Here is a 54,995-nt window from a genome sequence, read left to right on the forward strand (position 1 = left end):
AGCAATCACGCTCTGGCTTCCCAAATCGACGAGCTGCGCGACCTTCACGCAATAGAAGACCGTACCCAGCCAAGCGAGGCCGCGCGATGAGCTTCTGGACCGCCATTTTCATGATCGTCGTGGTCTGCGCCATCGCCGAGGTCTTCAAGGCGAAGTACCGCTCCGAAAAAGGCATCACTCGCGATTACCTCGGCAACGAAACCGTGGTCGGCTCCAAGGTCGATCCCGACGCCCAGCGTGAGCTCGAAGACCTGCGCGAACGCATCAAGGTACTGGAGCGCATCGCCACAGACGGCAATTCGCTCGACGCAAGTGAAACGCAGCGGATCGCCGCTGAAATCGAGGCCCTGCGCGACAAGCAGGTCGAAAAGGACAACTGAGGACCATCCGGGTTCAAGGAGGACATGGGGAAATGTTCGAACCGACACTCATAATCGCAGGCGCTGCGCTGATCGGCCTAGTAATTGTCGCCGGCACCTTGCTGAGGGCATGGCACGACTGGATCGAATTCAAACGTCGCCAGCTGGAACACGATGCGCCCGTACCCGAAGACACCGGCAGCGCGATGGGCGCGGCCCGTATCGAACTTGCCGACCTGCGCGAGCGGATCAAGAAGCTCGAAGCGATTGCCAGCGGAGTGGACCTATGAGCGCGACCAATAATGCAGCACAAGCCGGTATAGGCCTTGGAAGCGCAATCGCCGTCGCCATCAGCTGGAGCCAGCACCAATCGATCCTCTGGGCAATAATCCAGGGATTTTTCGGCTGGTTCTACGTCATCTACTATGCATTCACCCGCCCTGGAGGGCTGGCCGGCTGAGCGCGATGGACGCCGCCTCATTAGCTGGCTAGATGCCGCCGCCATGCGCAAACTCGACGACATTGCCGAAGAATACGACTTCCTCGAAGGCGACGAGCGGTATCGCCTGCTGATCGAGCTGGGTCGGGATCTCGAACCCATGCCCGATCCACTGAAAACCGACGCCACCCTTGTGCGCGGATGTTCGGCGGCGGTCTGGGTCTATCCGACAGGCGATGCCGACCAGCTGCATTTCCTGGCCGACAGCAATGCGGCGATTACCAAGGGTATTGTGGCCCTTGTGATCTCGGCCGTTCAGGACAAGCCGGCCAGCGAGGTGGCGCAGATGGACATTGCCGCCGCGCTCGATCCATTCGACCTGAAAAACCAGCTTTCCAGCAACCGGACGCAAGGTGTGCCCAACATGATTGCGCTGGTTAAGGAGCATGCCGCGCGGATCGCAGCCGGTTAGCATGCGACGCCACATCTATCGCGCATGCGGTTTCCTGTTCGTCGGGCTGGGGGCCATCGGGGCTTTTCTCCCCATCATGCCGACAGTGCCTTTCCTGTTGCTGGCGGTCTATTTCTTCGCCCGCTCCAGCCCGGAACTGGAGCAGAAGATCCTCGATCATCCGACCTGGGGCCCGCAAGTTCGCGACTGGCGCGAACGCCGCGCGATCAGCCGCAGGGCAAAGACCATGGCGATCGGTGCCATGGCGACCGGTGCCGTCTTTACCTGGTACACGCTTGGTGCGCCCTGGTACTACATCTCCATCGCCATCCTCGTGATCGCCGGGACCTGGATCGCCACGCGAAACGAATAGGCGCTTTCAGGAACGCGCTGCGATTCAGTCCGTTAGGGTAACATACGGATGGGAGGGTCGACCGAAAGGAACACTCTCAAATGGCAATTCTCATTCTCATCGCCACGATCCTGCTTCCCCCGCTCGGCGTCGCTGCCAAGCATGGGCTCGGCGGCACCACGTTGCTAAATGTCGTGCTGACCCTGCTGGGCTTTATCCCGGGACTGATCCACGGCCTGTATGTGAACTACGCCCGCTAAGCGGCACAGACCGACTAGAACACGAAGCGCCGGGGCCTCAGGCTCCGGCGCTTTCGCGTACGGTGGCGATCCCCGCTTCCTTCTGGCGCTTGAGTTCCGCCTTCAGCTTGGCCGGATCGCGCGCGAGCACGAAACCGAAGCTTACCCCGCCTTCCTTGCCGATGGTCGCATGGTGCAGTTTGTGCGCCTGGACCAGCCGCTTGGCGTAGCCTTTCTTGGGCACCCAGCGGAAATAGCGCTGATGCACCAGCCCGTCGTGAACGAACGTGTAGATCAGGCCGTAGCAGGTGATCCCGAAGGCGATCCACCATAAGAGGTCCGACCAGACATAACCGACGGCAAACATGGCGAAGACGATGGTGCCGAACGTCACCGCGTAGAGGTCATTCTTTTCCAGTACATTATCGTGCGGTTCGTGATGGTCGCGGTGCCAGCCCCAGCCCCATCCGTGCATGATGTATTTGTGCGCCCACCAGGCGAATAGTTCCATCCCTGCGATCGACAGGAACACGGTGAGAAGGATGGCGGGAATGCTCACTTGGAAATCTCTGGCAGCGACATGGTCTTTCGGGCGCGGGGCAGGCCCCACCATGGGACGTGCGGCGCGAGGTGATGCTCGTGATGATAGCCGAAATGGAAACAGCTGGCGAGCGATGCAAGGCTTGAGAAGCCGTCGCTGCGTGCATTGTGCCGGTCGGTAAAGCCGACATCGTCGTGTCGATGCGGGCGATAGGTGCCGAAGTAGAACAGCTGCAACGAGGAAGCGATCGCGGGTGCCCCGTAGAGCAGCACTATTTTGAGCGCCGATATGGAGAATACGGCCCAGTATATCGTCACGACGCTGCTGACGAACAGCACCGACTGCCAGCCGAAATAGCGTTTCAGGAAGGTGCCGTACCACGGCCAGAACCGCGTCGGGTGGTCGGCGCTGAAATCGGGATCGTCGGCCGTGCCGGGAGCCTTGTGGTGCGCGAAGTGAGCATCGCGCATCTTGCGCCAGCCGAAGCCCGCGTAGAGAAACAGCAGCGCTCCACCGATCAGCCCGTTAAGCCGCCCGCCGCCCGGCGCGAGCGATCCGTGCATCGCATCATGGCTGACGATGAAAAGGCCGACCGAAAGCCAGCATTGCACGACCGCCATCGCCAGAGCGACCGGAAGCGTCTGCCAGGTGAGTTCGAACACGAACATGGCGAAGAGGTGCAGCGCCAGCCAGCTTGCGAAAATGGCGAAAGCCAGTGCAAGGCCGATCGCGGCCTGTCGCGCGTTGCCGGTTGTGATGTTCGGGGATGCGCCCATGCAGCGGTTGTACCCTGCCCGGACCGCCTAGGACAAGCGGTTCGCGACAGGCAGGATCAGTCCTTGAAGAAGAACTTGGTCACTTCTTCGCGCAGGCGAGCGGGACGCAGCGTTTCGGAATCGATGCAGCACCAGGCGCTTTTCACTTCGGCGAGCACTTCTTCCCCGCGCTGGATCACGGTCGAGTAGAACGCCCGCGCACCCTGTACCTTTTCCAGTACGGTGCTGGCGATCACCTCGTCATCGAGGAATGCCGGTTTGCGATAGGTAATCTCGTGCTTGAGCGCGACCCACGCCTTGCTCGCCACCTCTTCGGCAGGCGCGATCTTGTTCCAGTGGGCGAGGACCGCGTCCTGCACCCAATTGAGATAGCGGGCATTGTTCACGTGACCCATGAAATCGATATCGGAGGGAATCACGCGGATCGGAAAGGCGAAGGGCTTTGCTGACATGAGTGTAAGTAAAGCACGGAAAGGTTAACTTTGGAAGACTCTGGATTTGCCTTTTTGCGCGCGTGACATTCCTGCCGCAAACCTGTGCGCGACATGGCAAGCAAACCGCGCACACTCTACGAAAAGATCTGGGACGCCCACGTCGTCGAACGGCAGGACGATGGCACTTGCCTCGTCTATATCGATCGGCACCTGGTCCACGAAGTCACCAGCCCTCAGGCCTTCGAGGCTTTGCGGGTTGCAGGTCGAAAAGTTCGCCGTCCCGACCTGACCCTCGCGGTCCCCGACCACAACGTGCCCACCACCGCGCGCCTTGCCGCCGATGGTTCACGAATCCCGATTGCCGATCCGCAAAGTGCGGCGCAATTGGCTGCGCTCGAGAAGAACGCGCCCGAATTCGGTATCCGATACATCGATGCGGTCGCGCGCGAACAGGGCATCGTCCACGTCGTCGGACCCGAACAGGGCTTCTCCCTCCCAGGCGCCACAATAGTGTGCGGCGACAGCCACACGGCGGCTCACGGCGGGATTGGCGCGCTGGCCTTCGGTATCGGTACAAGCGAAGTGGAACACGTACTGGCCACCCAGACGCTTCTGCTGCGCCAGTCGAAAAGCATGGAAGTGCGTGTCGAAGGCGCTCTCTCCGCCGGCGTCACGCCCAAGGACCTTATCCTGCATATCATCGGCGTGATCGGGACCGCAGGCGGCACCGGCCACGTTATCGAATATCGCGGCAAGGTCTTCGAGAAAATGAGCGTCGAAGGCCGTCTCACCGTATGCAATATGAGCATCGAAGGCGGCGCACGCGCTGGCATCATAGCGCCGGACGACACGGTGTTTCGCTATCTCGAAGGTCGACCCTACTCACCCAAGGGTGGGGATTGGGACCGCGCGGTCGAATGGTGGCGCTCGCTCGCCACCGACGAAGGCGCGGTCTTCGACAAGAGCGTTGTCATCGACGCTGCCGATATCGAACCCACGGTAAGCTGGGGCACCAGCCCCGAAGACGTGGTGGCGATTGGCGACACGGTCCCCTCGCCCGATTCCTTCACGGATCCTTCCAAGCAGGACGCTGCGCGCAAGAGCCTCGACTACATGGGCCTCGAACCGGGAACGCCGCTGGAAGATGTCGCGATCGAGAACGTTTTCATCGGCTCATGCACCAACAGCCGGATCGAGGATTTGCGCGCTGCCGCAGCGGTCCTGAAGGGCCGCACCAAAGCCGCCAATGTGCGCTGGGCCATCGCCGTGCCAGGATCCGGCCTCGTCAAGCAACAGGCCGAAGACGAAGGGCTGGACCGCATTTTCACCGATGCCGGTTTTGAATGGCGCGAGCCGGGCTGTTCCGCCTGCCTTGCCATGAACCCAGACAAGGTGCCGCCGGGCGAACGCTGCGCGTCGACCAGCAACCGCAATTTCGTAGGCCGCCAGGGTCCGGGCGCCCGCACCCATTTGATGAGCCCCGCGATGGCTGCTGCCGCCGCCGTCGCCGGTCACCTCGTCGACGTGAGGAAGCTATCGGGCGGGTAGGGTCTTGCCCTTCCATGCTCTGCAATCCATGAGACCATCATGACCAAACTCCCCAAAGGCAAGGCCGCCATCGCAGGTGCGATCGGATCGGCCGCTATCGCCGCCGCGCTGCTCTATGCGAACAAGCGCCGCGAAAAGAAAAACCAGCCGAACCAGCCTGGCCCGATTCCTTCGGGGGAAAACCCCGAAACGGACTGATCGCCAAAGCGCAAGGAGCCCGCATGACAAAGACCAGAACCACCTTGGCGGCCGCAGCTCTCGTCTTGGGCCTCGCCGCCCCGGCCAGCGCGCGGGACGCAGCCGATGTGGAACTGTGGCGTCTGGATTGCGGCACCATCGAATTGAGCGATGCGGGCCCCTTTTCCGACACGCACCTCTACGACGGCGAACCGCGCACGCTGACCGACAGTTGCTACCTCGTCCGCAATGGCGAGAATTACCTGCTGTGGGATGCCGGCCTGCCTTCCGCGCTGAAGGGCACCAGCGTGACGCAAATGGTCTTCACGCTCAGCGTCGAAAAGACCATCGCTGAACAGTTGGCCGAAATCGGCCTCGCCCCTGACGACGTCGATTTCGTGGGCGTGAGCCACTATCACGATGACCATATCGGCCAGGCGTCGGAGTATGCGGGCGCAAGGCTGCTGATCGGGCGCGGTGACGCAGAAGCAGTCACCTCGGGCGCGATGGAAGCCACCCGCGCACAGCTGGCACCCTGGCTAGCCGAAGGAGCCGAGGGCGAAGTTACGCGGATCGCGTCGGACCATGACGTGTTCGGTGACGGTTCGGTCGTGATCAAGGGAATGCCCGGGCACACGCCGGGCCACTCGGTCCTGCTGGTCCGCCTTCGCGAGACCGGCAACGTCATGCTGACCGGCGATCTCTATCACTTCGAAGAGCAGGTGACTAACCGCGGTGTGCCAGCGTTCAATACCAACCGCGCCGACACTCTCGCCTCATTCCACCGGTTCGACCAGATGGCAGAAAACCTCGAAGCGACGGTCGTGATCCAGCACGATCCGCCTCACGTAAACCGCCTCCCCGCATTTCCCGGATCGGCAAAGTAATGGACAAGGTCACCGTTATTATCGGCCGGGCCATTCCGCTCGGCCTCAAGAACGTCGATACCGACGTCATCATCCCTGCCCACTGGCTCAAGACCGTCAGCCGCGAGGGGCTTGGCAAGGGCGCCTTCGAGACGATCAGGCAGGCTCCCGGCAACCCTTTCGATGTCGAAGATTTCGCCGGTGCGCCGATCCTGATCGCGGGCGACAATTTCGGTTGCGGCTCCAGCCGCGAACACGCTGCCTGGGCAATGCTCGACATGGGCCTTCGCGCCGTGATCGCGCCGAGTTTTTCGGACATTTTTGCCGGAAACGCATTCAAGAACGGCATTCTCGCCGTCGAATTGCCGCAGGAACAGGTCGACCGCCTGCTGGAAGTGGCGAAGACCGATACCATCACCCTCGACCTGGAAAATCAGGTCGTGACAACACCCTACCAGGATCGCTTCGCATTCGAGATCGACCCGTTCCGCAAGCATTGCATGCTGGAAGGACTGGACGAAATCGGCCTCACGCTGAAGCGCGACGAGGCCATCGAGACACACGAACAATCGCGCGCTGGCAGCCTCCCCTGGCTCGATGCGCCACAATCATACCGGAGAGACGCAGCATGAAAGCAGTACTGTCGAAGGAAACGGGCGGTCCCGAAACCCTCGTAGTCGAGGATATCGAAGCCCCCACGCCCGGCAAGGGAGAGGTCCTCATCGACGTTGCCGCCTGCGCGATCAACTTCCCCGACACGCTGATCATCCGCGACATGTACCAGTTCAAGCCGCCGCGCCCTTTCGCGCCGGGCGGCGAGATCTCCGGCACAATCGAAGCGCTGGGCGAAGGCGTCGAAGGCTTTGCCGTAGGCGACAAGGTCATCTGCGGGGTCGGTAACGGAGGCCTGCAGGAAAAGGTCGCCGTTGCAGCTGCGCGCCTCTTCAAGGTACCCGAAGGCATCGACCTGGTGCAGGCAAGCGCACTTCTGATGACCTATGGCACGACCATCCACGGCCTGAAGGATCGCGGCGACATCAAGGAGGGCGAAACCGTGCTCGTGCTCGGCGCAGCAGGCGGTGTGGGCCTTTCGGCTGTCGAACTGGCGAAGGCCTATGGCTGCCGAGTCGTCGCCGCCGTCTCGACCGAAGAAAAGGGCGAAGTTGCCAAGAAAGCTGGCGCCGACGAGGTGGTGATCTATCCGCGCGCGCCGTTCGACAAGGACCAGTCCAAGGCACTTGCACAAGCGTTCAAGGACGCTGTCGGCCCCAACGGCGCGGACATCGTCTACGACATTGTCGGCGGCGATTATTCCGAACCGGCCCTGCGCTCGATCGCCTGGGAAGGCCGCTTCCTGGTGATCGGTTTTCCGGCAGGTATCGCGAAAATGCCGCTCAACCTGACGCTGCTGAAAAGCTGCGACATCCGCGGCGTTTTCTGGGGCGCTTTCACCGCCCGCGAGCCGGAACGCAACAACGCCAATATCGCGGAGCTGTTCGACCTCTGGAAGGCAGGAAAGATCAACCCGCTGGTTAGCGAAACCTATCCGATCGAGCGCGCGCACGAAGCCATCGCCAAGCTGGAAAATCGCGGCGCGATCGGCAAACTCGTCGTGACAATGGACTGATCGGGCGTTCTCGCCCTTGCCCCTTTGCCTCCCGATACCTATTCGGGAGGCAACTTCTTCCAAGGGGATAGACATGACCGACTTCAAGGATCGCGAACGCGGCGAAGAATCCAAGTTCGCCTTCGACCAGGAAACCGAATTCAAGATTGCCGCTCGTCGCAACCGGCTGCTGGGCGAATGGGCTGCCGGGCTGATGGGCCTCACCGAAGAAGAGACCGATGCCTACAAGAAAGCCGTCGTCCAGGCCGATTTCGAAGAAGCCGGTGACGAAGACGTCGTCCGCAAGCTGCTGGGCGACCTGACGGCTGCCGATTGCGATGTCAGCGAGGCCGATATTCGCTCCAAGCTGGAAGAATGCTCGGTCGAGGCTCGCCGCCAGTTCATGAGCGACCAGAAGTAATCCGATGCCGATGAAGGCAGATGACATCGTCGCGCTGATCGAGGAGGCGCTTCCGGGCGCGGTCGTCGAGATGCGCGATCTTGCAGGGGATAACGACCACTGGGCGGCGAAGGTCACTGCCCCGCAATTTGCAGGCAAGACGCGCGTCGCCCAGCACAAGCTGGTTTACGACGCGCTTGGTGGCCGGATGGGCGGCGAACTCCACGCCTTGCAACTGACTACCCAAGCCCCCACCTGAATCCTCACCAGATTCACGTCAAAGACAAAGGCAGGGCACATTATGTCCGATGTAAATTCACGCATCTCCGATCTCGTCGGCGGTAACGACGTCGTCCTCTTCATGAAGGGCACGCCGCTGTTTCCGCAGTGCGGCTTCTCCAATCGCGCGGTCGCTATCCTCGACCATTGCGGCGTCGCATATGAAAGCGTCGACGTCCTGCAGGACATGGAAATCCGCCAGGGCATCAAGTCCTTTTCCGACTGGCCGACCATTCCCCAGCTTTATGTGAAGGGCGAATTCGTCGGCGGCAGCGATATCATGATGGAAATGTTCGAAGCCGGTGAGCTTCAGCAGATGATGGACGAAAAGCAGGTCGCCAAGGCCGAAAGCTGAGTTTTTACGAGCTCTGAAACGGGTAAGGCCCGCCTGGGGGACGTCCAGGCGGGCCTTTTTATTTGGTGTGAGGCGGATCGGAAACCAGGGAAGATCCGCCTCTCGAAGACCAAACAGTATGCGAACAGGTATGCAGGCCCCGTGCCAAAACCACGCATGCGAGGGTTGGTGGGGAGAGCGATGGTTAACAAGGGCTCGCTGTCTATCAACTATGTAAAAAACTCCGACACGGAGCCCGTAATCGCTTGGCAACCGGCAGGACTGGCTGCAAACTTCAGACGATGAGCGCGAACGCAGATACCCCCGATCCCATACCCGCAGCGACGCTGGTGGTTTTCCGCAAGGGCCGCGAGGGACCGGAACCGGAAATCCTGATGACGATTCGTTCGCGCACCATGTCCTTTGCGGGAGGCATGGCAGTGTTTCCGGGCGGAAGGGTCGATCCGGAAGATTATGAGCTCGCCGCCGAGGCCTCGGCTTCTGCGGGCGATCCGGACGAAGTCGCGCACCGCATTGCGGCAATCCGCGAAACGCTGGAAGAGACCGGCCTCGCACTCGGTCTGAAAGGTGCAATGGACGCGCAGCGCGCCGCCGAAGCTCGCGCGTTACTGCTCGAAAAGCGTGCGCTGGCCCCGGTTCTGGAATCGTTCGACCTCGCGCTCGACCTCGATGCGCTGACCCCATTCGCCCGCTGGCTCCCGTTCGGCCTCGCGCACAATCGTATCTTCGACACCATGTTCTACCTGGCCGATCTCGGCACGGGCGCAGTAGATATCGAAGTCGATGCGACCGAAAATACGCACCTATTCTGGGTCAGCGCCGCCGAAGCGTTGCGCATGGCTGAGCGCGGCGACATCTCGCTGATCTTTCCCACGCGCCGCAATCTCGAACGCCTGGCGCAGTTCGCGACCTTCGACGAGGCCCGCGACCACGCGCGGCAAACCCCGGTCCGCGTGATTACCCCGGAGGTGGTCGAGGAGGCGGACGGATCCTACCTCGCGATCCCGGATGATCTGGGATATCCGATCACCCGCGAGGAGCTGACCAGCGCAAATCGGAGCTGAAAATTGGCGCACCCGACATGAAGTGATGGGCACTGCAATCGTTGGGAAATTCTAGTTTCCCTATCCTGATAACGGCAAATTTGGCCCTCATTCCAGGCATCCAAGGTCGGATTTATCATTTCCCATAGCTGACCGTCCGCTTTTTCCCGCTTCGGACTCTCAGCTTATGTCCGATTTTGGGTGGGTAGCGGACATTTGATCACAAATGCGTTGGTAGTGTATGTGCCTCCCAAATTTGGGAGGATTTTAATATGAAGGTATTACTTTCTTCAGTCGCACTTTGCGCGATCACCCTAACGGGATGTTCGAATAATGTAGCGGATACGTCCAGCCAAGTTGCCGATGAAAACATGCTAGAGCGAAACAAGCGCCTGGCCGCGGAATTTTACGAGAAGCTTTGGTTTTCGAACAACACGGACGCTTACGCCGACTACGTTGCAGACGAATACGTAGTCCACGATATTGGTGATAGGAAGAACGTTACGGAACCCGCTATTGCGCAGAAGGAAGTGGCTGATCTTTTCCATGGGTTCGGGACCTTGAGCGGCGAGATCGATTATCAGATCGCCGAAGGAGATAAAGTTGCGACGCGATGGTTCATTTCGCTGGATCCGAATGATCAAGGTCGGACGAAGGGAATGACCAAGGTGGAGCGCGTGCCAATCATCAATGTCTTCAGGTTCAATGAAGAAGGCAAAATAATCGAAATCTGGAACCACAGACACGACATTGATTTGCCTCAGCCGCCCGGTGGCGGAAAGCCGACAATAGAAGGTTAGCCACGAGACACGTTCAGGGACGACCTTCGGATCTCAGTTCGAACGTCCGCAAGCGGGTCGTTAGCCGCCGGTCCGCTCCTGGCACACCGCTAGCTCGTTGAAAGCGTCGCCAGATGGGTGGAGAGCGGAACCTAGGCGGACCCTGCTTCGCTGGCTTTCCTCAATCGTTCAGCTTGCAACTTGGCATTATCGACAGCGTCCTCTGAACATTCTGCCTCCGCCAGTTGATCGATCTCTTCGGCGGCGCGCTTGACCATTTTCCTGAGCACGATCTTTTCCTGCTCAGTGTTCTTAAGCTTATGACGGAGCGCGCGCTTTTCTTCATCCATCCACACAGACTAGAAAAATCATCGGCTGATGCAAGTATGTCCGCAATCGGGTCATTTGCTGTCCGTCCGCTCCTTGCACATCGCTTGCTCAGTGAAACTGTCGTCAGATGGGTGGAAAGCGGTCCTTGGTTGGACTCGAAGACGAATGGCATTATCGGCGCCACATGGCAGATTGCGGATGCGGCCCTACTGAAATCGAGACGAAAGCCCAGCAGCGGGCTCTATGGCTGGCGCTTGTCCTGAATGCCGTAATGTTCTTCGTGGAAGTTGCTTCTGGGCTCTACGCGGATTCGACCAGCCTTGTAGCGGACGGTCTGGATATGCTCACGGACGCGTCGGTCTATGCGGTCGCTTTGATGGCCATAGGACGAAGCAATGCCTTTAAGGCCCGCGCCGCAACTTTGAGCGGAGCTTTGCTACTGATTGTAGGCATAGGGGTCGTTCTCGAAGCCGTAAGGCGCGCCTTCGTTGGAGCAGAACCTGTCGGTGTCTTGATGATTATGGTCGCCCTAGTGGCACTCGCCGTGAACACCTACGTGCTCAGACTACTGCAAAGGCAGCGCAGCGACGAAGTCCACATGCGCGCGGCTTGGATTTTCACTCGTGCCGACGTGGTCGCCAATGTTGCAGTGATTGTGTCGGGTGCGGCGGTCTTACTTACCGGCGTGATCTACTTTGATCTTCTGGTCGGTGCAGCCATTGGCCTCTTTGTCATGAGGGAAGCAATGGAAATACTGCGGGAAGCAAGACAAGCTGGCCGTTAGGGCAGCTAACTTAACGTCCGCAATCGGGTCGTTAGCGGCTGGTCCGCTCCTGGCACATCGCTTTCTCGGTGAGACAGGCGCGAAGTTGGGTGGAAAGCGGACTTTTAAGAAAGCGAGCCAGATCAGCGCGACAGGAGGATTTGCCTTGTTGCGACCTGCAACATTAAGTCCTGGCTTTCACCAACATGAGTGGGCGCGATGAGAAAGTTAGGAACCACGCCTCTTGTCTCTTCTGACCCGGATGGACGCACCATGTAAGCCTTTGGATAGATAATGGTCGAACCTGAATGGGGTAGGTCGAAGGTTTCGACCGCTCCATAGGTGGTCGGCAGATCAGCCGTTTCTTCTCCAAAGATTGTCGCGATGCCCAGGTCCTGCATCAGCGCAGCAATAACGGCCGCATTCGAATAGCTATGCCGATTTACGAGCACCCACACTCGGCCTCCGAATGCATTGTCGGCAATGGGTTGCGTTTCAGGGAGTTCGATGGATACCACCTCACCGTCTTCCGCATCCGCCACCGCCGCCGCTATTCGGCCAGCGAGTGTCTCGCGATCACGAGGTCGATCAAACCACACGGCCTTGGTATTTGGGCCTGCCCTCACCTCGTAGCGTGACGCAAAGCGATAAGGGTTGTCGATCAGCCGGGCAATTATGAGATCCGAAAAGCTGGCATCACCACCGCCGTTGTCGCGCAGGTCGATGATTAGGTCTTGCGCTTCGCTTTCGGCCATTGCTGCAAAGGCTTCGCTGATAAAGGCGCGGAACGGTTCAATCAGGTAGGCATCGCCGTCTTCGCCCCGCTCGGCCTTGGTGGCCGAGAACGGACCGGGCTGAAGGTAGAAGATGCCTTCTCCAAGATCGCGATGGATGCGGGCACCCGGCTTCCGGGTGGGTCGTGGCAATGCGCGGGCATCCTGCAGCGAGTACATTTCACCGAAGGTCACGGCCTTGATGCGATGCGAGCCTGCTTCACCATTGGGTGCAATGTAATCGACGAGGAGATTATCGACCGGCCCGAACTTCAAATAGAGGTAGGCAGGCATTCCCATTTCGACTTGGGTGCGCAGCAGACGCAAGGTATCGGCAGAGACGATTTTTCTCACACCGTTTTCGAACTCTTCAACCGGGACGCCCGCAAGCGCTGTGATCCGCGATCCGGGTGGCAGTGCATCGCTGGTGCCAGTCCAATTGTCGGTGATCATCCTGTCACCACGATAGACGATCGAGAGTGGAATGATTTTGCCGCCGTTCCCGATATGACCAAACACATCGGCCAAGGCTGCTTCGGTTTTAGAGTGTCCAATGTTCCCGAATGCCATCGCCTCATGCAGCATGAGATGGAATTCTGACTTCTTGATGGGGCCATCTATACGCGACAGCAACTCCTGCAGACGGGCTTCATATTCAGCCTTGCTGCGCCGGGCGAAAAGATTGACGTGTTCCTTCTGGAGCCTGGTGAAAAGAACCTGCAGATCTTCTCTGGCTTCCTGCGCTGTGTAGCAGTTGCTGCAGCCATCGGCAGTCTGTGCAGAGACCGGCACAATAATCCCGAAAAGCAACAACGGAAAAAACGAGCGGATCAAACCATGAAGCATCGTTTACGCCTATCAAGGCCCGCATATAGGTCAACGTGAAGATGAGGCACACTCCACGACAAGGAGTTCTGTGTCTCCTTTCGGGTCGTTAGCGGCTGGTCCGCTTTTGGCACATCGCTAGCTCGGTAAATCAGTCGCGAAGTGGGTGGAAAGCGGACGATCCAAATCTGGTTGTTAAAGGGTGTGCTCAGACATTGTCAGCCGCGAGCCAGGATCCCTATTCGTTTCCCTTCACGACGAGAGTGTCGATCGGCAGGCTTCCGAGCAGCTCGTTGGCGGTGCTGCCGATCGTCGCATGCCGCAGGGCGGATTCGCCATGCGTCCCTAGCACCAGCAACTCGGCCTCGCTCTCGCGCAGGTCCTTGCGCAGTGCGCCCCCCGTGCTGCCGTAGACAAGATGCGATGTGACCCGCTTACGCGTTTCACCATCGAGCTCATCCAAGAACTCGCTGAACACCTTGCGCTCGGCCTTCTCAACATCCTTCCGTACGTAATCGGCGTTCTGCCAGCCTTCGAATGGTACGTGATAGGCATGGATCAATTGGATACCGGCTTTCGGAAACATTTCCGCGGCTTTCTTCAGTGCGACGCGTGACGGCGGATAGAAGTCAGTCGCACAGGCGATGCTGTCGTAGGGATATCGGGGCCGGTTCTTGACTACGAGCACCGGAACCGGCGAGTGGCGTATGACATAGTCGACCGCCGTTCCCAGCAGGTAATCCTTCATGCTGTTGAAACGAGCCACCCCGATCACGATCAGGCTCGCTTCCACTTCTTCCGCCACGCTCGCAATGGCGTAGTCCGCACGCTCGATCGGGTAACGGAAAGTAATTTTTGTATCTGTTTCTGGGAGAACCGAGCGCATCCTGCGATCCAGCTCGCTCCGTGATGGTGGCTCGCCCAAGGCGGGATCGAGAGCATGCACCAGCACGACTTCGGCATCCCATTGCTCTGCCAGTTTCAGCGCGCGGTCAATCGCGCGGTCCGCTTCGGCGCGAAAATCGGTGCCGACAACAATTCTGCCTACCATAATAAACCCAGTCTCCTCTACGCCTCCTCGTGCACAGACGACCCTATCGATACCAGCATGGGCCCTCAAGGAATTCTGGTCTTCGGCTATCGACAATAGGGTCGATTTTGCCGAGTGTCGAAGCGATGGAATCGCAACTTCACATTCCTTACCTTCGCGAAGTGATCGTGTTCTTGGCGGTGGCCGGTTTCGCGGTTCCTTTGCTTCAGCGCAAATTTAGTCCGGTTCTCGGCTACCTTCTGATCGGCGGGCTGATCGGACCGTATGGGCTCGGCCTGTTCGCCAATGACTATCCTATAGCGTCTTACGTTGTGATCGACGATCTCGATGGGGTTCGTGCTCTTGCTGAGATCGGCGTCATCTTCCTCCTGTTCGCGATTGGGCTCGAGCTGTCGCTGGACAGATTGTGGTCGATGCGCCGCTTCGTCTTCGGTCTCGGGACCGCGCAGATCGTCCTGACCGGCATGCTGATCGGCAGCATCGCTTATGCATGGGGAAATTCGGGGTCGGCGGCGCTCGTCCTGGGCGCATGTCTGGCGTTGTCCTCGACAGCCATCGTCATGCAATTGCTGATCGAGAAGGGCAGGCTCACCACACCGGTCGGGCGCTCGGTGTTCTCGGTGCTCCTGATGCAGGATCTGGCGGTCGTCCCCATCCTCTTTATTGTCGGCGTCCTCGGGACGGTTTCCGCAGGAGAGAGCATCGCCTGGGATCTGGCCTTGGCGCTCGGAGAGGCGGCGGTCACGGTCGTCGTCATATACGCCGTCGGTCGTCTTCTCGTGCGGCCGATCTTCCGCCTGATTGCCCAGACCGGCAGTCGCGAAGCGTTCATGGCCATGATCGTCTTAGTGGCGCTTGGCACGGCGGCGGTGACGGGGGTCGTCGGTTTATCGATGGCGCTCGGCGCGTTTCTCGCTGGCCTGCTGATTGCCGAGACCGAGTACCGGCACCAGGTCGAAGTCGACATCGAACCGTTCAAGGGCCTGATGCTCGGGCTGTTTTTCATGTCGGTCGGAATGGGGATCGACTGGCGCGTGTTGGGAGAGTCGCCATTCTGGATAGCGGCGTCCGTAGTCGGTCTCATCGCGCTGAAGGCGGTCGTAAACATCGGCCTCTTTCTGCTCTGGAAGTTGCCCCGTCACCGTGCGGTGGAGGCCGGCTTGCTACTCTCGCAGGCAGGAGAGTTCGCCTTCATCGTAGTCGGACTTGCGATGTCGCTGGGGCTCGTGCCAGGACCGACAGGCCAGTTCATGCTCATCGTCGCGAGCCTGACGATGATGCTTACCCCCGTCCTCGAGCTCATGGCGCGCAAATCTGGGGCTTTGATCGAGGAGCAAACGGCCCGAGGTGCTACCGAGCAAGCGGAGGCAACCGAAGCGCTTGAGGGCCATGTCGTCATCGGCGGGTTCGGGCGCGTGGGTCGGTTGATTGCCTCTATCCTTGATCGCGAAGGTCTCTCCTACATCGCCATCGACAAAGATCCGGCGGTCGCTGCGCAGGCGCGATCGATGGGCCTGCCTGTCAGGTTCGGTGACGCATCGCGGCTTGAAGTCCTACAAGCCGCGCGCGTCAGGCACGCGACCGCGCTGGTAGTCACTCTCGGGGATGAAATACCTACCGAGAGGCTGACCGCGAGAATGCGAGAGGCGGCACCGCATGTTCCGCTGTTCGTCAGAGCGCGCGACGGTGATCAAGCCGAGCGGCTAACTAATGCGGGAGCGACCGCCGCGGTCCCCGAGACCATTGAGGCAAGCCTTCAACTAGCAGCGAGAGTGCTCGAAGGGTGCGGGTTCGACGATGATGTCGTCCAGCGACGCATTCAGTTGGAACGGTAGTCTCCCTTCGTGCTGGTAATACCATCGGAATGTCTGCATTCGGGTCGTTAGCTGCCGGTCCGCTTTTGGCACACGCCTAACTCGGCAAATCAGTCACGAACTGGGTGGAAAGCGGCCGTCGCTCCGACCTCATTTCTGTGTGATTGGGGGGAGGCGGCTTCGACCGCCCCTCTCGACCTCGGAGAGTGAAGAATGTGCTATCGGTCGTTACGATCTGGTCTGTTAGAATTACGCAACGAACTCGCAGGTCGAAAGGGTGGCACATGCCCATATCCCGAGATCATCTAGTAACTCGTCGCATTGCTCCCGTCGCAATGCTCTTACTGTGTAGCTTGACCCTGGTGTCATGCAGCGCTGGGCAACAGCGCATGGTGCAAGACACCCAAGAGAGGCCGATGGAGTTACGCTATGGGCAACATTCGCGCCAGGTAGTCGATTATTACTCTCCAGAGCCCGCCACCGGAACTGATACACCGCCGCCACTCATCGTATACGCACACGGAGGCGGATGGATCGAAGGTGATCGCAAAGTGCAGGCCTATTCCAAGCCCGCGCACTTCACAAAATCGGGATACGCTTTCGCGTCCACGGGTTATCGGGTTCTGCCGGACGCACCGGTAGAAGATCAGGCTCGTGATTTGGCAGCCGCAATCGCTGCCTTGCGCGGTAATTCAGAAAATCTCGGCTTCGATGGCGATCGAATAGTTCTGATGGGCCACAGCGCCGGTGGCCACCTTGCAGCGTTGTTGGGAACGAACGAAGAGTTTCTAAAGCAGGATTTCCAAGCAATCAGAGCGATAATTCTCTTGGATGTCGGAGCGCTAGACGTTCCTTATGCATTGGCTCGGCATGACAATCCGGCTTCGCAACGCATCTATGGGCGAGTATTCGGAGGCGATCCGAAACGTCACGATCTTCTTTCCCCACTGTATCATGTCGGTGGTGCGGACGTCCCGGCTTGGCTAGTCCTCTACGTTGAAGGGAGAAGGTTCACGCAGGACCAAGCTACTGCCTTGGCGGAGGCGCTTAAACGTGAGGGGACTGTCGCAGATTTGATACCGATCGGCGAAACTAACCACAGTCGACTAAACCGGGATCTTGGAAGACCGGATGACCGGGCAACAGGCGTGGTTGACGAATTTCTAATCAAACGTCTGCAACCGGGTGGGTAGCGGACCAGCCGCTTTCGGCTGGCATCCAACGATAGCTGCCTGCCCGTTCTCAGGATTGCATCCTCGTCTTCTACAGGGCCGCTTCTGGGTGGCTAGCTGACGTAAGGTTTTGGTGGCGAGCCGACCAACGCAATTGTATCTACGTTAAATGTATCAATCAGTTCTGAACGAGTTGCGGGTTCGGTGGCGTGAGGCCCATCATCACATCGGCCAAGATGACATCAGACGCTGGTCGACTGAAGCCAAGCTGCCACCAACCAAGCTCTTCGACGAGTTGGCGGTGGAATTGGCGAGTGACTTCTTCGTAGGGTTTCTAGGCTGGGAGTTTTGCGACGGAGTAGCGAATGCCCTCTTTGGCGCCCTACTAGAGTTCGGCGAGGGTTGCGAATGGCCTGACACATTCTTCGAGTTCTATTGTGCTTTCGACCATAGCGAGATGGAAGGCCCAAGAGACCGTGAATTGATCCGCAGCTTTCTTAAGCAACACAAAACGCTGACAGGCTGAATGTCCGCATTCGGGTCGTCACAGGACTGAGCGCTCCTAGCGCGGTGCGAGTGACGTCAGATGGGTGGTTAGAAGACACTAGCGAATATAACTCAGAGGCCTCACAGAAGTGCTTGAGCCAAACTCACTTCAATCGCTATCGGCTTGTTCAGGCAAACCTTCGCGCTCAGTCTCCGCGAAATCTTCGAGTTCTTCCTCCGACATGGAAGCGTACATCTCTTTGGACGCGCCCTGCAGTTGGGATTTGTCCGTTTCTCCACGTTTGGCAGCGAGCGCAGCTCCAGCTGCTTTCTGTTGTGCTTTGGACTTTGCAGGCATCATATTATCTCCTCTGCCAAATCGGATGTGGCTCAATAAATCCGATACTCACCACTGAGGCGTTAGGCGCATTTCACGAAAACAATTCCGTCGCCCTCGATTGTTGCACTTCCTATCGAGATGGGATCGTAGGCTGCGTCCGTTGCTGGGCGCAGCACCGCCAAGCCATCGGGCCCACGCGCCTCGATTGGGAGGTCATCCATCGGCTCATCTAGATCGATCCGCGGGTATGCGTCCAAAATCACGAGTGCGCTGTTGTCATGCCGGCTTATATCGCCGTTCAAGATCGTGCCCGCGGCGCTAGTTTTAATGCGAAAATCAGGATCGCTGCAGTTCGCATTCAGGCCCTTCGCGACCCACGTCCCAGAGACATACTCGCGATCCAACGCAATCCCGCCGGAGCGTGCCGGGTCGCGGTCGGCTGCGGGAGGAGCCACGGCATCTATTCGATCAGGGACTATCGTTCCTCGACCTTGCATACAGAAACTAGCATCGGCGATCTTACCGGAAATTCGGATATAATCGCCTGGGCCAAAATCGGCCTCGCCGAAGTTAACGGACCAGACCACTCCGTCGGGTGTACGGACAACAAGACACTCAGCACCAGTCTCGACGCGCCCTTCCACTGTTACCAAACTTGCTTTCCCGGATGATTGATCTGCTGATGGCCTCTCGGGCTCGGCTTGGCGTGCTTCACCCGGCTCACTCGTGTCTTGTGAACAGGAAGCGAGGAGCGTCGCGGTCAGAACTAACCCAGCATATTTCATATTTAACCAACGGTGGGGTTGGGCGTGGTTCCGAAAGTCTCTTGAACCTGGCGAACCCCGATTTCCGCTGTCGGGTCGGAAGCGGAATGGCAGCTCTTTGAGGAATTTGGGCGAAAGCAGGCCAACAGTTAGCGGCCCAAAATGCCCTTCACCGCCTATGTCGAGCGCAAAACTGGACACAAAAATTGGCGGCTGCAGTGGGCGTTATGGCGGGGTGACTATCGCACCTGAGCAATCTTATGGGAGGGACCCCGCTTGGATCGTAGCCACGCAAAACGCTCAGGGTCCTGATCAAGCAGAAATGCCCGTATGCGATCGCGCTCCGCTTCAGGCATGCGAGCGAGCAACGCCTTGATGTCGTGGTCGACTGCCGCTTCAGCTGCCCCCCGCTCCTCGGCTTTCATAAACCACTCATGCCCTGCGATGATCTCGTTCAGCTCCATGTGAACGGCCCCGAGGAGTGTGCAGGGGCGGTAGTCGTTCGGTGCAAGTGCGTGCGCCTCCTCGCCCAACGCTTTGGCCTCAGCAAGGCGATCGACGGCTCTGAAGGCTGCGCCACGTGTCGTTGCCAACGCCGATCGCACCTTGGGTGCCGATTTTTCAGTCGCGGCCAGCGCTTCCTCGGTGAGGGAAATTGCAACCTCTGGATTTCCAGCCTTTCGCCAGTGGCTACTCGCATTGATCGCATCCCACGGATCCTTGGTTTCGCGCCAGACAGCAGTCAGAACCTTGGCTTCAACCAAATGCCAAGCGGTTGCAACTTCATTGGTCCAACAGTCTTCGTCTCCCACCTGAAGCCACGTGACGTCCTTAGGTTGAAGCCTCTCGTCGTTCGCCAACGACTGTAGCAACCGAATGGTGCGTGGATAGCGCTCCGGTTCAATGTACCCCAAGTTGAACCTTCGCTTCAGCTGCTTGACCTCTTGCCTCCGCTTGTATTGCGGGTCAGCGAAGATCTCGGCACTGGCCGCGACTCGTTCAGCTTTGCGCCTCGCCTCCTCATCCGCTGCCTCGCTGGCAGCAATCTCAGCCATCTTCATGCGGTGGGCGCGCTCAATGGCAGCCTCGCGTGAGAAAGCGTCGAAGCCGGTCCGGCCTTCAAGTAGCGCATGAAGACAATGCAGCTTATTAGCCAGAAGGTAAGCTCGGGATGCCTCGCTAACGGGTGCCCCAGCGTCAAATTTCGCGAGAATACCATACAATCGGCTTCCCATTTGCCGCGCACCAGGCAGGTCATCGACAAGATACTTCTCGGCTAAACTGTTTCGATCAGAAGAGAGCATAGGCAGCGTGTAAAACCATTGTCCTACAAAATCCTTCTAATGCAACCAAGGCTGCATCGATTGAGGTTGAAGGTTTGTCGAGGGTCCGCTTCTCGCTCTTACTTACCTACACCAGACAGGCCCCAATCGGCCCGGAGTCGCCATTTGGTGCCCATTATTTTCCTATCGGGTGAATCGAAGAATCCCAGAATTCTGGGGGTTTTCGCTATTGGCGCGCCCGGCAGGACTCGAACCTGCTGCCTCAAGATTAGAAGTCTCGCGCTCTATCCAGATGAGCTACGGGCGCGCGCGGTTCAGCCCATAACGTGCCTTTGCGCGTGCGCCAATCGGGGATAGGCAGCGCTCTATGGATAAGCCCGATACACGCGCCCCGAGCGCGCCCCGCCGGTTTCGCTATTTCGACATCGTCATGGCGAGTTTTGTCGCCGTGCTGTTGCTGTCCAATGTGATCGGCGCGGCCAAGCTGTCTACCGTCGCGGGTTTCACCTTCGGCGCAGGGATCCTGTTCTTCCCGATCAGCTATGTGATCGGGGACGTGCTGACCGAGGTATACGGTTATGCGAAGGCGCGCAGGGTCATCTGGGTCGGGTTCGCTGCCCTTGTCTTCATGGCTTTCATGAGCTGGGCCGTCGTGGCGATGCCACCGGCCGCGAGCTGGGACGGCCAGGCCGCCTATGAAAGCGTGTTCGGACAAGTGCCGCGCATCGTGCTGGCATCGATCATGGCCTTCTGGGCGGGCGAGTTCGTTAACTCTTACGTCCTTGCGCGGATGAAAATCTGGACCAAAGGCAAGGCGCTGTGGAGCCGGACCATCGGCTCGACCGTGTTCGGGCAGGCGGTGGACAGCGCGATTTTCTATCCTGTTGCCTTCCTTGGCGTATGGGACACGCGCGACGTGCTGATCGTTATGGTCACAAACTGGTTGCTTAAGGTCGTCTGGGAAGCTGTGCTGACCCCCGTGACATATCTGGTCGTGGGCAAGTTGAAGAAGGCGGAAGGCGTGGAGGTCTTCGACACGGATACGGACTTTTCGCCCTTCGCGACCACCGGCAAGGACGCTTGATACGAAAGGGGCGGCCCGATGGACCGCCCCTCCCTCTCCCCCTTTTTCGAAAGGGTACCTTAGAACTTCGCTCCGACAGCAACGCCATAACGGCGCGGGTCGAGAGTAAAGATATTGGTGAAGTTACCCGACGACGCGTCGGTCAGGTAGAGACCCGTGACCGAGTTGGAGTCGAAGATGTTCTGGACGAATGCCCGGACATACCAGCGCTCGTCGGCAGAGTTCAGCTGCACCTGCGCATTGGCCTGCACGAACGGAGCGATGCGGTTGACCGATCCGTTGAACACATTGCCGTACTGCTCGCCCGTCATCGCGATGTCGAGGCGGGGCACCAGCGTCATGCCGCTGCCGAATTCGGCAGTGTACTGAACGCCGATCGAGGCCTTGTATTCGGGTGCCTGTGGCAGCTTGTTGCCCTTCAGGTTCACCTCGACACCGGGGCTCAGAACCGAAATCGGCCCGAAGCTGTTGATGAAGGGTTGCAGCGGGGCCAGGTCGGGATTGACCAGTCCGATCGCACCGGCAGCGGCAGCTTCGTAGATGCTGCAAATACCGAAGGCGCCCGAGGAAGCGATACCGCCGTCCGCCGGGAATTCGCTCGTGCCCTGAAGCCCGAAATACGGGTTCAGGAAGTTGATGAAGCCATCCGCTCCCGCTCCGGTCACCGCGCAGAGCGAGCCATTGCCGAGATCCTTGATGATCACGGCGTCGGGATCGCCGCCACCCGGGTCACGCGGATTGGAGAAGAACTGGTCGCCCGCAACCTCTGCGTTCAACCAACTGAGGTTCATGTTGATCAGCCAGTTGTAGCTCGGTGAGATGATCGTTTCGAGTTCCAAACCCCAGATCTTGGCATCGATCGTGTCGTTGACCGAAGTACGCGCGACGATGCGGCTGAGCTGCAAGCCCTTGTAGTCGTAGTAGAAGCCGGTGAGGTTCACCTGCGCAGCGCCGTCGAGGAAAGTGTTCTTCGAACCGATTTCGAAGGCGTCGATCTGCTCGGGCCCGAAACTCTCCTCGACCGCGAAGATCGGCGACAGCGGCGGGTTGATACCACCCGACTTGTAACCGCGCGAATAGGAGAAATAAACGTTGTTGTCCGGGCTGATCTCGTAATCCAGCACGGCGCGTCCGGTGATCTCGTTGAAGGAGACTTCACGGGTTTGCAGCAGCTGGTTACCGTCGGTGCCCGGGTCCGCATCGAAACCGGCCACGAAAGGCGACGTGAACGGATCCGCCGTATTGGCAAACGGGTTCAGGAAACTTGCCAGGGTCGTGCGCGCTTCGACGGTTTTCTTGTCGTCATTGTAACGCAGGCCGCCGGTGAACTTCAGCCGGTCCGAGATATCAAAATAGACTTCGCCGAAAATGCCGAAGCTTTCGAGCGAGAAGTCAGTCGTATTGTTCCGGTACATCGACGTCGCAAGATAGGAAGGCGGCAGCGGTGCGGGCGCATCGGTCACCGGATCGGTGTTCGCGAAAGCCGCAAAGGTGCCGAGCAGGCCGGTCGCATAATCGAGGCCGAAGGCGTTCACGTAATAGCTGTTCTCGCTTACTTCGGACTCGGCGTAGATACCGCCGATGAGGAAGTTGAACGGCCCGTCGAAATCGCTCGACAGGATCGCTTCCGCCGACCACGAGGTCTGGTACTGGACCGACCTGTCGAAGCTGAGCGGCGCATCCGAACATATCGAATTGCCCTCGTAGGCACCGAAATTTTCGTCATCGTTGTCGGACGTACACAGCACCCCGTTCGGACCGTTCGGAATCAACGCGTCTGCGATTGGCGAGAAATAAGCGCTCGATCCCGGGATGAAGCCGAGGATCGCCCCGGTGTTCGGATCCGTGACCGGAAGGCCATTGTCAGCGAAGAACTGAAGAGTGTTCAGGCCTGTCGCGTAACCGCTGCGATCGAGGACGCCGAGGTTATAGTCCTGGCGGCTGTCGACGGTGGTCTCCTGATAGATGCCCGTCAGCGACAGGTTCATCGAACCGATGTCCTGGTCGAGGTGCGCCTGCAATTGCAGTTCGTCGGCGAAATAGTCGGGCGTGAACGGCGTGTTCACGACACGCACATCATCGGGCTCGTCGAAATTGGCGAAGCCGTCGGGACCATAGACACTGCCGAGGGCAAGCGAAGCCGGCAGACCCTGGATCGTGAAAAGTTCCGCCGAGGTCAGGACCGATGCGAGGGTAGCGTTCGCATTGGTGCTGTCGAAGTCACGCCGCGAGTTGAGGCAGCCGAGCACACCGGTCGGGTCACGCTGACAGGTCTGCTTCTGGATACGCAGGCGGTCGTCGTCTTCGTGAAAATAGAAGCCCATCAGGTCGATGGTGGTGGAAGCGGTCGGCTCGAACCGGAGCGAGCCGCGAATGGCGTACATGTCACGCCCGTCGATATTCGATCCGTCGTACAGGTTTTCGGTATAGCCGTCCCGGTTGAGGTAATAGCCGGCAACGCGAACGCCTATGCTGTCGCCGATGGGTACGTTGACCATGCCCTTCGCGCGAATGCTGTCGAAATTGCCATATTCGAACTCGGCCGCGGCCCCGAAGCCTGAAAGATCCGGCTTCGCGGTGACGACGTTGACCACGCCAGAGGTTGCGTTGCGTCCGAACAGCGTGCCTTGCGGGCCGCGCAGGACCTCGACGCGTTCGAGGTCGAAATATTCCGCTTCGAACAGGCGGGTCCCAAACAACGGGGAACCGTTCACATGGATTGCGGTGGCCGCATCGCAGGTAACGCCGACGCACAGGTCACCGATCCCGCGGATCGTGAAGCTGGCGCTAGTGAAGTTGGACTTGGTGAAAGAGACGTTGGGTAGTGTCAGTTGGAGATCGCTCGCGTTTTCGATCTGTTGTGCTTCCAGAGCCTCGGCATCGAATGCGCTGACCGCGATCGGGACCTCCTGCAGGCTCTGCGCCTGACGCTGTGCGGTCACGATGATGACGCGCGAAGGGTCGATATTTTCCGCGATACCGGACTCGCTGCTGTCTCCGGTCACATCCTGCGCATAAGCTGGAACGGCGAGCGCGCCCGCGCAGATACCGGCCAGAAGGCCTGCTCTGATTTTCATAATCCCTCTCCTCATCCCTGACCGCTCTGAAGGCAGCCTAGGAGGCGAAAACTATCATGAATTCCTATGCAAGCAAGGTTGCGCGCACGATTGTTGCGCTGCAGCAGCATTTAGCGATGGATATGTTGCGAGTGCGAAAAGCAACGCCTGAGCGCTTGACGTTACGGCATCGGGGTTTTGCGGGACCCCAGCGCCAAAATGTCACGCTTGGAGCAAATCCTCGCTCCTGGCGATTTGCGCGATGCCGCGCCGTCCGTCGACGCTGCGTTCCAGCTGTACGACCACGTCGATGACGCTCGCCGCATAGGCAATGGTATCCTGGCGCGTCAGGCCGATTCCCGTCTGCATGACCATCAGGGACAATTGCTCGAGCGCACCGCGCAGGCTGTTCGCGTGAATAGTCGAAAAGCTGCCCGGATGGCCTGTGTTGATGGCCCGCAGGAAGCTGACGCTTTCCGCACCGCGCAATTCGCCCAGCACAATCCGGTCGGGCCGCAAACGCAGGGCTGCCTGCAACAACTCGTTGGCGGTGACCTTAGCCTCGCCCAGTTCACCCTTCACCGCCACCAAGCCAACGCCGTTTTCGCCCGGCAGCTTGAGCTCGGGAGTATCCTCGACAAGGATGACGCGTTCTTGCCTGGGAATTTCGCCGAGCATCGCGTTCAGAAACGTAGTCTTCCCCGTGCTGGTACCGCCCGACACGAGGATGGTACGACGCTGGCGCACAGCTTCGCGCAGGAATGCAATCGGCTCCGCCTGGGCATCAGGAAGCTCGCCGGGCATGCGCGGCGACAGCGGGCCTGCGTCATATGCGTCCAGCGGGAGATCGAGCCGGCGATGCCGACGAATTGCCATCGCCCAGTGCTTGCGCGCTGCAGGCGGTCCGCAGAATTGGATACGCGCACCATCAGGCAGCGTCGCGCCAAGCAAAGGATGTTCGCGGTTGATGCCCTGGTGGCTGACCCGCGCAACCTGTTCGGCAAGGCGCTGGATCAGGCGATCGTCGATCTCGGGCCGTTCAACCTTGCGCATGCCGCCCGCAGCCGCGTCCTCGACCCAGACTTCACCCGGCCGGTTGACCAGGATTTCGGTGACCGTGTCCCGCTCCAGCCATTCCGCGAAGGGCTTGAGATAGGCGTCTAGATAGACGCTGCGTTCGCCCGTAGGGTCGATCGCAGGCGCATCGTCCGGATCGGCCTCGGCAAGGATGGGATGGATATCGGCGGCCATGATCGCTCGAGGTCTCAGCTGACCTTCGAGAAGTCGAGATCGCGGGCGGTAAAGATTCGGATCGGCTCGCCCATCTTGACCCGAACCGTGGGGCCACGCTGCCCGTCCTGCTGAGCCGCGGTAGACGCTGCCGACTGGCTCGCTCCGCCCAGTACGATACCCCCTGCTCCACCGGTCGCGAGCGTGCCGAGGCCGCCGACCACGGATAGCAGCATGGCAGAGCCGAAACGCTGGAAGAACCCCGCGCCCGAAACCTTGCCTTGCAGCCCGGTGGTCCCGTCAAATCCGATAGCGGGCGACGCGAGGTTCACCGATGCCCCGTCAGGCCGGATGAGGCGCGTCCAAATGACGTATGCTCGTTTCTGGCCGTTCTGCATGCCAGACTGGTATTGCCCGATAAGGCGGCTGGAACGCGGGACCAGCACCTTGCTGCCATCGAAACTGCGCACGTCCTGGCTGACCACAGCGCGCACGAAACCCGGCACGTTCGTGTCGATCGCGGTTTCGAGGATCGCGGGGATCAGCGTGCCTTGCGTGACGGTGGTCGAGGGATTGGTCATCGCCTTGGCCTGCGCGGGGGCGCCACCGACACCGCCAACGCGGCTGGCGAAATCGCTGGCTGAATTGCCGCTGGCCGTTTCCCCGCCGCTGACCGCCTCTGCGGCGATTGCGGCCGCCGGGCCTGTGACTGCGGGGCTGCCGGCATCGAAGACGATGGTCGGATTGCTATATGGGTTGGGTCCGGCCATGGGCTGCGGCGCTGCGGCCAGCACGGGCGCAGGTGCGGGGTCAGCCATCGCGGCCTGCTGGCTGGCGGTTGGAGGTGCCACAACGACAGCAGGTGCCGGTGCAGCAGGGGCAGGAGCTGCGGCAGGCTGGGCCACCTGCTGCCCGCCGACGCCCTGCGGCTCGGGCATCCGGGCCGCGCTCATGCTCCACAATGTGACGGCACCCAGACCCGCGACAATCGCGATACCTGCGACCATGCCGAGCGCGTCGGACTTTCCGCCCGGTCTGGCGACGGCGGGAAAGGCATTGCGCTGGGCGAGGTCGATGACCTCGGCATCGGTTTCATCGCGCGGATCGAAATCGTTTGCCGCGTTGCTGTCGCCGGGCTTCTTCTCAGGTAGGCGCATGGCAAGACGCATCACTTCGTCTCCCGTTGGGCGAGCACGGCATCGCCGCGCTGCTGGGTGGTAGAGGCACGTTCTGGACCGGTATTGACGAGGGTCGCCGTGCGTTCGCCGGCGCGCAGGATGATCGCACGCGGTACGCCGTCGATGGCGATTGTGTCGCCGTTGACAGTGTAATTCATTGGCCCCTCCTCGCCCTTGCTGTTGGTGACGAGGATCGCGGGCACGTCGCGCCCGGCAGGCCATTTCAGATAGGTGGTCTGCCCGTCGTCGAAAGCGCTGTCGGGTAGGAGCGATGCTTCGCCCTCGCCGCTCCAGGCTAGATTGATGTCGGCTGGATCGAATGTCTGGGTGCGTATTTCACCCTCACCGGTGGCTGCATCGGCTTCGGACAGCTGCGTGTCGGCAGCGTCATCTTCCGGTTCAACCGGATAGTCGAAACGCAGAACATAGAGCGGCTTGGCCGTCGGAGATGCAACGAGGTCGAACAGATAGGTCCGCTTGCTGGTGACGACGGTTAGATTGGTCGCGGCGCGCGGCTCCAGCGGTTTGACGAACAGGATGTTCGCACGCTTGTTGGGCGTGACCTGCCAGGTTGCCGAATTGCCGATGGCGACATTCTCGATAGTCTCGTCGTCACCGAATACGATGCTCGCCTGGACATTGACGCGTCCGGGCACTGTGACGACGGAGTATTCGTCGTACATGACCTGCTTCAGCCGCGCATCGGCCAGCGCCGGGGTTGCGGTCAGGGCAAGGACAAGCGCGGTCAGAGCTGCGCGTTTCATGACGATTTCTCCATTGAAGGTGCTGGACCGCGGGTCGGCGCGGGCTTGAACCGGCTGCCTATTCCCATGGTCCGGCTGGGTCCCGTCGTGACGGGACCTGCCTGAGTATTTGCTGAAGCGGTCGCGTAGACCTTGCTATCGCGCACGCTGCCGGCTGCGGCCGAAGCGTCGTTGGCTGCAGGCGCGGTGGCATGTGCGGAAATATCGATCCGGCGCGCTTGTTCGCTCGCGTGGGTGGCGGCCTGCGCGGCGAGAAGGTGGGGTTGCATGACGGTCGCCGGCGCGGTGGCGGCCTGGTCATCGCGCTCGGACTTATCCGACGCGAGGCCGAAGACGGTCCAGCCAGCTACCATGGCTCCCGCAACCTTCAGGACGAGCACCATCAACGCGACATGTACCGCGCCGATCATGAAGAAGGCCATACCCGCTTGCGCCGGAACGGTGCCGGGTGTGGCGGTGATCGCGGACAGGATGGGTACCGACAACTCCAGCATGATCGATCCGCCTAGGACCGCGAACATCGGCGCCAGTGCGCACATCACCAGCCCCTTGAGCCAGCCGACGAAAAGCCCGCGCGTGCCGTTGAACAGCGCCAGCACCACGAATACCGGACCGATGGCCACAACAATGCCGAGTGCTATCTTCGTCGTGACCAAAAGTCCGACCGTGCCGAGCATGAACAGCATCGCGCCCAGCCACATCATTCCTTGCGGCGAGAATGCCGAAAAGTCGGTGTTGCTACCGCTCGCTTCCTGAATGGCGATGAAGACCACGTCGATTTTCTGGGCGAAGGTATCGGTGGCCGATCCTTGCGTGCCGGTAAGGACGCCTGCGAGGTAATCGGGCGTTCCCACTGCCAGGTTCCAGACCACGCTCTGATAGGCAACCCAGCTGGTCGCGAAGGTGAGTACCAGGCCCAGTGTCATCATGCGCGGGACGAGCGAGCGCACGCCGATATTGGCCCTGCCTGTCAGCAGCAGGAAGCCGAAGATCGCAATGTAAAGCGTCAGCAGGATCGTCAGCGTGGTGCCGAGGGCCCCACCCGGCGCGAACAGGCGGCCGAACGCCATGGCCGACGCTTCGCCTGCCATGCAGTCGACACCGCGCAGGGCGGCGGCAACGCCGTTGCCGATTTGATCCGTCGCTTGCTGGCAGGCTGCGCTTGTCATTCTGCGGCAAGCCCCAGCTGAATGTCGTCATTATGGGCGCTGTCCTGCGCACCGCCAGGCCATGCGGAGCCAGTGAGTGCGGGGAACCAGTCTGCGGGCGCATCGCCCATTGCTTCGCGCAACAGGTCGAGGCGCCGTACCGAGCTTTCACGGCCGGAAAGCAGTGTCAGCACCTCGGGCGCGCCCGAGAGGTCGAGGCGGACCACCACGCTTGCATCGGGCTGGCGCACGAGGAAGCAACGGCTGTGCGCAGGCAGGCTGCGGATCAGAGCCAATTCGTGGCTGGTGAGGCCGAAACCGTCGCAATAATCTTCTGCCCGTGCACGGCTGTTGGGCATGAAAACCATGGTGGCGGTCTGTTCGACCAGTGCAGTCGAGATGCGGCTTTCCAGCGCATCGCGCGCGGATTGCGTAGCGAACCCGACCAGCGCATTGCGTTTGCGCAACGTCTTGAGCCAGTCGCGGATGCGGGCAGCGAAGACCTCGTCGTCCAGCGCCTTCCAGCCCTCGTCGATCAGGATCATCGTGGGGCTGCCGTCCAGCCGCTCCTCGATCCGGTGGAAGAGATACATCATCGTCGGCGTGCGCAGCGCGGGGTTTTCCAGCAGCGCGGTCATGTCGAAACCGAGTGCCCGGGCGGACAGGTCCAGCCGGTCTTCCGCATTGTCGAACAGCCAGGCCTTCTCGCCTTCGCCGATCCAGGCCGACAGGCGGTCTGCCAAATCGCCCGGCTGGGGCCGCTTGCTGCCGGAGAGCAGCTCCTTGAAATGTCGCAGGCGGCGAAGCGAAGCATCGTTGGCATAGGCCGCATCGACGGCGTGGGCGATTGTCGCTTCTTCTTCCGGACCGTTCGCGCCGAGCAAAACGCCCAACCAGTCGCGCAGGAACGCCTTGTTGGTCGGAGTGTCGGGCAGGCCGAGCGGATTGAAACCGGTCGGCTCACCTGCGCGGATGCTGTCGTAGCGCCCACCGATCCCGCGCACGAACAGTTCCGCCCCGCGGTCCTTGTCGAAGAGAACGGTGCGCGGTTTGAACTTCTGCGCCTGTGCGGCGAGGAAGTTCATGACCACGGTCTTGCCCGACCCGCTCGGCCCGATGACCGAAAAATTGCCAAGGTCGCCGTGATGGAAGTTGAAGAAGAACGGCGTGGCGCTGGTGGTTTCCAGCAGGGTAACGGCATCGCCCCAGTGATTGCCCTGCGCCTGTCCGAGCGCAAAGCCATGCAGCGAACCGAAGCTCGCCATATTCGCGCTGGAGATCAGGGCGCGGCGCACGAGATAGCTCTCGTTGCCCGGGAACTGGCCCCAGAAAGCAGGTTCGAGGTTCGTATCCTCGCGAACCGCAATCGCTCCGGTATCGGCAAGCGCCGCGCTGCAGGCGGCCGTTGCATCATCGAGGCGGGCGAGATCGCGCTCTTTCACCATTACGGTGAGGTGATGGTCGCCGAAGCCCACGGCCCCGTTGCCCAGCGCATCGCGTGCCGCCATCATGTCGGCCCGTTCGGCCATCGCCTCTTCATCGGCCGATTTCAGGCGCCGGATAGACAGGTCCATCCGTTCGCGCGCGGTCTGGCGCTCGGCCGGGGCATAGCTTTCGCACACGACCATCTCGAACGGCAGGCGCAGCAGGCCGTCGAGCAGGCCCGGGCTGGTCGCCTCAGGATAATCCTTAAGGCCCAGGATGGCTGCGAAATCGGGCGAGCCGGATCCGCGCAGTTCCATCGCGTCGAGACCGAAGCTGACGCGGCGATAGGGCAGCATGTGGCCGATATCGACGTCGTCCGCAGGTTTGCGCACTGGACGCATCTCGCCGTTGTAGAGCGCGGACAGCAGCTCCAGCATTTCGGAATTGGTATTGCCCTGTGCGCCGACATAATCGCCTAGCGGCACCGCGCCGTAAGCCTGCAGCGAAGCAATGAGCCCCTGTGCGGCAGCACGCAGGCTGCGCAGGTCCTTGGGATCGGCTTCCAGCCGGTCCTTGCGGCCTTTGAGGCGCTTGGACACCTTCTCGGCCCAGCCCGCCTTTCCGCGCGCGGGGCGGCGGATCAGCGTGATAAACTGGTCGTTGACGAAAAGCTGGCCCGAGCCGAGCCGTTCTTTCCAGCGCGCATCGATATGGCGGCTGATGGGATCGGGAAATTCCGCTTCGAGATCGATCGAAACACGGCGCCGGATGACGTGATGATAAAGCACGAAGCGCGCGTCGAGCGTGGATCGAAGAACCACCTCGCGCGTCGCGGCATGGGCGTTCAGTGCCTCGCTATCCTCGGTCTCGAACAGCAGTCCGGGGACCTGGATTGCGGTCATGACGCTGCCGTCGCGCAGCAGGACGGTATTTTCGTCCACCATGCGCGAATACGGCAGGCGGTCGCCAGCCCTTGCTTCCCGCGCGCTCCACGAGGCGGGGCCGATCCATTTGCGGTCACGCGGCATAGCTGTTGCACCCCCAGCGCTTGTAATTCTTCACGCGCGGGCACTTGCTGACCTTGGTCATCCAGAGGTCGAAAATCCGCGGTTCGCGCAGGCAGGCGAAATAGCCGACGCCATGCATGACGAGCGCGGCGAACAGCGCCCAGAAGCTGCCCGTGATGAGAAATATCTCGGTCGTCACCACCCCGTTGATGATGAAGTAATTGAACGTCACGCCGGCAAACATCTGCGGCCGGGTGAGCGCCTTATGTACGGGGTGGCGGACGAGCGCGGTCATGTCAGCCTGCCGCCACGCCCTGAATACCGGCAACGATCGAGGCCGCGCCGAACAGGATGAACACGCCGATGATCACGGTTGCGCCAAAGCGCCAGTTGAGGCGACCGGTCAGCATCATGAAGCCGACGGCAGCCACGGCCATGACGGCAACGGCGGTCGCGACATTACCGAGCAAAGTGCCCTGCAGCCACGACAGCGCATTGACGATCGGGCCCGAGCCTGCCGGGTCTGCGCCCTGCGCGAAAGCGGCGCTCGGCCAGAGCAACATGGCCAGTGCGGCCGAGCGGGTAACAAGCGATTTCAAGTCGGATTACTCCCGTGAATGATCTGCAAGGCGGCCCATGATCGAGGCCACGTAGAGTTGAGTTTCGCGAATGCGCGGGACGCCGCCTGCGCGTTCCACCCGTCCCGGACCGGCGTTGTAGGCAGCAAGCGCTTTTTCCAGGTCGCCGTCAAAGCGATCCAGCTGCGCTCTCAGGTAACGCGCCCCGCCTTCGAGATTGGCGAAAGGATCGCGCGGATCCACACCCAGTTCCCGGGCAGTCGCAGGCATCAGCTGGGCGAGGCCCTGCGCGCCCGCGGGCGATACGGCATCATGCCGCCAGCGGCTTTCCTGCCAGACCATCGCTTCGAGGAGCGATTGCGACAGGTCGAAGCGCTGTGAAAGCTCGGCGATCTTGGCGCGGTAGATTTCCGGCACACCCGCAGAATGGGCCGTAGGATCGGCGATGGCGTGATCGGGTATCGATAGGCCTTCAGGGACCGGTTCGTTCGCACCGGCTGGGATGGCAAACTGGTCGGGCGCAGCTTCGGTGGCGGCGCGGTCGCCGGCTATCCAGCGCGCTCCGTCAGCATCGATCTCCATGACATCCGCCTTCACCGGGAAAGCGGCGAATGCTCCGCCTACGCAAATCGCGTGGAGCACCCATCGTGTACGAATCATCGTCGAACACCCTCCGTGCGGCCCCTCTGGAGACCTTACATGACACGAGGGTGACAAGAAGCTGAATGCTTGGGGAAAACTCTTTCCCCAATGAAAAAGCCCGCTCTCCGTAAAGGAAAGCGGGCCCTCCGGAGTGATCCCTGTGCTTTAGCGGCTGGCCAGCGCTGCGAAGCCGGTGGTGCGTCCTTCATCGATCATCGCGAGACCGCGACGCGCCAGCACACGCGAGTCGACCCATGATCCATCAGCGGTTTCCAGGCGGTATCGGTCGTCCAGCCGGGCGGCCTGCTGGAAGCGGTCACGTGCGCCCTCGTGCCGACCGAGACGCGCCAGAGCGACCCCGTGATTGATGAGCCGCGCCGGATCCTGCGCATCGTCGCCCGACTGCGCTTCGAGCACTTCGAGAGCACCGGCGGGATTCCCGGCCACCAGCTCTTCGTAACCGATATTGTAACTCGGCTCGGCGTTGGAAACGACTTCGATCGGGCCGCTACCCATGACGAGAAGCGCTGCTGCGACGGCGAAGGACATATTTTCTCTCCCACTCTTTCTTGAAGGGCTTTTTGAGCGAAGATTTCAACGACTGCAACAAAACCGTAACATTGTCACAAATCTGCAATGCACTGTGAAACCGGGTGCGAATTCGACGATCCGGCGCAAAAGCTGTTGAAAGTGCAACATAACGGTCACGAAGCGTCACAAACTGTCACACGCCGCTCCTAGCTGGCGAGTCGCGATCACGAATTCGCAATTCGAAATTCATCCGACTCATCCGGTTTTTGAGGGGACCGTACCCGTGACCAATATCCATCGCTCGCTCGTCCTGGGCTGCTCTGCCATCGCCCTGTCCGCATGCGGCGCCGACGAAATCGTCTCGCCCGGCACCGGCGGCAACATCACGATCAACAATCCGCCGGCAACGCCTGCTCCCACCCCGACCCCGACGCCGCCACCGTCGACCGTGACGCCGGCAAACGGCTGCCCGACGATCAGCGACCCTCAGGGACTGACCGATGACGGCACGATCACGGGTCCGACCGGCGAATACCGCGTCTGCACGCTGCCCTCGCGCATCAACGCCAGCATCACCCTGCCCTATATCGAAGGCCTGCTCTATCGCATGAACGGCCGCGTCGACGTGGGCACCGACGGTGGCCCCGCTCCCGACGCTAGCGACGGTCTTTCGGATACCGACGTCGAACTGACCATCGAGCCGGGCGTGATCATCTACGCATCGGGTTCGAGCTTCCTCAACGTCAACCGTGGCAACACGATCGAAGCCAACGGCACGGCCACACGCCCGATCATCTTCACCAGCCGCGACAATGTCCTCGGCATCAATGGTGCGAACTCGTCCGGCCAGTGGGGCGGCGTCGTCCTTTCGGGCCGCGCTCCGGTCACCGATTGCATCGCCTCGGGCGCAACGCCGGGCAGCGTCAATTGCGAACGCCAGGTCGAAGGCGCAGCCGATCCGGCCATCTTCGGCGGCGCGACCCCGGGCGACAGCTCGGGCAGCATGAAGTTTGTCCAGATCCGCTATTCGGGCTTCGTCCTTTCGGGCGACAACGAACTCCAGTCGCTGACCACTGGCGGCATCGGTTCGGGCACGACGCTGGAGAACATCATGAGCTACAACAGCTCGGATGACGGCGTCGAATTCTTCGGCGGACGCGTGAATGTGAAGAACATGATCGTTGTCGGCGCTGAAGACGACAGCATCGACACCGACACCGGTGTGAAGGCCAACCTGCAATATGTGATCGCGATCCAGCGCCCGGGTGCAGGCGACACGATCATCGAAGCGGATTCCGACAATGCTTTCAACGAGTCGACCCCGCGCCAGGACACGCGCATCTCGAATGCGACTTTCGTACACCAGAATGCGATCGACCAGGTCATCCGCATCCGCGGCTTTGCGGACTACCGTATCGCAAACTCGGTGGTAGTTTCGGCCAATGACACGCGCTGCCTGCGCATCGACGGCCAAGAAGAGCTGACCCGCGCCGCCAACGCCGCGATCGACGAAGCCGGCCCGGTCGCTTTCGACTCGCTCGTTCTCGATTGCGCCACGCCCTTCCGCGACAGCTCAGGCGCTACCGCTGCCGAAATCGGCGCGGTGTTCGATGCAGGCACCAACAACAACTCCGCCTTCGTCAACACGCTGTCCATGCTGTTCGTGAACGGTTCGAACGAAAATGCCGTGCCGGTTTTCGATGTGACCGCGTGGTCGAGCTTCTTCGAGCGCCCGAGCAACATCGGCGCTGCTTTCCCGGGCAACGACACCTGGGTGAACGGCTGGACCTGCAACTCGGCGACGGTGACGTTCGATAACGCCGTGTCGGGCTGCGACAGCCTGCCGGTCTACAACTGATTGCACAAACCGGGCGGGGGCGGCGCAATCACGCGCTGTCCCCGCCCTCACATCTTTCGAGGCCGTTGCCTCAACCTGTTTCGACCTAGTCTTCAAGGGGGTCATCAAATGTCCACTGGCAAGCAGCTGGCAGGGCTGCTCCTGCTTTCAACCGCCCTCACCTTCCCGGCAGCCGCTCTGGCGCAGAGCACCGGAGCCGAAGGTCCGCCACCGACAGAAGCAGAGGTGCCGGACGAGGAAATGACGGACGATATCGACGACGCGAACGATACCGTTCCCGGCGACATCGCCGACGTCGAAGAACAGGCCCAGCCCGACATTTCGGTTCCCGGCGGCTCGATCATCGTCACTGGTCGCCGCCAGCGCGACGTGACCCGCTCGTCCAGCCAGGTCATCACCGTACTCGATACAGAAAGCATCGCCCGCACCGGCGAGGGTGATATCGCGGGCGCGCTCGGCCGCGTGACCGGCCTTTCGACCCAAGGCAACGGTCTCGTCTACGTCCGCGGCCTCGGCGATCGCTATTCGCTCGCGCTCCTCAATGGCCTGCCCCTACCCTCGCCGCAGCCGCTCAGCCGCGTGGTGCCGCTCGATATCTTCCCGACCAGCGTTGTCGCATCGAGCCTGGTGCAGAAGACCTATTCCGCGAACTTTCCCGGCGAATTCGGCGGCGGCGTCATCAATCTGACCACCCGCGCCATTCCGACCGAAAGCTTCGTCACCGTGTCGGCTTCGATCAGCGGAGATAGCGAGACCACCTTCGGCCCCGGCTATACCTATTTCGGCGGCGACTACGACTGGACCGGCTTCGACAATGGCCGCCGCGACATTTCCAATTACGACGCGCTGCAAGGCTTCTTCGACAGCGGTGCACGAATCGGCGACGACGATGTCGACCTCCAGGGCATCCTTGGCGAACTCAACGACCCCAATCTGATCCTTCTCCAGAAGGGCGAACTACCGGTCAACTTCTCCGGTGGCATCACGGCCGGCACCGCGTTCGACGTGTTCGAGGACGGCCAGTTCGGCGTGATCGCCACGGCATCGCTCAGCAACAAGTGGCGCAACCGCTTCATCACGCGCCAGACCGCAGTGAACGAAGCGCTCGACCTCGACACCGATTTCGACCAGTTCGTGACCGACAACCGCATGCTCGCGAACGCCATGCTCGGCTTCGGGCTGGAAGTGGGACAGCACAAGTTCCGCCTCACCAATTTGTTTATCCACGATACCCTCAAGCGCGCCTCGCTCGCACGCGGTATCGATTTCCAGGACGATGACGAAGAAATCATCCAGGACACTTCATGGTTCGAACGCCAGCTGTTCAATACGCAGGGTGTGGCAGAGCTCGAGTTCGGCGACCTCTCGATCGACCTGCGCGGCGGCTATGCCCAGACCAAGCGCGAAGCCCCGTTCGAGTACGAATTCACATATGTTCGCACCAATAACGAGAACGATCCGCTCGGCGGAATTTTCCTCAACACGCTGGACCCGCAGCGCGGTGGTGCGATCGTCGCCTTTTCGGACCTCAAGGAAGACCTGTACTACGGCGGCGCCGATGTCAGCTACTTCTTCGCCGACTGGCTGAGTGCGACCGTGGGCTATGCCTATACCGACACCAGCCGGTTCTCGACGCGGCGAGAGATCGATATCCGCGCCTCGAGTGCCTATCCCGACGCATTTGGCGCATTCCGCCCGGACAATCTCCTGGGCGATGCACTCATCGCTCTCGGCTTCGATCGCGATGCGCAGGAAGCGGCCGGTATCGGACCGTTCGAATACAACATCTTCGAGACGACCCAGACCGATCCGGCCTTTGCGGCCGATCTTGAAATCCACGCCGGCTATGCGAAGCTGGCGATCACACCCTTCGACGTGGTCTCGCTGGATGTAGGCGTCCGCTATGAAAGCGCTGACCAGTCGGTTCAGGCTGTAGAGGTGTTTGCAGAACCCTTGGGTTCGACCAGCGGCACGTCGCTGTCCAACGACTATTGGCTGCCGGGCGGCACGCTGACCTGGGAAATCAGCGATGACCTGCAGTTCCGCGCCAGCGCATCGAAGACGATCGCACGGCCCCAGTTCCGCGAGCTGATCTTCCAGACCTATTTCGATCCGGAAACGAACCGCCAGTTCAACGGCAACCCGCGCCTGGTCGACAGCGAACTGATAAATACCGAAGCGCGCCTCGAATATTACTTCGGCGCAGGCAGCCGCATCAGCGCGGCGGGCTTCTACAAGGATATCGAGAACCCGATCGAGGTCTTCACCAGCTTCTCGGACAACGATATCATCTCGGGCTTCGCGAATGCTCCCAAGGCGCAGCTATACGGCGGCGAGATCGAGTTCGAGTGGAACTACGACCTCTACGATCTTGGCGAGTGGTTCGACAGCAAACGCTTCGTCGCGATTGCCAACTACACCTACACGCAATCGAAAATCTCCGTTGCCGATGATGACATCGCTTCCGTCTTTCCGTTCGCAGACCAGCCGGCGACGAATTTCTTCGACGACGGCGTGCCTCTGACCGGGCAGTCGGATCATATCGTCAACCTGCAATTGGGCCTCGAAGATCTCGACCGTCTCAGCCAGTTCACCGTACTGGTCAAATACGCCAGCGAGCGCGTGACGAGCCGCGGTGCAGGCCCCCTGCCAGACATCATCGAGGAGCCCGGACTGCAGCTCGATTTCGTCGCTCGCCAAGGGTTCGAATTCCTCGGCAGCGAGCTGGAACTCAAGTTCGAAGCACGCAACCTTACGGGCACCGACCACGAGGAATTCCAGACCAATGGCGAGACACGCATCGACGTGAACAGCTATCAGGTCGGCCGCAGCATCAGCCTCGGTGCCTCGCTCAAATTCTAGGACTACCGGCTCCCAACGGAAAAGGGCCGCTTCTCGTTACGAGAGGCGGCCCTTTTCTCTTATCCGGTCGCTGATCAGTGGCTGTCGTAGACGTAGCCCAATGATCTGACTGTCCGGATAGGCTCACCCGCACCGGCTGCGCGTAAGGCGCGGCGCAATCGCCCGATCCACACATCGACCGTCCGCTCGTCGATCGGCGGTTCCTGCTTGCCAAGACCCTCGATCAAATCATCGCGCGATAGAACGCGGTCCGCGTTCTCGGCGAAATAGCGCAGCAGGCGAAATTCGTTCGGGCGCAGCGATATGGGTTTGTCCGCCCAGCGCGCCTGAAGCGCATCCATATCGATTTCCAGCTCGCCGAGGGTAAATGTCTTGAGCGCTGCCGTTCCCGAGCGCCCTGTTCCAAGGGCCAGCACCCGATCTAGCACCGTGGTCCGGTCAACCGGGCCAACGATATAATCGTCCGCACCGGCGGCCAGTGCGCGCCGCTTGTCTTCCGCATCGCAGCTTTCGAGGATCATCGTGATGTGGGCCGACGACGTGCGAGGGTCGGCCCGCAGGCGGCGGCACATTTCCAGACCGGACATTTCCGTCAGCACCCAGTCGATGAAGGCGCAGATCGGCCCTTCGATCAGGCGTCCGGGCCCGGCAGCGGTCAGACGTCCGAACACATACTGCACATCGCCATGGTCGAAATCGCCGAAGACATCCCCGTCATCGCCGGTCATCAAGATAGTGGTTACGCTCACCCGCGAAGTCCTTAAGCCCCATTATTTCAGGGGTGATGGCGGCGGGATGTGACTGCCATATGACCGGTTTTCGCAGGCTGTAACAAAACGGCGCCCGCTTCGGTCTGGAAGCGGACGCCGTCATGTTTCTCGAAGGGGGAGAGAGGCTTAGGCAGCCTCTTCCTTTTTCTTCTTGCCGCCGTGGACCTGGATCGGATCCTTCTTTCCTTCCACGACATCGGCATCGATCACGATCTCCGTGACGCCGTCCATGTCGGGCAGGTCGAACATCGTGTCGAGCAGAATACCTTCCACGATCGAGCGGAGGCCACGGGCACCAGTCTTACGCTTGATCGCCTTCTCGGCAACCGTCCTGAGCGCGTCTTCCTGGAACGTCAGTTCGACGTCTTCGAGCTCGAACAGTTTCTGGTACTGCTTGACCAGCGCGTTCTTCGGCTCGGTCAGGATGGTAACCAAAGCATCGACATCGAGGTCGCGCAGCGTCGCGATGACCGGCAGACGTCCGACGAATTCGGGAATTAGGCCGAACTTCAGAAGATCTTCCGGCTCGCCCTTTTCGAGCAGCTCGCCCACGCGGCGCTTGTCCGGATCGGCGACATGCGCGCCGAAGCCGATCGAACGCTTCTGCAGGCGGTCGGCGATGATTTTTTCAAGGCCTGCGAAGGCCCCACCACAGATGAAGAGGATGTTCGTGGTGTCGACCTGCAGGAATTCCTGCTGCGGATGCTTGCGGCCGCCCTGCGGCGGCACGCTGGCAGTGGTGCCTTCCATCAGCTTGAGCAGTGCCTGCTGCACGCCTTCACCCGAAACGTCGCGGGTGATGGAGGGATTTTCGGCCTTGCGGGTGATCTTGTCGATTTCGTCGATGTAGACGATGCCGTGCTGCGCCTTTTCGACATTGTAGTCGGAAGACTGGAGCAGCTTGAGAATGATGTTCTCGACATCCTCGCCCACGTAACCGGCTTCGGTCAGCGTGGTCGCATCGGCCATCGTGAACGGTACGTCGAACGTGCGCGCCAGCGTCTGCGCGAGCAGCGTCTTGCCCGAGCCGGTGGGGCCGACGAGCAGGATGTTCGACTTTGCCAGTTCGACATCGCCGGCCTTACCGGCATGCTTCAGGCGCTTGTAGTGATTGTGCACGGCGACCGAGAGGACGCGCTTCGCACGGTCCTGGCCGATCACGTAATCGTTCAACGTAGCGAAGATTTCCGACGGGGTCGGGACGTCGCCGTCCTTCTTCCCCGAAATGCCGGCCTTGGTTTCTTCGCGAATGATGTCGTTGCACAATTCCACGCATTCATCGCAGATGAACACGGTCGGGCCCGCGATCAGCTTGCGAACTTCGTGCTGCGATTTTCCGCAGAAGCTGCAGTACAGCGTGGATTTGCTATCAGTTCCGCTCAACTTGGTCATTTCCTGCTCTGCCCCGCTGATCCGCCCACAGACTGGGATTCGCCGACTCTAGGCCGGTGCGGGATTGGGTCAATATCCTAGGTAATTCCATCCCCTTGCCACAAGCTGAAGCGGCAAGGTTGCTCAATTCCTACGACAATTTCGCAACAGTCCGGCGGCGGGACGGAAAATCCCGTGCCGATCAACACTGTTTAGTCAGGCGCGCCGCCCGAACCCTTGTCTTCGTCCTTGGTGGGCTCGTCGTCGCCTTCGTTTTCCGGACGCGCCTCGAACACCTTGTCGACAATGCCGAATTTCATGGCTTCGTCGGCTTCGAGGAAGGTGTCGCGATCCATCGCCTTTTCGATGTCGGTCAGGCTCTGGCCGGTGTATTTCACGTAGAGATCGTTCATCCGCTTGCGGATGCGCAGGATCTCGCGTGCCTGGATTTCGATGTCCGATGCCATGCCGCGTGCGCCGCCCGAAGGCTGGTGCACCATGACGCGGGCATTGGGCAGCGCGATACGCATGCCCGGCTCGCCCGCGGCCAGCAGGAAGCTGCCCATGGAAGCGGCCTGACCGATGCAGACTGTCGACACGCGAGGCTTGATGTACTGCATGGTATCGTGGATCGCCATGCCGGCCGTAACCACGCCGCCCGGCGAGTTGATGTACATGCTGATCGGCTTGGAAGGGTTCTCGCTTTCGAGGAACAGCAGCTGCGCCACGATCAGCGAAGCCATCGTATCTTCGACCTGGCCCGTCACGAACACGATGCGTTCGCGCAGCAGGCGGCTGAAGATATCGAAGGCGCGTTCGCCGCGGCTCGATTGTTCGACAACGGTCGGCACCAGCGCCCCCGTCACGGGATCGCGGGTAAACTGGCCTTGGGTGCCGTGTGCATCGTCGCCGAACAGGTTGATCATGAAATTCCTCGTATCGATTGGTTCGCGTCTATGTCGCGATAGCTGCCGCGATGTTCAAGGGCTTTAACTACGCCTCTCACCACTACCGCCCGCTACACGCCGTTCATCGGACGAAAATGCCGTTCGTCGGGCTCGGCGAGTCCTTTGTCGATGCTGCATTCCGTCATTCGCCTACATTTGTAAACGGAGGGCATGGAGAGAAGAACAAAACTCTTGTCGAACAGACATTTAGTCCTGTGTGGCTGCGCTGCCGTCGCCATGCTGGCTACGCCCGCCAAAGCCCAGGAAGCGGACGACCGGACCGCCGCTCCACCGAGCGAGCCTGCGCCGCAGCTCACGGGGTCACGCGTGTTCGAACCCGCCTTTTTTGCGCAGTTCGCCCCGCGTAATGCGCTCGACATGGTAAGCCGCATTCCCGGCTTCAGCATCTCTGGCGGCAACGACAACGGGCAGCGCGGCCTGGGCCAGGCCAACCAGAACGTCATCGTGAACGGAGAGCGTTTTTCCAGCAAGTCCGACAGCCTGCGAGACCAGTTGGCGCGCATCCCGGCTGACGACGTAATCCGGATCGAGCTGGTCGATGGCAACACGACCGACATTCCCGGCCTTACCGGCCTGGTTGCCAACGTCATTTACGAAAGCACGGGACCGTCGGGCCAGTTTCGCTGGAACACGGGCTTTCGCGCCTACAACACCGAGGCGCAACTGTTCGGCGGAGAAATCTCGCTCTCGGGAAGCAGCGGACGGCTGGATTACACCGTCTCCCTTTCCAACGACAACAACCGCTTCGGAGCGGACGGTCCCACGCTGGTATTCGGGCCGGACGGCTCCCTGATCGAAGAACAGTATTCCAAGTTTTCTGGCGGGTTCGACAACCCGAAACTCTCGACGAATTTCACGTACCGGTTTGGCGAGGACGTTACCGCGAATCTCAACCTGAGTTACGGCGAGGATTTTCAATTCAACAACGTGCCCGAAACCGGCAAACCGATCATCGGCCCGATGCGGTTTCGCGATGTGCGCGTCCGCGAAAATGGTCCCGAATATGAAATAGGCGGCGATATCGAATTCCCGCTTGGCCCCGGCAAGCTCAAGCTGATCGCTCTCGAACGCTTCGAGCGCGACAATTTCACCAATGATCTGATCGATCGCTTCGACGACGACACGCTGCCGAATGGTTCGCGTTATCACCAGACCAATGGCGAAGGCGAGCGGATCGGCCGGTTCGAATATGGCTGGTCGATGTGGGATGCCGACTGGCAAGTGTCTGGCGAGGCTGCCTTCAACCGCCTGGACCGCGTTTCCGCTCTTTTCATGCTGGGTCCGGGCGGCGAGTTCGAGCCCATCCCCTTTCCCGGCGGGAACGGCGGCGTGAGCGAGGATCGTTACGAGGGAGCACTCAGCTATTCGAAGAGCCTGTCGCCGACGCTTTCCCTTCAGGCTATCGCATCGGCGGAATTTTCGACCATCGAGCAGACAGGTGTTGCTGCGAACTCGCGTAGCTTCAAACGGCCCAAGGGCTCGCTTGCCCTGACATGGAAACCCGAGGACGATCTCGACATCTCGGTCACCGCGGCCCGCCGGGTCAGCCAGCTGTCTTTCGGGGATTTCCTCGCCAGCGTTTCGCTCAACGACGAGAACGAGAACGGCGGCAATAACGAGCTCGTGCCATATCAGAGCTGGGATCTCGAGCTCGAGGTCAACAAGGGCCTCGGCAAATGGGGCTCGGTCAAGTTCGAGGCACGTCAGGGCTGGTTCGAGGATTTCATCGACTGGTTCCCTCTCGCTGACGGCGGGGAGGCGCGCGGCAATATCGGCAGTGCGGATCGCCTGCATCTGGAACTCTCCGGAACGCTCAATCTCGACCCGCTCGGAATAAAGGGCGCACGCGTCGATTTCGACGCGGTGAAGCGCTGGATGAGCGTGACGGACCCATTTACGGGTGAGGATCGCCCCTTTTCCTACGACCTTATCGATATGATCGACGTGGATTTCCGCCACGATGTCCCGCGCACCGACTGGGCTTACGGGGTGAGCCTGTTCTCGAACAATCCTGCGGGTTATTCGCGCAGGTTCGAAATCGGACGCGGCTGGGAAGGACCGACATTCGCGAACTTCTTCATCGAGAACAAGGACGTGTTCGGCCTCACCGTCCGGGCCAATTACGGCAACGCATTCGGCGCGCGAAACTATTTTTCGCGTACTGTTTTCGATGGTCCGCGACCCGATGGCGATGTACTTTTCAGCGAGGAGGTCGACCGCCGGATCGGCCCGATCTTCCGCTTCTCGGTCAGCGGGGACTTCTAGCCAGATTTGCAAAGCCTGATGGCTGTGGCAGGAAGGCGTCATGACGCCTCGCCTCCTTAGCGCCGCTGCGCTGTTCGCATGTGCCACCCCGCTCGCAGCACAGGAGGTAGCGACGCCTCCTGCCAATGAGCCGATTGATGTGTCGGAGCGTGCTCCCGACGCGGCAGAGACGGCGCGCCTTTATGCGCAAAGGATTGCCGCGCTCGACGATGCAGGACCGACGCTCAACGCCGTCATCGCCTATGACCCCGATCCGGGCGATGAAGCACAGGTCATCAATGCAGCCAGCCTGCTCGCGGCGCGAACCGTGCTGGTGAAAGACAATATCGAAACCCGTGAATGGCCAACGACTGCAGGCAGCCTTGCCCTGGTCGACAATATGACCGGGCGCGATGCACCTCTTATCGCGAACTTGCGCCGCGCAGGCGGGCTGGTGCTCGGCAAGACGAACCTGTCCGAATGGGCCAATATCCGGGACGATTCCTCGACCAGCGGGTGGAGCGCTGTCGGCGGCCTGACCCGCAACCCGCACGCCATCGATCGCAACAGCTGCGGATCGTCCTCCGGGAGCGGGTCGGCCGTGGCGGCGGGCCTCGCCTGGGCCGCCATCGGTACCGAGACCAACGGCTCCATCACATGCCCTGCCAGCATCAACGGGATCGTCGGCTTCAAGCCGAGCGTCGGTCTCGTCAGCCGGAGACACGTGGTGCCGATTTCTAGCACGCAGGACACCGCCGGGCCGATGACACGCACGGTCGCCGACGCCGCGCTGTTGCTTACCGCTATCGCAGGCGAAGACGCCGCTGATGCGGCAACTGTCGGCGTTCCGCGCAGGGCTGATTATTTCAATGGGCTGGCAGACTTTTCGCTTGCCGGGAAGCGGATCGGTGTGATGCGCAAGCAGATCGGCAATCGCGCCGATGTTGCCGAAGTCTTCGAGCAAGCCCTGTCCGACCTCGAGAAAGCCGGAGCGGTTCTGGTCGACATCGAATTCGACGTGAACGGGCAGATGTACGAAGACAGCTTCACCGTGCTGATGTTCGAATTGCGCGAGGAGATGGGCAAATATCTCGCCAGCCTGCCGGGTGAAAACCTGCCGCGCACGCTCGCCGAAGTGATCGCCTTCAACAAGTTCAATGCGAGCGAAGAGATGCGATGGTTCGGCCAGGGGCTCTTCGAATTGGCGGAGACGACGACCGACCGCGGCGCTTACGAGGAAGCGCGCAAGAACGCCGTCAGGATCGCGGGTGAAGAGACGCTGGACGCGCTGCTGGCGCAGCACGACGTCGAATTCCTCGTCGCGCCCACGCGCGGTCCCACGTGGACGAGCGATCTCGTGAACGGCGACAATTTCAACGGCAGCATCGGCTTCGGCTCGCCTGCTGCGATCGCCGGCTACCCTCATCTGACCGTGCCCATGGGAGCGATCGAACGCCTTCCGGTCGGCATCAGCTTCTTCGGCGCGAAGTGGCGAGATTTCGAAGTGCTGCAAGTCGGTGCCGCTTACGAAGCAGTCCGAAGCGCCACTATTCCGGAGCCATCCTTCCAAAGATGGGAACCCGATAGCGACGCCGAAGAGTAATAGCGCATGGAATTCGATCCGCGCATATTGATGTTCGTCATCTTCGGGCTTGGCCTGATACTGGCCGTATCGCTCGAAAAATGGCTGGCGCGGTTCTGGCTATCGCTCCCCATAGTCTACGTCGGGGTCGGCTATGTGCTGTTCTCGCTGCCGCTCGGCCTGCCGCACATCAACCCCACCGTCGACGGCTTCGATGCCGTTGCGCTTGAATACGTGACCGAATTCATCGTCATCGCATCGCTGATGGCGGCAGGCATCGCGATCGACCGGCCTGCCAATTGGAAAAACTGGCGTCAGATCTGGCCCCTGCTGCTTATCGCAATGCCGCTGACGATCCTCGCGGTCTCGCTGCTCGGGTGGTGGGCGCTGGGCCTTGCGCCTGCATCGGCATTGCTGCTCGGCGCAGCGATGGCGCCCACCGACCCCGTACTCGCCCGCAGCGTCCAGGTCGGGCCGCCGGGCGAGAACGAGCGGCACGACGTGCGCTTTTCGCTGACGGTAGAGGCCGGCCTCAACGATGGCCTCGCCTTTCCCTTTACCTACCTCGCCATCGCCGCCGTCGGCATGACCTCGCTCGGCGCTTGGACGCTGGAATGGGCAGCGCTCGACCTCGTCTGGCGGATCGTCGCAGGCGTTGCCATGGGCTGGATCGTGGGACGGGCCGGTGCCTGGTACGTGTTCGAACGCGAAGCCGACGTCTCCATGGAAGACGTCGAAGATGAAGAAGAAGGGGACTTGGCCAAGCAACCAAAATATTCGACCAGCGAAGGTCTGATCGTGCTCGGAACGCTCCTCTTGGGCTATGGTCTTGCCGAAATGGTCGAAGGGTACGGCTTTATCGCCGTCTTTGTCGGTGCCGTGACCGCCCGCCAACGCGAAAACCGCAGCCGGTACCACAAGCTCAGCCACCACTTCATCGACCAGATCGAGCAGATCGTGCTTGTCGCCGTCCTCTTCAGCTTCGGTGCGATGCTGGCGAGCGGCGTGCTGGATGCGCTGACCTGGCCTGCAGCCCTGGTCGGCCTCGCGCTGATCTTCATCATCCGCCCACTCGCGGGCCTGTTGGCCGAAGCGAATTGCGACCTGCCGCTGGTGGGCAAGTTTGCAGTCGCATTTCTGGGCGTACGCGGCATGGGGTCAATCTACTACCTCGCCTACGGCCAGAACCACGCCGATTTCGAAGGTCTAGACCTCTTGTGGGCGACGGCCAGCTTTATCATCCTCGTCTCGGTCGTCGTGCACGGCGTGCTGGCCGGACCTCTGATCCGCCACGTGGAAAACAAGCGCGCCCATATCCACGAAGGACAAGAAAGCACCATCGACTGCCTGAGCCCCGATGATACCCCCCTATCGGTAGAGAAAGCGAAAAAGCCCCTCTGATAATCTGGTAAAGAGAAGGGGCGGCAGGATCGCTCCCGCCGCCCCTTCGATGAGCTCAAGCTTTCGAGCTTATTTCTTTGCGGCAGCCTTCTTGGCCGGTGCCTTCTTGGCGGCAGGCTTCTTGGCAGCGGCCTTCTTGGCAGGGGCTTTCTTTTCGCCCTCGTCCTTCTTGGCAGCAGCCTTCTTGGCCGGAGCCTTTTTCGCAGCAGGCTTCTTTTCAGCAGACTTTTTCGCCGCAGGCTTGTCGTCCGACTTCTTGTCGTCCTTCTTCGCGGCAGCCTTCTTGGCCGGAGCCTTCTTCTTCGCTGCAGCCTTTTTCTTCGGCTTTGCGGCTTCTTCGCTCTCGTCCGCCTCGATTGCGGCTTCGAGTTCCTCGCGCGTCACTTCGCGTTCGGTGATCTCGGCCTTGTCGAAGAGGAAGTCGACGACCTTGTCTTCATAGAGCGGCGCGCGCAGCTGGGCGGCAGCCATCGGCTCGGACTGCACATACTGGATGAACCGCTCGCGGTCTTCGGCACGGTACTGCTGCGCAGCCTGCTGGATAAGCATGCTCATCTCGTTCGGCGTAACCTGAACGTTGTTCTTCTGGCCGATTTCCGACAGCAGAAGGCCAAGCCGGACGCGGCGTTCGGCGATCGAACGATAGTCGTCCTTTTCGTCCTCGATTTCCTTCAGCATCGCTTCGGGGTCTTCCGAACGGGCCGCTTCCTGCTGGAGCTGGGTCCAGATCTGTTCGAATTCGGCATCGACCATGCCCTGCGGCACGGCGAAATCGTGGCCCGAAGCCAGCTGGTCGAGCAGCGAACGCTTCATCTGCGTGCGGGTAAGGCCGGCAGTTTCCTGCTCGAGCTGGCCACGCATCAGTTCCTTGAGCTTGTCGAGACCGTCGAGACCGAAGTTCTTCGCGAACTCGTCGTCGATCGTGGTTTCGCCCTCGACCTTCACCTGCTGGACGGTGACGTCGAATTCAGCCTTCTTACCGGCAAGGTGCTGTGCCTGGTAATCTTCGGGGAAGGTGACTTCGATGGTCTTCTTGTCGCCGGTCTTGGTGCCGGTGAGCTGTTCTTCGAAGCCCGGGATGAACATGCCCGAACCCAGGACCAGCGGAGTGTTCTCTGCCTTGCCGCCTTCGAATTCCTCGCCGTCGACGCGGCCGACGAAATCGATGATCAACTGGTCGCCATCGGCTGCCTTCTTGGACTTGGCAGCGTCCTTGTAGCTCTTGTTGTTGTCGGCGAGCGTCTTGATGGCATCCATCACCTGCTCGTCGGAAACAGGAACGGTCAGGCGCTCGATTTCAAGACCGTCGGTCGACGGTGCTTCGACTTCGGGCAGGATTTCGAGTTCGACCGAAATCTCAGCGTCCTTACCTTCTTCATAGCCTTCGTTCAGTTCGACCTTGGGCTGCATGGCAGGGCGCAGTTCGTTGTCGGCCATCACCTTGTCGACCGATTCGCGGATCATGTCGTTGAGCGACTGAGCGTGAAGCTGCTCGCCATGCATCTTGCGAACGAGATTCGCGGGAACCTTGCCAGGGCGGAAGCCGGGCATTTTCACCTGCGGGGCGATCTTGGCGACCTCCGCATCGACACGTCCGTCGATTTCCTTGGCGGTCAGGGTGATCGTGTAGGCGCGCTTCAGGCCGTCGTTGGCGGTTTCTTTGATCTGCATGGGTTTGAGAACTCGTGACTTTCCAAGTGTCTAATAAGGCGCGAAGGCTGAACGTGTTCGCGACGGATTGGTGCGGGCGAAGGGACTCGAACCCCCACATCTTGCGATACTGGTACCTAAAACCAGCGCGTCTACCAATTCCGCCACGCCCGCTAACCCGAACGAAGCTGCGCGTTAGCGCGGCACGCTACGCGTATAGGCGCGTGCCTCTAGTCGTGTCGGGCGAAAAGGGCAAGCGCGGCGATAGACGCAGGAACAGCCTGTGCACCGCCTTCGTTCGGGAAGGGAAAGGAAATTCCCATGAGTGATTACGACAAACCGGCTATTCCTCCCGCAACCCCGCCTGCGATCGACCCGGATGCCGATCCCAAGACCGCTCGCGAAATGGCGGAAGAAGGAGAACGCGAAGGCGATGTGCTCCAGGACCGCGGCGCACCCGACGCGAAAGACGAGAAGGCAGAGCAGCGCATGGGCGCGGCAATGGAAGGCGGTAAGGACGGCGCGGGCGAGATCGCCATGGACGCGGCGGTCATGCCACCCGATTGAGCTTTGGCGGATTGGCCTTGCAGCACGATCAAAGCCGGATTAGGGGCGCGCTCCATGAGCGAAGACACCAAAACCGACCTTCCGCCCGACCAGCTTTCGGTTAATCCGAAGAGCGACAAGTTCGACGTCGAAGTGCTCAAGCGCGGCGTCGGCATCCGCTTCAAAGGGCGTCAGCGTACCGATATCGAGGAATATTCGATTTCGGGCGGCTGGGTTCGTGTTCAGGCGGGAAAGACGCTGGACCGCAAGGGCAATCCCCTGACGCTCAAGCTTAATGGTCCGGTTGAAGCCTGGTACGAAGATCTTGGCGACGACGCGCCGGTTCGCAAGGCGGACTGATCAGTCCGCGTAATCGGCGAAAGCCGACAAGAAGTTTTTCGAGGGATCGGGACGCGCTGTTGCAATCTGTGGGCGCAGCGCATTTTCGAGGTCGCTTCGCTCGTCCGCGTAGATAAAGCCTTCGATCGGCCAGCGCGTTTTCCCTACATCCGCGATGGGCGCGTACCAGACCCGCACCTCGCTCCAGTCGTTGTTGGGCGATACGTCGATGGCGAGAACGTTTTTCTCGACCTGCCCCCGCTTGCCGTCGATCGGCGACCAGTTGGCGTGATCGAGCAGCACTCTCCGCGAATCGAGCACCCTGCTAACCGTTGCGACATGGCCAAGCTGCATCGAACGGTGGGGGCGAAAAGCCATCACCGCGCCTTCTCGCGGCAGGTTTCCCGTTTCGTAGCGGGCCTGCGCCTGGGTCCACCAGGTCCGCGCATCGCCATAAATTTCGATACCGGAAATTTCGCGGGCATAAGGAGCGCACTGGATATAGGCGCTCAACTCGTCGGTTTCGCTGTTCGCAAGCGCCGGTGCCTCCTGAGCGAGGCAGGCAGCAAAGAGCGTTGCGGCGATCCTTTTCGTACCCATGACGCAAGGGATAGCGCGTCGTGGTTAATACCTTACTAAGCGCCTTTTCCTTGCCATTCTGGCTATGAAACGCCACTTGCCGCGCAGAATGAACGCCACCAAACCCACCGTAATCATCATCGGCCGTCCCAATGTCGGCAAGTCGACGCTGTTCAACCGGCTGATCGGCAAGAAACTCGCGCTGGTCGACGACCAGCCTGGCGTGACACGCGATCGACGGATGGGCGACGCCGAAATTGCCGGCCTGCAGTTCACGGTCGTCGATACCGCCGGTTGGGAAGACGAGGACGACGCCACGCTCCCCGGCCGGATGCGCAAGCAGACCGAAGTCAGCCTCGAAGGCGCGGACGCGGCGCTGTTCGTCATCGACGCGCGCGCCGGGATAACTCCGCTCGACGAGGAAATCGCCCGCTGGCTCCGCGAACAAGAGGTGCCGGTTGTGCTGGTGGCCAACAAGGCGGAAGGCAAGGCGGCCGAAGCAGGCATATTCGAAAGCTATTCGCTCGGGCTCGGCGAGCCGCTGGGCGTCTCGGCTGAGCATGGCGAAGGCATTGCCGACCTCTTCGGTGGTCTGTGGCCGTTGATCGGCGCCAAGTCGGAAGAGGCCGAGGCGGCGGAAGAAGCTGCGTCTTTCGAAGGCGACGATGAAGACGCGCCTGCCGGCCCTCTCAAGCTCGCCATCGTCGGGAGGCCGAATGCAGGTAAATCCACACTCATCAACAGGCTGCTCGGCGAAGATCGGCTGCTGACGGGTCCCGAAGCCGGCATCACCCGCGATTCGATCGCGGTCGATTGGGAATGGTTCGACCCCAAGGCGAACGAGACCCGCGAGATCAGGCTCATCGATACCGCCGGCATGCGCAAGCGCGCACGCGTTACGGACAAGATCGAGAAAATGTCCGTGGCCGATGCCAAGCGCGCCATCGACTTCGCCGAGGTCGTGGTGCTGCTGCTCGATGCGACGCAGGGGCTCGAACACCAGGATCTCAAGATCGCCAGCCAGGCGCTGGAAGAAGGCCGCGCGCTGATGGTCGCGATCAACAAGTGGGACATCGCCGAGAACGCCAGCTCGCTTTTCAATGGCATTCGCGAGGCGCTGAACGAAGGTCTTTCGCAGGTCCGCGGTGTGCCGCTGTTCGCCGTGTCGGCCAAGACCGGCAAAGGATTGGATACAATGCTGTCCGCAGCATTCGAGATTCGCGAAGCATGGAGCCGCCGCGTTCCGACGGCCGCACTCAACCGATGGTTCGACGACGCGCTGGAAGCCAATCCGCCGCCCGCCCCCGGTGGCCGCCGGATCAAGCTGCGCTACATCACGCAGGCGAGCACCCGCCCGCCGCGTTTCGTGGTATTCGGCACGCGCCTCGACGATCTGCCCAAGAGCTACGAGCGCTACCTCGTCAATGGCATTCGCGCGAAACTGGGCTTCGACGCCGTGCCGGTGCGCGTGGTCCTCAAGAGCCCGAAGAATCCTTACAACGCCAACAAAGGCGGCGGCGGCAATTACAGCGGAGGGCGCTGATGCTGATCGACCTCTTGGTCAGCCTGCCGGGTATCGACCTGATCGAACGAACGAGTTCGAGCCTTCGCGTGCAGAACGTGGTGCAGTTGAGCCTGGCCCCCGCCTTCCTACTTGCAGGTATCGGTGCGGTCATGAATGTGATGACCAATCGCCTGATCTGGGTGGCGAACAAGATCGAGCGTATCCTTGCCGCGGACGAGAACGATACTGCAGGCGACCTTGTGGAGGAATTGCCCGCGCTCGAACAAAGGCGTGTCTACGCCCAGCGCGCCGTGATGCTGAGCACTGCCTCGGCATTCACGATCAGCGTCGTCATCATGCTACTGTTTATCAGCGCTTTCGTGCGCACGCCCCTGGGTACGCTGGTGGCCGTATCATGGCTGGTCACGATGGCGCTGCTGATGGCCGGCCTTGCGTCCTTTCTGCTCGAGACCCGCACTGCCGCGCGGCGCAATCACGAACGGATGATGCAGCGTAAACGGCGCGGCTGATCAGCCGGCGTTTACCTGCGCGTCTCCGGCAGGCTCGGAGTTGAGCTGGACATAATTCTGCAGGCCCATGCGTTCGATCATGTCGAATTGGGTCTCGAGGAAATCGACGTGCTCTTCCTCGCTTTCGAGGATGCGGGCGAAGATCTCGCGGCTGACGAAATCACGGACGCCTTCGCAATGCTCGATCGCATCGCGCAGGAGCGGAATGGCTTCGTTTTCCATGGCGAGGTCGGCCTTGAGGATTTCCTCGACGGTTTCGCCGACTTTCAGTTTGTGGATAGCCTGGAAGTTCGGAAGCCCGTTCAGGAACAGGATCCGCTCGGCGAGAATGTCCGCATGCTTCATCTCGTCGATAGATTCGTGCCGCTCGTATTCGGCCAGCTTGGACACGCCCCAGTCCGCAAGCACGCGGTAGTGCAGCCAGTACTGGTTGATCGCCGTCAACTCGTTGGTCAGCGCCTTGTTGAGAAATTCGATCGTCTTCGCATCGCCCTTCATGGCACTGGTCCTCGTTTAGTTAAGTGAGAGGATTATGCGCGAGGAGCAGTCAGGCGGCAAGTCCGTCGAGTGCAAAAAACCGCAGAAAACCTACAGTTGCAAGCGATTTTCAGTAGCGATCAGGAACGCCCGGCCGGCTCGAACGACATCTCGCGTTCTTCGAAGATGATGGCATCGGCCTCGTCGAGGCAGGCACCGCAATTGGGCCGCTTGCCCAGAGCTGCATAGCAAGCTTCGGCGTCACCGGACACGCGGCGCGCGGTGGCGCGGAGGTCCGTTTCCCTGATGGCATTGCAAATGCAGGTATACACTGCGCGACTCCTTGCGATTGATTCGCAAAAGCAGATATATTGCGACTTACTCGCAATATCAAGTCCTCAACGCCGGATCGGAAACACCTTGCCATAAGTAAGGCAGCGCCAGGCCCATTCAAATGGACCGAAGCGGAATCGATCGAGCCACGGTTTCGACCACAGCAGCATCACGACCCAGCTGGCCAGCACCACCAGGTAAAGCTCCGTCCTGCCGAAGCGGCCGAAAAGGTCGAGGCCCCAATTTCCGAACACCAACAGCATCACGATCGAGGTGCCGAGGTAATTCGTGAATGCGGCCCGCCCTGCGGCGGTGATCCGGTCGGAAAGCCACCCGCCCGCTGCTGGCGCGTGGATGGCCAGCAAGATCACGAGGCCGAGCACCATGAAGAGGCGCGGGATATGCGTCCACCCGACAAAGGCCGCGAGCGAGCCGTAATAGGTAATGCCGCCTGCCTTGGTCGCGAACGCGATCCACAGCGTCAGGGCCCCACCGACCAGAAGGCCTCCCCATGCCCATGCGCCGAGCGATCGCGGCCTCCACCGCCCGTCGAACAGGCCCTTGCGATAGAGCACCATCCCGAAGAGCATCGATGGCAGCGTTTCGAATGCGAAGAACATCACGAAGGCAAGGTCCCCGGAATGGGCCGAGATGTTATGCGTCACATAATCGCCGTAGGTGCCGTCTTGCCGGATTTCCGTTTCCAGCCTGCCGTCCTGCAAGTCCTCTTCGGCGCTTTGTTGAAGCTCTTCCTGCATCTGCCCGTAGACCGCGCTGTCCACCTCGGCATCTGCGACGAACTGCATTGCGATGAGACTGCCATAGAGGAGTGTCCCGACTATATAGGCGAGGATACCGAAGGCGAGCTGCTTACGCACGCTCATCCCGATGAAGATGGCGACGGCGATGAGGCCGCAAAGTGCGTAAAGGAACAGGATGTCCCCACGCCAGATGAAGAAGAAGTGGATCGCACCGAACAGGCCAAGCCACAGAAGGCGCTTGATCTGGAGCCATACGGTCCCGCCCTTCGCCCAGGTCTTTTCCATAAACAGGTAAAGCCCCGCCCCGAATAGCAGGCTGAAAAGACCGCGCATCTTTCCGTCGACAAGCACGAACTGCGCTACCCACATCCAGTCTTCTGCCGCCGAATGCGGCACGGTGAAGGCTGTGGGGTACATATAGGCCGTGAACGGCTGCCCCATGGCGAAGATATTCGCCGCGAGGATGCCCATCACGGCAATGCCGCGTATAAAGTCGAGACTGGTTATGCGGCCGCCTGAAACGGCTACCGGCTGCGGCCGGTCGGGCGTGGCGATGTCTTGGTCCATGATTCCCCCTCGCCCCCTCATAGGGCGAAAGGCGCGGTCTGGAAGCCCTTCGATCGATTGGTCCCGCCTAGCGGGTGACGAGGCATTCCTGTCCCGACCGCTTCAGGGACGCACAGGCAGCCGAGGCCTCCCTCTGGCTGGCATAGCCACCGGCGAGGAGAATCGTGAGATTGCCGGCCTTGCGCTCGATCCGTTCGCGCCCGGCGATTTCTCCGCGCGAAGAAATCCTCGACCACAGGCGGTCGGAATTGCCCGGCACGCCGAACGCGCCAAGCTGGACCTTCCACGGGCCATTTGTCGCGGTCTCGACCTTGGACGGCGCGGCTCGCGGCGGCGGCGAGGTTCGGACAACAGGTACGGGAGCAGCAGGCGTTTCCGCTTTCGCGACCATTACCGGATTCGGCTTCCCGGCGGATGGCTGCGCGGCGACCGGCGCAGGCGTCCCGAGAGCGAGATCGACCGCGGCCAGCTCACGTACACGGGTGGCGTCGGCCTCTGCCTTGAGCGATGCGGCAAGCGGCTGGGCCTGCTGGCGCTGCTCGAGCGGAATGTGTTCGTCCATCTGGGCCATTGCGCCCGCAGCCTGCGGCATGCCTGCAACATTCGCCAGCGTCAGCAAGGCGTAGGCTCGCGGCCAGTCCTTTGCGGCAAGGTCGCCATTGAAATGCGCGATGCCGAGCAGATACTGCGCGCGTGGCTCACCCCGCCCCGCCGCCGCTTCTATGTAGGGCATGGCTTTTTCCCGCTGACCGGTCTGGAACAGCAGGAGTCCGTATTGGTCGGCAGCGCGGACATGACCGCTTGCCGCCGCTTGAGCGTACAAGGCCTCCGCACGACCGAGATCGGCTTCCACGCCCCTGCCCAGGCGGTAGGCCTGCGCGAGATTGAACTGTGCGTCCGGATCGCCCTGCGCGGCAGGTCCGGTCCATTCTTGAACCGCAGCGGCGAAATTACCCGCGGTCCATGCATCGACACCGGCCTTCACATCGGCCTGCGCCGGAACGGCGATGATCGTGCAAAGCAGGGCGACTGCCGCTGTGCGTTCCCGTAATCTCATGGCTGCCCCTCGACCTGTCCGCTGCATATCCCGGTTTGCGCGATCCTATACGAAAGCCAAACTTAACAAAGTCCAATCCGCGCCCGGCCCGCCCCTCGCAAATGAATGTGCTGCGAAATTAACCCTAAATTAGGGGTAGTCTGCGATTTCCTTCGATCGAGAGGGTCACAACCTTGTGGCTCGACTGGTTAGAAGCGCAATCAGGGGGACCAGCCTTGCGTGTATTGGCATTGGCATCGCAGAAGGGCGGATCGGGCAAGACCACGCTCTCCGGACATTTGGCCGTTCAGGCGCAGCGAGCGGGCGCAGGCCCGGTCGTCCTGATCGACATCGACCCGCAAGGCTCGCTTGCCGACTGGTGGAACGAGCGTGAAGCGGAACTTCCCGCTTTCGCCCAGACCACCGTCGCACGGCTCGCCAACGACCTGGCGGTTCTCCGCCAGCAGGGTTTCAAGCTTGCGGTTCTCGATACGCCGCCGGCGATCACCATGGCTATCCAGTCGGTGATTTCGGTGGCCGAACTTATCGTCGTTCCGACCCGTCCCAGCCCGCACGACCTGCGCGCCGTTGGCGCCACGGTCGATCTTTGCGAACGCGCCGGCAAGCCGCTGATCTTCGTGGTCAACGCGGCGACGCCGAAAGCCAAGATCACTTCGGAAGCCGCAGTTGCGCTCTCGCAGCATGGCACCGTTGCTCCGATCACGCTCC

The 54,995-nt window shown here is 60.8% G+C and carries 60 protein-coding genes and 2 tRNA genes (2 of these 62 only partly in view); 32 read left to right on the forward strand and 30 right to left on the reverse strand.

What is annotated here, in order from left to right; all coding sequences use genetic code 11:
- The 7 genes from K3179_RS02235 to K3179_RS02265 form a co-directional block, all read left to right on the forward strand.
- Window positions 1-90 carry the 3' end of a hypothetical protein gene (locus K3179_RS02235; RefSeq protein ID WP_221562285.1) on the forward strand. It extends 225 nt beyond the left edge of the window, so the window shows 90 of its 315 coding nt (coding positions 226-315); the start codon falls outside the window, past its left edge; it ends in the stop codon at window positions 88-90.
- Window positions 87-380 carry a hypothetical protein gene (locus K3179_RS02240; protein WP_221562286.1) on the forward strand — a complete coding sequence of 98 codons (294 nt, stop codon included), beginning with the start codon at window positions 87-89 and terminating at the stop codon, window positions 378-380. The genes K3179_RS02235 and K3179_RS02240 overlap by 4 nt, the downstream gene beginning before the upstream one ends.
- 32 nt (window positions 381-412) lie before the next feature.
- Window positions 413-649 carry a hypothetical protein gene (locus tag K3179_RS02245; RefSeq protein WP_100260679.1) on the forward strand — a complete coding sequence of 79 codons (237 nt, stop codon included), beginning with the start codon at window positions 413-415 and terminating at the stop codon, window positions 647-649.
- Window positions 646-819, forward strand: coding sequence for a hypothetical protein (locus tag K3179_RS02250; RefSeq protein ID WP_198507657.1), 174 nt, complete (start codon window positions 646-648; stop codon window positions 817-819). Before K3179_RS02245 ends, K3179_RS02250 begins: the two co-directional genes overlap by 4 nt.
- A gap of 43 nt (window positions 820-862) precedes the next feature.
- Window positions 863-1,270, forward strand: a complete 408-nt coding sequence (locus tag K3179_RS02255; protein ID WP_221562993.1) for a SufE family protein — start codon at window positions 863-865, stop codon at window positions 1,268-1,270.
- Window position 1,271: 1 nt separating this feature from the next.
- The gene (locus K3179_RS02260) at window positions 1,272-1,622 is read left to right on the forward strand and encodes a YbaN family protein (protein ID WP_221562287.1); all 351 of its coding nucleotides are present in this window, start codon (window positions 1,272-1,274) and stop codon (window positions 1,620-1,622) included.
- A gap of 80 nt (window positions 1,623-1,702) precedes the next feature.
- Entirely contained in the window at window positions 1,703-1,861 is a 159-nt protein-coding gene (locus K3179_RS02265) for a YqaE/Pmp3 family membrane protein (protein WP_090481816.1), read from the forward strand.
- A gap of 37 nt (window positions 1,862-1,898) precedes the next feature.
- On the opposite strand, the gene K3179_RS02270 is transcribed toward K3179_RS02265, so the two are convergent.
- From K3179_RS02270 to K3179_RS02280, 3 genes are read right to left on the reverse strand one after another with little or no spacing between them, the layout of a single operon-like run.
- A complete protein-coding gene (locus K3179_RS02270; protein WP_224803760.1) occupies window positions 1,899-2,399 on the reverse strand; it encodes a sterol desaturase family protein in 501 nt (166 codons plus the stop codon).
- The gene (locus K3179_RS02275; protein ID WP_221562289.1) at window positions 2,396-3,157 is read right to left on the reverse strand and encodes a fatty acid desaturase; all 762 of its coding nucleotides are present in this window, start codon (window positions 3,155-3,157) and stop codon (window positions 2,396-2,398) included. Before K3179_RS02275 ends, K3179_RS02270 begins: the two co-directional genes overlap by 4 nt.
- 56 nt (window positions 3,158-3,213) lie before the next feature.
- The gene (locus K3179_RS02280; RefSeq protein ID WP_100260674.1) at window positions 3,214-3,609 is read right to left on the reverse strand and encodes an acyl-CoA thioesterase; all 396 of its coding nucleotides are present in this window, start codon (window positions 3,607-3,609) and stop codon (window positions 3,214-3,216) included.
- A 93-nt stretch (window positions 3,610-3,702) separates the two neighbouring features.
- On the opposite strand from K3179_RS02280, the gene leuC reads away from it, so the two are divergent.
- The 10 genes from leuC to K3179_RS02330 all read left to right on the forward strand — a co-directional run bounded on the left by leuC (window position 3,703) and on the right by K3179_RS02330 (window position 10,665).
- Window positions 3,703-5,139, forward strand: coding sequence for a 3-isopropylmalate dehydratase large subunit (gene leuC, locus K3179_RS02285; protein WP_221562290.1), 1,437 nt, complete (start codon window positions 3,703-3,705; stop codon window positions 5,137-5,139).
- A gap of 39 nt (window positions 5,140-5,178) precedes the next feature.
- Window positions 5,179-5,337: an isopropylmalate isomerase gene (locus tag K3179_RS02290; RefSeq protein ID WP_090481808.1), complete on the forward strand. Its 159-nt coding sequence runs from the start codon at window positions 5,179-5,181 to the stop codon at window positions 5,335-5,337.
- 23 nt (window positions 5,338-5,360) lie between these two features.
- Entirely contained in the window at window positions 5,361-6,203 is an 843-nt protein-coding gene (locus tag K3179_RS02295) for an N-acyl homoserine lactonase family protein (protein ID WP_221562291.1), read from the forward strand.
- Window positions 6,203-6,814, forward strand: a complete 612-nt coding sequence (leuD, locus tag K3179_RS02300) for a 3-isopropylmalate dehydratase small subunit (protein WP_221562292.1) — start codon at window positions 6,203-6,205, stop codon at window positions 6,812-6,814. The genes K3179_RS02295 and leuD overlap by 1 nt, the downstream gene beginning before the upstream one ends.
- On the forward strand, window positions 6,811-7,809 hold the full coding sequence (locus K3179_RS02305; protein WP_221562293.1) for an NADPH:quinone oxidoreductase family protein: 999 nt from the start codon (window positions 6,811-6,813) through the stop codon (window positions 7,807-7,809). The genes leuD and K3179_RS02305 overlap by 4 nt, the downstream gene beginning before the upstream one ends.
- 73 nt (window positions 7,810-7,882) lie before the next feature.
- Window positions 7,883-8,209: a DUF1476 domain-containing protein gene (locus K3179_RS02310; RefSeq protein ID WP_221562294.1), complete on the forward strand. Its 327-nt coding sequence runs from the start codon at window positions 7,883-7,885 to the stop codon at window positions 8,207-8,209.
- A 4-nt stretch (window positions 8,210-8,213) separates the two neighbouring features.
- The gene (locus K3179_RS02315; protein ID WP_090481794.1) at window positions 8,214-8,447 is read left to right on the forward strand and encodes a BolA/IbaG family iron-sulfur metabolism protein; all 234 of its coding nucleotides are present in this window, start codon (window positions 8,214-8,216) and stop codon (window positions 8,445-8,447) included.
- Window positions 8,448-8,489: 42 nt separating this feature from the next.
- Window positions 8,490-8,822 carry a Grx4 family monothiol glutaredoxin gene (grxD, locus tag K3179_RS02320; protein ID WP_090481791.1) on the forward strand — a complete coding sequence of 111 codons (333 nt, stop codon included), beginning with the start codon at window positions 8,490-8,492 and terminating at the stop codon, window positions 8,820-8,822.
- Between the two features lie 281 nt (window positions 8,823-9,103).
- Complete coding sequence (locus K3179_RS02325) at window positions 9,104-9,886, forward strand: NUDIX hydrolase (protein WP_221562295.1); 783 nt, start codon at window positions 9,104-9,106, stop codon at window positions 9,884-9,886.
- Window positions 9,887-10,137: 251 nt separating this feature from the next.
- Window positions 10,138-10,665 (forward strand): ester cyclase, encoded by a 528-nt coding sequence (locus tag K3179_RS02330; protein WP_221562296.1) that lies wholly within the window; start codon window positions 10,138-10,140, stop codon window positions 10,663-10,665.
- 131 nt (window positions 10,666-10,796) lie between these two features.
- Here K3179_RS02330 and K3179_RS02335 read toward each other — a convergent pair whose 3' ends face one another.
- Complete coding sequence (locus K3179_RS02335; protein WP_221547126.1) at window positions 10,797-10,994, reverse strand: hypothetical protein; 198 nt, start codon at window positions 10,992-10,994, stop codon at window positions 10,797-10,799.
- A 125-nt stretch (window positions 10,995-11,119) separates the two neighbouring features.
- On the opposite strand from K3179_RS02335, the gene K3179_RS02340 reads away from it, so the two are divergent.
- Window positions 11,120-11,758, forward strand: a complete 639-nt coding sequence (locus tag K3179_RS02340) for a cation diffusion facilitator family transporter (protein WP_247712769.1) — start codon at window positions 11,120-11,122, stop codon at window positions 11,756-11,758.
- 122 nt (window positions 11,759-11,880) lie between these two features.
- Here the strand turns inward: K3179_RS02340 and K3179_RS02345 are convergent, their stop codons facing one another.
- Window positions 11,881-13,356 carry a S41 family peptidase gene (locus K3179_RS02345; protein ID WP_221562297.1) on the reverse strand — a complete coding sequence of 492 codons (1,476 nt, stop codon included), beginning with the start codon at window positions 13,354-13,356 and terminating at the stop codon, window positions 11,881-11,883.
- A gap of 217 nt (window positions 13,357-13,573) precedes the next feature.
- Window positions 13,574-14,386, reverse strand: coding sequence for a universal stress protein (locus tag K3179_RS02350; protein WP_221562298.1), 813 nt, complete (start codon window positions 14,384-14,386; stop codon window positions 13,574-13,576).
- Between the two features lie 125 nt (window positions 14,387-14,511).
- Between K3179_RS02350 and K3179_RS02355 the strand changes: the two genes are divergently transcribed.
- The 3 genes from K3179_RS02355 to K3179_RS02365 all read left to right on the forward strand — a co-directional run bounded on the left by K3179_RS02355 (window position 14,512) and on the right by K3179_RS02365 (window position 17,898).
- Entirely contained in the window at window positions 14,512-16,221 is a 1,710-nt protein-coding gene (locus K3179_RS02355; protein ID WP_221562299.1) for a monovalent cation:proton antiporter-2 (CPA2) family protein, read from the forward strand.
- A gap of 368 nt (window positions 16,222-16,589) precedes the next feature.
- A complete protein-coding gene (locus K3179_RS02360) occupies window positions 16,590-17,393 on the forward strand; it encodes an alpha/beta hydrolase (protein WP_221562300.1) in 804 nt (267 codons plus the stop codon).
- Between the two features lie 148 nt (window positions 17,394-17,541).
- Window positions 17,542-17,898, forward strand: a complete 357-nt coding sequence (locus tag K3179_RS02365) for a hypothetical protein (RefSeq protein WP_221562301.1) — start codon at window positions 17,542-17,544, stop codon at window positions 17,896-17,898.
- 129 nt (window positions 17,899-18,027) lie between these two features.
- On the opposite strand, the gene K3179_RS02370 is transcribed toward K3179_RS02365, so the two are convergent.
- The 4 genes from K3179_RS02370 to K3179_RS02385 form a co-directional block, all read right to left on the reverse strand.
- Complete coding sequence (locus K3179_RS02370; RefSeq protein WP_425594728.1) at window positions 18,028-18,219, reverse strand: DUF3008 family protein; 192 nt, start codon at window positions 18,217-18,219, stop codon at window positions 18,028-18,030.
- Window positions 18,220-18,278: 59 nt separating this feature from the next.
- On the reverse strand, window positions 18,279-18,983 hold the full coding sequence (locus K3179_RS02375; RefSeq protein ID WP_221562302.1) for a DUF5818 domain-containing protein: 705 nt from the start codon (window positions 18,981-18,983) through the stop codon (window positions 18,279-18,281).
- Window positions 18,984-19,201: 218 nt separating this feature from the next.
- On the reverse strand, window positions 19,202-20,266 hold the full coding sequence (locus K3179_RS02380; RefSeq protein ID WP_221562303.1) for a hypothetical protein: 1,065 nt from the start codon (window positions 20,264-20,266) through the stop codon (window positions 19,202-19,204).
- Window positions 20,267-20,475: 209 nt separating this feature from the next.
- Window positions 20,476-20,552: transfer RNA gene (locus K3179_RS02385), tRNA-Arg, on the reverse strand.
- Between the two features lie 60 nt (window positions 20,553-20,612).
- On the opposite strand from K3179_RS02385, the gene K3179_RS02390 reads away from it, so the two are divergent.
- On the forward strand, window positions 20,613-21,329 hold the full coding sequence (locus K3179_RS02390; RefSeq protein ID WP_221562304.1) for a queuosine precursor transporter: 717 nt from the start codon (window positions 20,613-20,615) through the stop codon (window positions 21,327-21,329).
- Between the two features lie 59 nt (window positions 21,330-21,388).
- Here the strand turns inward: K3179_RS02390 and K3179_RS02395 are convergent, their stop codons facing one another.
- The 10 genes from K3179_RS02395 to K3179_RS02440 form a co-directional block, all read right to left on the reverse strand.
- Entirely contained in the window at window positions 21,389-24,406 is a 3,018-nt protein-coding gene (locus K3179_RS02395) for a TonB-dependent receptor (protein WP_221562305.1), read from the reverse strand.
- A 201-nt stretch (window positions 24,407-24,607) separates the two neighbouring features.
- A complete protein-coding gene (virB11, locus tag K3179_RS02400; RefSeq protein ID WP_221562306.1) occupies window positions 24,608-25,636 on the reverse strand; it encodes a P-type DNA transfer ATPase VirB11 in 1,029 nt (342 codons plus the stop codon).
- Between the two features lie 14 nt (window positions 25,637-25,650).
- Window positions 25,651-26,784, reverse strand: a complete 1,134-nt coding sequence (locus tag K3179_RS02405; protein WP_247712840.1) for a TrbI/VirB10 family protein — start codon at window positions 26,782-26,784, stop codon at window positions 25,651-25,653.
- Window positions 26,784-27,557 (reverse strand): TrbG/VirB9 family P-type conjugative transfer protein, encoded by a 774-nt coding sequence (locus K3179_RS02410; RefSeq protein WP_221562307.1) that lies wholly within the window; start codon window positions 27,555-27,557, stop codon window positions 26,784-26,786. Before K3179_RS02410 ends, K3179_RS02405 begins: the two co-directional genes overlap by 1 nt.
- The gene (locus K3179_RS02415; protein ID WP_221562308.1) at window positions 27,554-28,726 is read right to left on the reverse strand and encodes a TrbL/VirB6 family protein; all 1,173 of its coding nucleotides are present in this window, start codon (window positions 28,724-28,726) and stop codon (window positions 27,554-27,556) included. Before K3179_RS02415 ends, K3179_RS02410 begins: the two co-directional genes overlap by 4 nt.
- Complete coding sequence (locus K3179_RS02420) at window positions 28,723-31,158, reverse strand: VirB4 family type IV secretion/conjugal transfer ATPase (RefSeq protein ID WP_221562309.1); 2,436 nt, start codon at window positions 31,156-31,158, stop codon at window positions 28,723-28,725. The genes K3179_RS02415 and K3179_RS02420 overlap by 4 nt, the downstream gene beginning before the upstream one ends.
- A complete protein-coding gene (locus tag K3179_RS02425; RefSeq protein ID WP_090478181.1) occupies window positions 31,148-31,432 on the reverse strand; it encodes a VirB3 family type IV secretion system protein in 285 nt (94 codons plus the stop codon). Before K3179_RS02425 ends, K3179_RS02420 begins: the two co-directional genes overlap by 11 nt.
- Before the next feature lies 1 nt (window position 31,433).
- Window positions 31,434-31,736: a TrbC/VirB2 family type IV secretion system protein gene (locus K3179_RS02430; RefSeq protein WP_160594327.1), complete on the reverse strand. Its 303-nt coding sequence runs from the start codon at window positions 31,734-31,736 to the stop codon at window positions 31,434-31,436.
- Between the two features lie 6 nt (window positions 31,737-31,742).
- A complete protein-coding gene (locus K3179_RS02435; protein WP_247712770.1) occupies window positions 31,743-32,375 on the reverse strand; it encodes a lytic transglycosylase domain-containing protein in 633 nt (210 codons plus the stop codon).
- A 147-nt stretch (window positions 32,376-32,522) separates the two neighbouring features.
- Window positions 32,523-32,906 carry a hypothetical protein gene (locus K3179_RS02440; RefSeq protein WP_221562310.1) on the reverse strand — a complete coding sequence of 128 codons (384 nt, stop codon included), beginning with the start codon at window positions 32,904-32,906 and terminating at the stop codon, window positions 32,523-32,525.
- Window positions 32,907-33,171: 265 nt separating this feature from the next.
- Here K3179_RS02440 and K3179_RS02445 point away from each other — a divergent pair, with 265 nt between their 5' ends.
- Entirely contained in the window at window positions 33,172-34,746 is a 1,575-nt protein-coding gene (locus K3179_RS02445; protein WP_221562311.1) for a hypothetical protein, read from the forward strand.
- A 108-nt stretch (window positions 34,747-34,854) separates the two neighbouring features.
- Window positions 34,855-37,608 carry a TonB-dependent receptor domain-containing protein gene (locus K3179_RS02450; RefSeq protein ID WP_221562312.1) on the forward strand — a complete coding sequence of 918 codons (2,754 nt, stop codon included), beginning with the start codon at window positions 34,855-34,857 and terminating at the stop codon, window positions 37,606-37,608.
- A 74-nt stretch (window positions 37,609-37,682) separates the two neighbouring features.
- On the opposite strand, the gene K3179_RS02455 is transcribed toward K3179_RS02450, so the two are convergent.
- The 3 genes from K3179_RS02455 to K3179_RS02465 form a co-directional block, all read right to left on the reverse strand.
- The gene (locus tag K3179_RS02455; RefSeq protein ID WP_345721856.1) at window positions 37,683-38,357 is read right to left on the reverse strand and encodes a response regulator transcription factor; all 675 of its coding nucleotides are present in this window, start codon (window positions 38,355-38,357) and stop codon (window positions 37,683-37,685) included.
- 147 nt (window positions 38,358-38,504) lie between these two features.
- Window positions 38,505-39,770 (reverse strand): ATP-dependent Clp protease ATP-binding subunit ClpX, encoded by a 1,266-nt coding sequence (gene clpX, locus K3179_RS02460; protein WP_221562313.1) that lies wholly within the window; start codon window positions 39,768-39,770, stop codon window positions 38,505-38,507.
- A gap of 191 nt (window positions 39,771-39,961) precedes the next feature.
- Entirely contained in the window at window positions 39,962-40,675 is a 714-nt protein-coding gene (locus K3179_RS02465; RefSeq protein ID WP_221562314.1) for an ATP-dependent Clp protease proteolytic subunit, read from the reverse strand.
- Between the two features lie 213 nt (window positions 40,676-40,888).
- Here K3179_RS02465 and K3179_RS02470 point away from each other — a divergent pair, with 213 nt between their 5' ends.
- The 3 genes from K3179_RS02470 to K3179_RS02480 are packed head-to-tail and all read left to right on the forward strand — an operon-like array spanning window position 40,889 to window position 45,944.
- Complete coding sequence (locus tag K3179_RS02470) at window positions 40,889-42,982, forward strand: TonB-dependent receptor plug domain-containing protein (protein WP_247712771.1); 2,094 nt, start codon at window positions 40,889-40,891, stop codon at window positions 42,980-42,982.
- Window positions 42,983-43,022: 40 nt separating this feature from the next.
- Entirely contained in the window at window positions 43,023-44,564 is a 1,542-nt protein-coding gene (locus K3179_RS02475) for an amidase (protein WP_221562316.1), read from the forward strand.
- 6 nt (window positions 44,565-44,570) lie between these two features.
- Complete coding sequence (locus K3179_RS02480) at window positions 44,571-45,944, forward strand: cation:proton antiporter (protein ID WP_221562317.1); 1,374 nt, start codon at window positions 44,571-44,573, stop codon at window positions 45,942-45,944.
- A 69-nt stretch (window positions 45,945-46,013) separates the two neighbouring features.
- Here the strand turns inward: K3179_RS02480 and tig are convergent, their stop codons facing one another.
- Together tig and K3179_RS02490 are read right to left on the reverse strand one after the other, a co-directional pair.
- On the reverse strand, window positions 46,014-47,615 hold the full coding sequence (gene tig / locus K3179_RS02485) for a trigger factor (RefSeq protein WP_221562318.1): 1,602 nt from the start codon (window positions 47,613-47,615) through the stop codon (window positions 46,014-46,016).
- A 68-nt stretch (window positions 47,616-47,683) separates the two neighbouring features.
- Window positions 47,684-47,768, reverse strand: a tRNA-Leu gene (locus tag K3179_RS02490).
- A 147-nt stretch (window positions 47,769-47,915) separates the two neighbouring features.
- On the opposite strand from K3179_RS02490, the gene K3179_RS02495 reads away from it, so the two are divergent.
- Both K3179_RS02495 and K3179_RS02500 read left to right on the forward strand, forming a co-directional pair.
- Complete coding sequence (locus K3179_RS02495) at window positions 47,916-48,161, forward strand: hypothetical protein (RefSeq protein ID WP_221562319.1); 246 nt, start codon at window positions 47,916-47,918, stop codon at window positions 48,159-48,161.
- Between the two features lie 54 nt (window positions 48,162-48,215).
- Window positions 48,216-48,500 (forward strand): DUF3297 family protein, encoded by a 285-nt coding sequence (locus K3179_RS02500; RefSeq protein ID WP_160594318.1) that lies wholly within the window; start codon window positions 48,216-48,218, stop codon window positions 48,498-48,500.
- Here the strand turns inward: K3179_RS02500 and K3179_RS02505 are convergent, their stop codons facing one another.
- Window positions 48,501-49,079 (reverse strand): CHAP domain-containing protein, encoded by a 579-nt coding sequence (locus K3179_RS02505; protein WP_221562320.1) that lies wholly within the window; start codon window positions 49,077-49,079, stop codon window positions 48,501-48,503. It abuts the gene before it with no gap.
- 88 nt (window positions 49,080-49,167) lie between these two features.
- On the opposite strand from K3179_RS02505, the gene der reads away from it, so the two are divergent.
- Both der and K3179_RS02515 read left to right on the forward strand, forming a co-directional pair.
- Window positions 49,168-50,601: a ribosome biogenesis GTPase Der gene (gene der / locus K3179_RS02510; RefSeq protein ID WP_221562321.1), complete on the forward strand. Its 1,434-nt coding sequence runs from the start codon at window positions 49,168-49,170 to the stop codon at window positions 50,599-50,601.
- On the forward strand, window positions 50,601-51,092 hold the full coding sequence (locus K3179_RS02515; RefSeq protein ID WP_245755768.1) for a DUF2721 domain-containing protein: 492 nt from the start codon (window positions 50,601-50,603) through the stop codon (window positions 51,090-51,092). The genes der and K3179_RS02515 overlap by 1 nt, the downstream gene beginning before the upstream one ends.
- Here the strand turns inward: K3179_RS02515 and bfr are convergent, their stop codons facing one another.
- From bfr to K3179_RS02535, 4 genes are all read right to left on the reverse strand, one after another.
- On the reverse strand, window positions 51,093-51,590 hold the full coding sequence (bfr, locus tag K3179_RS02520) for a bacterioferritin (RefSeq protein ID WP_221562322.1): 498 nt from the start codon (window positions 51,588-51,590) through the stop codon (window positions 51,093-51,095).
- A gap of 119 nt (window positions 51,591-51,709) precedes the next feature.
- Window positions 51,710-51,901 carry a (2Fe-2S)-binding protein gene (locus K3179_RS02525; protein WP_221562323.1) on the reverse strand — a complete coding sequence of 64 codons (192 nt, stop codon included), beginning with the start codon at window positions 51,899-51,901 and terminating at the stop codon, window positions 51,710-51,712.
- 66 nt (window positions 51,902-51,967) lie between these two features.
- Window positions 51,968-53,230 carry a DUF418 domain-containing protein gene (locus K3179_RS02530; protein ID WP_247712772.1) on the reverse strand — a complete coding sequence of 421 codons (1,263 nt, stop codon included), beginning with the start codon at window positions 53,228-53,230 and terminating at the stop codon, window positions 51,968-51,970.
- 67 nt (window positions 53,231-53,297) lie between these two features.
- Window positions 53,298-54,287, reverse strand: a complete 990-nt coding sequence (locus K3179_RS02535; RefSeq protein ID WP_221562324.1) for an SPOR domain-containing protein — start codon at window positions 54,285-54,287, stop codon at window positions 53,298-53,300.
- 215 nt (window positions 54,288-54,502) lie between these two features.
- Here K3179_RS02535 and K3179_RS02540 point away from each other — a divergent pair, with 215 nt between their 5' ends.
- Window positions 54,503-54,995 carry the 5' portion of a ParA family protein gene (locus K3179_RS02540; protein WP_090478130.1) on the forward strand. It continues 224 nt past the right edge of the window, so the window shows 493 of its 717 coding nt (coding positions 1-493); it begins with the start codon at window positions 54,503-54,505; the stop codon falls past the right edge of the window.

Source organism: Qipengyuania intermedia (assembly GCF_019711615.1).
GTDB classification, from domain to species: Bacteria; Pseudomonadota; Alphaproteobacteria; order Sphingomonadales; family Sphingomonadaceae; genus Qipengyuania; species Qipengyuania intermedia.

What these genes read in the sequence shown, in the direction of transcription:
- K3179_RS02240 (WP_221562286.1), top strand. Translation starts at nt 87, where the DNA reads ATGAGCTTCTGGACCGCCATTTTCATGATCGTCGTGGTCTGCGCCATC.
- K3179_RS02245 (WP_100260679.1), top strand. Translation starts at nt 413, where the DNA reads ATGTTCGAACCGACACTCATAATCGCAGGCGCTGCGCTGATCGGCCTA.
- K3179_RS02250 (WP_198507657.1), top strand. Translation starts at nt 646, where the DNA reads ATGAGCGCGACCAATAATGCAGCACAAGCCGGTATAGGCCTTGGAAGC.
- K3179_RS02255 (WP_221562993.1), top strand. Translation starts at nt 863, where the DNA reads ATGCGCAAACTCGACGACATTGCCGAAGAATACGACTTCCTCGAAGGC.
- K3179_RS02260 (WP_221562287.1), top strand. Translation starts at nt 1,272, where the DNA reads ATGCGACGCCACATCTATCGCGCATGCGGTTTCCTGTTCGTCGGGCTG.
- K3179_RS02265 (WP_090481816.1), top strand. Translation starts at nt 1,703, where the DNA reads ATGGCAATTCTCATTCTCATCGCCACGATCCTGCTTCCCCCGCTCGGC.
- K3179_RS02275 (WP_221562289.1), bottom strand. Translation starts at nt 3,157, where the DNA reads ATGGGCGCATCCCCGAACATCACAACCGGCAACGCGCGACAGGCCGCG.
- K3179_RS02280 (WP_100260674.1), bottom strand. Translation starts at nt 3,609, where the DNA reads ATGTCAGCAAAGCCCTTCGCCTTTCCGATCCGCGTGATTCCCTCCGAT.
- leuC (WP_221562290.1), top strand. Translation starts at nt 3,703, where the DNA reads ATGGCAAGCAAACCGCGCACACTCTACGAAAAGATCTGGGACGCCCAC.
- K3179_RS02290 (WP_090481808.1), top strand. Translation starts at nt 5,179, where the DNA reads ATGACCAAACTCCCCAAAGGCAAGGCCGCCATCGCAGGTGCGATCGGA.
- K3179_RS02295 (WP_221562291.1), top strand. Translation starts at nt 5,361, where the DNA reads ATGACAAAGACCAGAACCACCTTGGCGGCCGCAGCTCTCGTCTTGGGC.
- leuD (WP_221562292.1), top strand. Translation starts at nt 6,203, where the DNA reads ATGGACAAGGTCACCGTTATTATCGGCCGGGCCATTCCGCTCGGCCTC.
- K3179_RS02305 (WP_221562293.1), top strand. Translation starts at nt 6,811, where the DNA reads ATGAAAGCAGTACTGTCGAAGGAAACGGGCGGTCCCGAAACCCTCGTA.
- K3179_RS02310 (WP_221562294.1), top strand. Translation starts at nt 7,883, where the DNA reads ATGACCGACTTCAAGGATCGCGAACGCGGCGAAGAATCCAAGTTCGCC.
- K3179_RS02315 (WP_090481794.1), top strand. Translation starts at nt 8,214, where the DNA reads ATGCCGATGAAGGCAGATGACATCGTCGCGCTGATCGAGGAGGCGCTT.
- grxD (WP_090481791.1), top strand. Translation starts at nt 8,490, where the DNA reads ATGTCCGATGTAAATTCACGCATCTCCGATCTCGTCGGCGGTAACGAC.
- K3179_RS02325 (WP_221562295.1), top strand. Translation starts at nt 9,104, where the DNA reads ATGAGCGCGAACGCAGATACCCCCGATCCCATACCCGCAGCGACGCTG.
- K3179_RS02330 (WP_221562296.1), top strand. Translation starts at nt 10,138, where the DNA reads ATGAAGGTATTACTTTCTTCAGTCGCACTTTGCGCGATCACCCTAACG.
- K3179_RS02335 (WP_221547126.1), bottom strand. Translation starts at nt 10,994, where the DNA reads ATGGATGAAGAAAAGCGCGCGCTCCGTCATAAGCTTAAGAACACTGAG.
- K3179_RS02345 (WP_221562297.1), bottom strand. Translation starts at nt 13,356, where the DNA reads ATGCTTCATGGTTTGATCCGCTCGTTTTTTCCGTTGTTGCTTTTCGGG.
- K3179_RS02350 (WP_221562298.1), bottom strand. Translation starts at nt 14,386, where the DNA reads ATGGTAGGCAGAATTGTTGTCGGCACCGATTTTCGCGCCGAAGCGGAC.
- K3179_RS02355 (WP_221562299.1), top strand. Translation starts at nt 14,512, where the DNA reads ATGGAATCGCAACTTCACATTCCTTACCTTCGCGAAGTGATCGTGTTC.
- K3179_RS02360 (WP_221562300.1), top strand. Translation starts at nt 16,590, where the DNA reads ATGGTGCAAGACACCCAAGAGAGGCCGATGGAGTTACGCTATGGGCAA.
- K3179_RS02365 (WP_221562301.1), top strand. Translation starts at nt 17,542, where the DNA reads ATGTATCAATCAGTTCTGAACGAGTTGCGGGTTCGGTGGCGTGAGGCC.
- K3179_RS02370 (WP_425594728.1), bottom strand. Translation starts at nt 18,219, where the DNA reads ATGATGCCTGCAAAGTCCAAAGCACAACAGAAAGCAGCTGGAGCTGCG.
- K3179_RS02375 (WP_221562302.1), bottom strand. Translation starts at nt 18,983, where the DNA reads ATGAAATATGCTGGGTTAGTTCTGACCGCGACGCTCCTCGCTTCCTGT.
- K3179_RS02380 (WP_221562303.1), bottom strand. Translation starts at nt 20,266, where the DNA reads ATGCTCTCTTCTGATCGAAACAGTTTAGCCGAGAAGTATCTTGTCGAT.
- K3179_RS02390 (WP_221562304.1), top strand. Translation starts at nt 20,613, where the DNA reads ATGGATAAGCCCGATACACGCGCCCCGAGCGCGCCCCGCCGGTTTCGC.
- K3179_RS02395 (WP_221562305.1), bottom strand. Translation starts at nt 24,406, where the DNA reads ATGAAAATCAGAGCAGGCCTTCTGGCCGGTATCTGCGCGGGCGCGCTC.
- virB11 (WP_221562306.1), bottom strand. Translation starts at nt 25,636, where the DNA reads ATGGCCGCCGATATCCATCCCATCCTTGCCGAGGCCGATCCGGACGAT.
- K3179_RS02405 (WP_247712840.1), bottom strand. Translation starts at nt 26,784, where the DNA reads ATGCGTCTTGCCATGCGCCTACCTGAGAAGAAGCCCGGCGACAGCAAC.
- K3179_RS02410 (WP_221562307.1), bottom strand. Translation starts at nt 27,557, where the DNA reads ATGAAACGCGCAGCTCTGACCGCGCTTGTCCTTGCCCTGACCGCAACC.
- K3179_RS02415 (WP_221562308.1), bottom strand. Translation starts at nt 28,726, where the DNA reads ATGACAAGCGCAGCCTGCCAGCAAGCGACGGATCAAATCGGCAACGGC.
- K3179_RS02420 (WP_221562309.1), bottom strand. Translation starts at nt 31,158, where the DNA reads ATGCCGCGTGACCGCAAATGGATCGGCCCCGCCTCGTGGAGCGCGCGG.
- K3179_RS02425 (WP_090478181.1), bottom strand. Translation starts at nt 31,432, where the DNA reads ATGACCGCGCTCGTCCGCCACCCCGTACATAAGGCGCTCACCCGGCCG.
- K3179_RS02435 (WP_247712770.1), bottom strand. Translation starts at nt 32,375, where the DNA reads ATGATTCGTACACGATGGGTGCTCCACGCGATTTGCGTAGGCGGAGCA.
- K3179_RS02440 (WP_221562310.1), bottom strand. Translation starts at nt 32,906, where the DNA reads ATGTCCTTCGCCGTCGCAGCAGCGCTTCTCGTCATGGGTAGCGGCCCG.
- K3179_RS02450 (WP_221562312.1), top strand. Translation starts at nt 34,855, where the DNA reads ATGTCCACTGGCAAGCAGCTGGCAGGGCTGCTCCTGCTTTCAACCGCC.
- clpX (WP_221562313.1), bottom strand. Translation starts at nt 39,770, where the DNA reads ATGACCAAGTTGAGCGGAACTGATAGCAAATCCACGCTGTACTGCAGC.
- K3179_RS02465 (WP_221562314.1), bottom strand. Translation starts at nt 40,675, where the DNA reads ATGATCAACCTGTTCGGCGACGATGCACACGGCACCCAAGGCCAGTTT.
- K3179_RS02475 (WP_221562316.1), top strand. Translation starts at nt 43,023, where the DNA reads ATGACGCCTCGCCTCCTTAGCGCCGCTGCGCTGTTCGCATGTGCCACC.
- K3179_RS02480 (WP_221562317.1), top strand. Translation starts at nt 44,571, where the DNA reads ATGGAATTCGATCCGCGCATATTGATGTTCGTCATCTTCGGGCTTGGC.
- tig (WP_221562318.1), bottom strand. Translation starts at nt 47,615, where the DNA reads ATGCAGATCAAAGAAACCGCCAACGACGGCCTGAAGCGCGCCTACACG.
- K3179_RS02495 (WP_221562319.1), top strand. Translation starts at nt 47,916, where the DNA reads ATGAGTGATTACGACAAACCGGCTATTCCTCCCGCAACCCCGCCTGCG.
- K3179_RS02500 (WP_160594318.1), top strand. Translation starts at nt 48,216, where the DNA reads ATGAGCGAAGACACCAAAACCGACCTTCCGCCCGACCAGCTTTCGGTT.
- K3179_RS02505 (WP_221562320.1), bottom strand. Translation starts at nt 49,079, where the DNA reads ATGGGTACGAAAAGGATCGCCGCAACGCTCTTTGCTGCCTGCCTCGCT.
- der (WP_221562321.1), top strand. Translation starts at nt 49,168, where the DNA reads ATGAACGCCACCAAACCCACCGTAATCATCATCGGCCGTCCCAATGTC.
- K3179_RS02515 (WP_245755768.1), top strand. Translation starts at nt 50,601, where the DNA reads ATGCTGATCGACCTCTTGGTCAGCCTGCCGGGTATCGACCTGATCGAA.
- bfr (WP_221562322.1), bottom strand. Translation starts at nt 51,590, where the DNA reads ATGAAGGGCGATGCGAAGACGATCGAATTTCTCAACAAGGCGCTGACC.
- K3179_RS02530 (WP_247712772.1), bottom strand. Translation starts at nt 53,230, where the DNA reads ATGGACCAAGACATCGCCACGCCCGACCGGCCGCAGCCGGTAGCCGTT.
- K3179_RS02535 (WP_221562324.1), bottom strand. Translation starts at nt 54,287, where the DNA reads ATGAGATTACGGGAACGCACAGCGGCAGTCGCCCTGCTTTGCACGATC.